Genomic DNA, 45,288 nt, shown 5'->3' on the forward strand with positions numbered 1-45,288 from the left:
CCAGCTCCGCCGGCGTTGCCGGCAACGGCAACACCGTGTCGATCTCCGGCAGCAGCGAGCAGGTCTCGCTGACGGGCAACAATGTGAGCGCGACGGTCAGCGGCACCAGCGACGCCCTCACCATCAGCGGCAGCAGCACCAGCGTGAGCACCGCCAATGCCACGGCGATCACGGTCACCGGCACGGCCAGCTCGGCCACGATCAGCGGCGACGGCAACTCTGTGTCGATCGCGGGGGCCAGCGACCAGGTCACGCTCACCGGCAACAACGAGGTCGTGACGATCAGCGGCACCGGTGCCTCGCTCTCCGTCAACGGCAGCAATGCCTCCGTGACGACCACCAATGCGGCCGCAATCACGGTCACGGGCACGGCGAGCTCGGCGACGGTGACCGGCAACGGCAACGCGCTGTCGATCGCGGGCGCAAGCGACCAGGTGACGCTGACAGGCAACAATGCAGCAGTCACGATCAGCGGGGTCAGCGATATCCTCGTCGTGAGCGGCACCAACGAGACGATCACGACCACGAGCGCGGCAGCCATCACGCTGACCGGCAGCGGCAGCACGGCAACCGTCAACGGCGCCGGAAATACCATCTCGATTACGGGCACCAGCGATCGGGCAACGGTGACCGGCAACGGTGAAACCGTCAGCATCGGCGGTACCGGCAACAGCCTCGTCATTAGCGGCAGCAGCGAGACGATCACCACCAGCAGCGCCGCGGCGGTGACGATATCCGGCACCGGCAGCTCGGCAACCGTCACGGGGAACGGCAACGCCGTCACCATTGCGGGGACCAGCGACGCGGTGACGCTGAACGGCACCGGCGACAGCGTGACCGTCAGCGGCAGTGCCGGGACGATCAATGCATCCGCCGCGCTGGCCGTCACCATGACGGGAACCAGGAGTTCGGCGACGATCGGCGGCAGCGGCCATGCGGTGACTGTCACCGGCAGCAGCGATGCCGTCACCCTGACGGGGACGAGTGACACCGTGACGGTCAGCGGTGCGGCGGCAACCGTCACCACCAGCAACGCCACGAGCGTGACGCTGATCGGGACGGGCAGCTCGGCCACGGTCAATGGCAGCGGCAACACGGTGGCGATCACCGGGACCAGCGATCGCGCGACGCTGACGGGCAACAACGCGGTCGTGACCATCAGCGGCCTCAGCGACACGCTGGTGGTCAGCGGCAGCAACGCCTCCGTGACGACCACGAGCGCGGCGACGATCACGGTCAGCGGGACCGGCAGCTCGGCGACGGTGAGCGGCAATTCCAACAAGGTTTCGATCACGGGAACGAGCGATCAGGTGACGCTGAACGGTACCAGCGACAGCGTGACCGTGAGCGGGGTCGGCACCTCGCTGACGATCGGCAGCGGCAGCGCCTCCGTCACCACGACCAGCGCCGCCTCGATCGCGGTCGCCGGTAGCGGCGTCTCGGCGACAATCACGGGCAGCGGCAACACGGTGTCGATTGCCGGCAGCAGCGACGTGCTGACGGTGACCGGCAGCAACGCGGTCGTGTCGATCACCGGGACCGGTGACACGCTGACGGTCAGCGGCAGCAATGCCTCGGTGAGCGCAACCCATGCGGCCGCGATCACGGTCAGTGGCACCGCCAGCTCGGCGACGATCGGCGGCGACGGCAATGCGATAACGATTGCCGGCACGAGCGATCAGGTGACGCTCTCCGGCAACAACACAGCGGTGAGCATTACCGGAACGGCGGCCACGCTCGCCGTCAGCGGCAGCAATGAGCTGGTGACGACGAGCCATGCCGCGGCGATCACTGTGAGTGGTGCCGGAAGCTCGGCAACCGTGACCGGCAACGGCAATACGGTGTCGATCACCGGAAGCAGCGATCAGGTGACGCTGACCGGCACCAGCGACAGCGTCAGCATCACCGGCGCGAGCGCGACGCTCGCCCTGAGCAGCGGCAGCGCATCGGTGGTAACGGCCAGCGCGGCAGCCATCACGATCGCCGGGACCGGCAGTTCGGCAACGATCAGCGGTGACGGAAATTCGGTCGCGATCACCGGCACCAGCGAGCAGGTCACCGTGGCCGGCAACAACGCCGCCGTCACGATCACGGGCGGCAACGACACCCTCGTGTTGACGGGCAGCAACGACACGGTGACCACGAGCAGCGGCGCGGCGATTACCGTTTCCGGTGCGGGGAGCTCGGCGGTCATCGACGGCGACGGCAACGCCGTTGCCATCGTGGGCGCCAGCGACACGGTCACGTTGACCGGAACAGGTGACAGCCTGGTCGTCAGCGGCAGCAACGCCATTGTCAATGCCTCGAGCGCGCTTGCCGTGACCATCACCGGGGCAGCGAGCTCGGCGACGATCGGCGGCGACGGTCACGCCGTGACGATCAACGGAACCAGCGATGCCGTGACCTTGAGCGGTGCGGGCGACACTGTGACTGTCACCGGTTCCAGCGCCACGGTCAGCACGACCAGCGCGGCCTCGGTGACCGTGACGGGGACCGGCAGCTCGGCGGCGATCAGCGGCGATGGCGACACGATCGCGATCGCCGGTGACAGCGATCAGGTGACGGTGACCGGCAACAACGAAACCATCAGCATCGGCGGTGCCGGGGATGCGCTGGTGATCAATGGCAGCAATGCCGCGGTGAGCACCACCAGTGCGGCCTCGGTGACCGTGACGGGAACCGGCAGCTCGGCGGCGATCAGCGGCGATGGCGACACCATTGCGATCGCCGGCACCAGCGACCAGGTGACGGTAACGGGTGACAATGAAGTCATCAGCATCGGCGGCGCCGGCAACACGCTGGTGATCAGCGGCAGCAACGACACGGTGATCGCGACCAGCGCCGCGGCGGTGACGCTCGCGGGCACAGGCAGCTCGTTGACCCTTGGCGGGGACGGCAATGCCGTCTCGATCACGGGAACCGGAAATCAGATCACGCTGACGGGTAATGGCGACACCGTCGCCATCGGCGGCAGCAACGGGATCATCATCGCGAGCGGTACCAACGAGCTGTATCTCGCCGATCGTGGCACCGGTCAGGTGACGATCGACAATGCGACTGCGCCGGGTGCGGCCGCACAGGGCGAACTGGATTTCGCCTCCGACGTCGCAAGCCAGGATCTCTGGTTTGTCCAGAGCGGAGACGATCTCGTCATCGACATCCTCGGGACACAGGACCAGTTCACGATCAGCGATTGGTTCGGATCGAACCCGAGTGCGGCGCTGGCGGAGATCACCGCGGGAGACGGCCTGCATCTCGACAGCTCGGTGTCGCAGCTGGTCCAGGCGATGGCATCGTATGCCGGCGCCAATCCCGGCTTCTTGCCATCGACGGCAACGCAGATGCCGAACGATCCGAGCCTGCAGACCGCGATTGCTTCGGCATGGCACTAGCTGGTGACATCAACACGGGCGTCGTGACGTTCGATGAGGCCGTCGAGGCCTTGCGCGCAGGCCGATTGGATGCAGCGGCGTCCGCCTGCCAGGTGATCCTGGCAGCGGACCCCGCCCATGATGGCTGCATGAATGTGCTAGGGATCGCCGCGCTGCTGCGCGGAGACGCGGCCTCTGCGCGCGCGCTGCTCGAACAGGCGGTCGGGCTGGCGCCGGAGAACGCCAGCTATCACGTCAATCTTGCAAAGGTGCTGCACGCACTTGGCGCGCTGGACGAGGCCGAGCAGCAATTCCGCAGCGCCATCCGTCTCGGTCCCGGCGAGGCCGATGGCCATCTCGGTCTGGCCCATCTGCTGCGGGCGCAGGGGCGAGCGGAGGAAGCCTCGGGCTGCCTCTCGGAGGCGGTACGGCTGCGGCCGGACGACGCGGACACGCGCGGCATCCACGCCAATCTGCTGCACGATCTCGGCCGTCTCGACGAGGCGGAGCTGCACTATCTCCAAGCGTGCCGCGTCAGGCCGGATTTTCCCGAAGTCCTCAACAATCTCGGCAATATTTGCCAGTCACGGGGACGCCTGGAGGAAGCCGAAGCGCATTTTCGCCGGGCCTTGTCCTGCCGGCCGGAGTTTCCGGAGACCTGCAACAATCTCGGCAATCTTTTGCGCGAACTCGGCCGTCCAGAAGAGGCGGAGGGCTATTGTCGCGAGGCATTGCGGCTGCGGCCCGACTATCCGACGGCGCACAACAACCTTGGCAATGCGCTGAAGGAACACGGCGCGTACGAGGCCGCCGAATTCCACTACCGCGAGGCGCTTCGCCTGAAGCCGGACTATGCCGAAGTCTACAACAATCTCGGCTCTTTGTTCGGGGACTTCGCCGCGCTCGACAAGGCGGAGGACTGCTACCGCCGCGCCATCGCGCTGCGCAGCGGCTATTCCGAGGCCCTGGCCAATCTCGGAATGACGCTGCTTGGCGCAGGGAAGTTCGAGGAGGGATGGCAGGTTTATGATGCCCACCGCAAGATCGAGCGGCGCGACGATCTGACCGGCCCGCAATGGACCGGAGACGACATCGAGGGGCGCACGCTGCTGATCTACGCCGAGCAGGGTTTTGGCGATATGCTCCAGTTCAGCCGGTTCGTCCCTCTTGCCGCGGGGCGCGGGCGTATCGTCTTCGAGGTGCCGCGACCGCTGCACGGCCTTCTGGCGCAGATGCCCGGCGTCGACCAGATCGTGGCGCGCGGCGATCCGTTGCCGCATTATGACGTGCGTTGCGCGCTGATGAGCCTGCCGCGCTGGCTCGGCATCAGGTCCGGCCGGCTCCGGGGCGAGGCGCCGTATCTTGCCGCCGACCGCGGCCGGATCGCCAAATGGCGTAGCCGTGTCGAGGCGCTGCCTGGGCTGCGCGTGGGCCTCGCATGGGCGGGGAATCCGGCGCTGAAGAACGACCGGCGCCGCTCCATCACGCTGGACCGGCTCGCAGCGCTTGCCGATGTCGCGGGCGTCTCTTTCGTGTCGCTCCAGAAGGGCGAGGCATCGGCGCAGATGTCGGCGCCACCGCCGGGCCTCACCGTGCACGACTGGACCGCGGAGCTCGCCGATTTCGCCGATACCGCGGCGCTGATCTCGACCCTCGATCTGGTGATCACCGTCGACACATCGATCGTGCATCTGACGGGTGCGCTCGGCCGGCCGGTCTGGCTGCTCAACAGGTTCAACAGTTGTTGGCGCTGGCTGTTCGATCAAGCGCGCAGCCCATGGTACGCGACGTTACGGCAGTTCAAGCAGCCGGCGCCGGGTGACTGGGATGCCGTCGTGGCTGACGTCAGGACCGCGCTCGTGGAGCGCGCTGCGAATGCCCTGCCACGGGGCGCGTTCGACGAGGCGCTGGGGCATCATCAGGCCGGCCGCCTCGACCAGGCCGAGATCATCTACCGCCGCTTGCTGAACAGGAATCCCGACCACGCCGGAAGCCTCCATCTGCTCGGCGTCGTCCATTTCCAGCGCGGCGAGCACGCCCGCGCCGTCGACTATATCGGCCGCGCGGTCGATATCGCGCCGAAGGACGACAATTTCCGGCATAATTTCGCCAACGCTCTTGGCGCGCTTGGTCGCCGTGCCGAAGCCGAGACCCAGTATCGCCTGGCGATCGACCTGAACGAGGATCATGCGAACGCGCACGGCTCGCTTGGCCTGCTGCTTCAGGAGACGGGACGGCTCGACGAAGCCGAGCCGCATTTGCGACACGCCTATCGGCTCAAACCATCGTCCGAGATCGCCTGCAACAATCTCGGCATCCTGCTGTGCCGAAGGGAGATCCTCGACGAGGCCGAGGCGAAATTTCGCGAAGCCCTGCAGATCAATCCCGATTTTGCTCCGGCGCATGCCAATCTCGGCAGCATTCTGCGTGCGTGTGGCGCGCTCGACGAAGCCGAAGCGCAATGCCGCCGCGCGCTCGCATGCGATGCAAACCTGGCCGAGGGCCACTTCGTCCTGGCGCAGGTGCTCGAGGCCCGCGAGCGCTACGACGAAGCGGAACGCGCCTATCGCAAGGCGATCGCGCTGAAGCCCGATTGTGCGGATTGGTACAACGATCTTGCCAAGCTGCTCGTCGATCTGCGCCGGCTCGACGAGGCCTGGCCGTTGTTCGACCGGACGCTGCGCATGCGGCCCGATCATCCCGAAGCCCACAGCAACCGTGCGATTGCGCGACTGCTGACCGGCGATCATGTTGCTGGTTGGGCGGAATATGAGTGGCGATGGAAGCTGAAGAAACGTCCAGGCCGGCTCGACGATTTTGCGCAGCCGGTCTGGAACGGCGAGGACATCAGCGGCCGCACGCTTCTGATTCATGCCGAGCAGGGGTTTGGCGACACGATCCAGTTCTGCCGCCTGGTTCCTCAACTGCGTACAGGCGCGCGCATCGTGCTGGAGGTGCAGCGCGCTTTGGCGCCGTTGCTCAAAGATCTTCCCGGCGTCGATCAGATCGTTCCGCGCGGCGATCCCCTTCCGCCGTTCGACGTCCATTGTCCGCTGCTCGGCCTGTCGCGTCTGCTCGATCTGTCGCTGACCGACGTGCCCGGTCAGGTTCCATATCTCGTTCCGGATGCCGCGCGCATGGAGAGCTGGCGCAAGCGGCTCCGCACCCTCGGGGGCTTTCGTGTCGGCCTCGCCTGGGCCGGCAGCCCGACCATGGCGGATGATCGCCGTCGCTCGATTTCTCCGGACCTCCTCTCGGCGTTGGCGGAGATTCCGGGTGTCTCGTTCGTCTCCTTGCAGAAGCGTGCAGGAGGGCAGGCCAGCGCCGCGCCGTCCGGCCTGGTGCTGCATGACTTCACCGATGAGCTGAACGATTTTGCCGACACCGCCGCGCTGATTGCCAATCTCGATCTGACAATCAGCGTCGACACCGCGGTCATCCACGTCGCGGGCGCGCTGGGGCGGCCGGTCTGGCTCCTCAATCGCTTCAGCGGCTGCTGGCGCTGGCTGCGCGATCGCGATGACAGCCCCTGGTATCCGACGCTGCGTCAGTTCCGGCAACCGCGCCCGGAAGATTGGAGCAGCGTCGTCGCCGCGATCGCGCAAGCGCTCGAGGTCGCGCGTAGAGAAATTGAACCTGCTGCGATGTCGGCGGCGGAATAATGCAAAGCGAGGCGACGGTTCGATAAGACTTTAGGAAAGTTCCATCTTCGCAGGCCGTGCATCGATCTTTGCCGGTCTTGGGAAACGTGCAATAGTCGATAACACGATCTAAAGTGGTGAATGTGGCAGGGTTGGGTGTGGAAGCCGTAAGGCAGGATACGGGGCTGCAGTGTCTTGCGCTGCTGTTGCGATTTCATCAGGTATCGGTGGACCCCGCGCAGATCGCTCACCAGTTTTCGGGCAGCCCGGTCGGCGTGCTGGAAATGCTCCGCTGCGCCAAGCAGCTGAAGCTGAAGGCGAGGGCGGTTCGCGAGAGCTGGTCGGGCCTCACGCGATTGTCGCTGCCCGCCATCATCGAACGTCACGACGGCTCCTTTGCCATTCTCGGCAAGGTCGGTGCGGAGGACGTCCTCATTCACGACCCCGCCGTCAATCGGCCGCAGGTCGTCAAGCGCGCCGAGTTCGAAGGCGGCTGGACCGGCCGCATCGTGTTGATGGCGCGCCGCGCGTCGCTCTCCGATCTCGCGCGCAAGTTCGACGTCACCTGGTTCCTCCAGGCCATGCACAAATATCGCCGGCTGCTCGGCGAGGTCCTGGTAGCGTCGTTTTTCCTGCAGCTGTTTGCACTGGTTACGCCGTTATTCTTCCAAGTGGTGACCGACAAGGTGCTGGCGCATCGCGGTTACACCACGCTCGACGTGCTGGTGTTCGGGCTCATCGTCGTCTCGATCTTCGAGACCGTGCTCGGCGCATTGCGCACCTACGTCTTCTCCCACACCACCAACCGGATCGACGTCGAGCTCGGCGCGCGCCTGTTCCGGCACCTGATCGCACTGCCGATCGCTTATTTCGAGGCGCGGCGGGCCGGCGATTCCGTGGCGCGTGTGCGCGAGCTCGAGAACATCAGGAACTTCCTCACCAGCTCGGCCCTGACGCTGGTGATCGATCTCGGCTTCACCTTCGTCTTCCTTGCGGTGATGTTCTACTACTCGCCGTTCCTGACCTGGATCGTGATCGGCTCGTTCCCGTTCTATATCGCGATCTCGGCCGGCGTGACCCCGATCTTCCGCGAGCGGCTGGACAAGAAGTTCGATCGCGGCGCCGAGAACCAGGCCTTCCTGGTCGAGAGCGTCAGCGCGATCCAGACGCTGAAGGCGATGGCGATCGAGCCGCAGATGCAGCGGCGCTGGGAGGAGCAGCTCGCCTCCTATGTCAGCGCCAGCTTCGACGTGCTCTCGCTCGGCAATTGGGCGAGCCAGTCGGTGCAGTTCATCAGCAAGCTCGTCACCGCGCTGACGCTTTATTTCGGCGCGCGCCTCGTCATCGAGGGCAACCTCTCGGTCGGCGAGCTCATCGCCTTCAACATGCTGGCCGGGCGGGTGGCGCAGCCGGTGCTCCGGCTGGCCCAGCTCTGGCAGGATTTTCACCAGGCGCGCGTCTCGATCGCCCGGCTCGGCGACATTCTCAACGCCGTGCCCGAGCCGATGTTCGATCCCTCGCGGGCGACACTGCCGCCGATCAAGGGCGAGGTGGTCTTCGACCACGTCAACTTCCGCTACCGGCCGGACATGTCGCTGGCGCTCCAGGACATCTCGCTGAAGGTCACGCCGGGACAGGTGATCGGCATCGTCGGGCCCTCCGGCTCCGGCAAGTCGACGCTGACAAAGCTGATCCAGCGGCTCTACGTGCCGGAGGCTGGTCGCATCCTGATCGACGGCATTGACCTGACCGTGGCCGATGTCGCCTGGCTGCGGCGCCAGATCGGCACGGTGTTGCAGGAGAACGTGCTGTTCAACCGCACCATCCGAGAGAACATCGCGCTCGCCGACCCCGGCATGGCGATGGAGCGGGTGATCGCAGCCGCCGAGCTTGCGGGCGCGCACGAGTTCATTCTGGCGCTGCCCGACGGCTACAACACCGTGGTCGGCGAGCGCGGCGCCAGCCTGTCCGGCGGCCAGCGCCAGCGCATCGCGATCGCGCGGGCGCTGGTGACCAACCCCCGCGTCCTGATCTTCGACGAGGCCACCAGCGCGCTCGACTACGAGAGCGAGAACATCATCCAGCGCAACATGCGCAAGATCTGCGCCGGCCGGACCGTCTTCATCATCGCGCACCGGCTCTCGGCGGTGCGCCACGCCGACCGCATCCTCACCATCGAGGCCGGAAGGCTGGTCGAGGACGGCAGCCATGACGAGTTGATCAAGAAGGCGGGGCGCTACGCGATGCTGCACCAGATCCAGGCGGGGCTCCATGTCGTCGGCTGATGTGATCGAGCGCAGGAGCCGCGCGTTCTGGCGCCGCCAGCGCGACGCGCGCGAGTTCCTGCCCGCAGCGCTGGAGATTTTGGAGACGCCGGCCTCGCCCGCCGGGCGCATGGTCGCCCTCACCATTATCCTGTTCTTCGCGATCGCGATCGGCTGGGCGACCTTCGGTCATGTCGACATCATCGCCACCGCCACCGGCAAGGTGGTGCCGACCGGCCGCACCAAGACCATCCAGCCGCTGGAAACCGGCATCGTCTCCGCGATCCATGTCCGTGACGGCGACAAGGTGTCGGCCGGCGATATCCTGGTCGAGCTCGATCGCACGGTGACGCAGGCCGAGCGCAAGCGGGTCGGGCAGGACCTGATCGCAAGCCTGCTCGACGTCGCGCGCTTGTCGGCGCTGCGCCGCAGCTTTAGCGACCTTGCCGCGCCCCGCGATATCGAGGAGCCCGCCGGCGCCTCCGAGGTCGAGATCGCGCGGACGCGGTCCGCCACGCTCGCACAGGCGGCCGAGCAGCAGGCAAAGCTTGCGTCCGTCGTGCAGCAGATCGACCAGAAGCGCGCCGAGGCGCAATCGATCACCGCCGCAATCGCCAAGATCGACGCGACGCTGCCGCTGCTCGAGGAAACCCTCACCATCCGCAAGAAGGCGATGGACATCCAGTACGGCAACCGTATCGCCTGGATCGACGCCCAGACCCGCCTGATCGACCAGCAGAACGAGCGTATCGTGCAGGAACGCAAGCTGGTCGAGATCGAGGCCGCCCGCCGTGCGCTGGAACAGCAATTCGCCCAGACCAAATCCGGCTTCGAGCGGCAGGTGCTGAGCGACCTCTCCGACGCCCAGAAGAAAGCCGACGAGTATCGTCAAGACTCCATCAAGGCGCAGCAGAAGACCGACGAGCAACAGCTGCGTGCGCCGATCGACGGCACGGTGCAGCAGCTCGCGATCCACACTGTCGGCGGCGTGGTGTCGCCGGCGCAGCAGCTGATGATGATCGTGCCGCGCGGCTCCAGCATCGAGGTCGAGGCGATGATCTCCAATAGAGACATCGGCTTCGTCGACCACGGCCAGGACGCCGAGATCAAGATCGATACGTTCAATTTCACTCGCTACGGCCTCTTGCACGGCAAGGTCATCAGCGTCTCGCGCGATGCCATCGTCAAGGACAAGCCGCCGGAGCGAAACGGCGCCGCCAAGCAGGGCGGCGCGCTCGCGGAATCGAGCGAGCCCGCCGGCCAGGAACTGCTCTACGCCGCGCGCGTCTCGCTCGACGGCTCGCAGATGCAGGTCGAGGACAAGATGGTCAACCTCGCGCCCGGCATGGCGGTGACGGTGGAGATCAAGACGGGGCAGCGAAGGATCATCGAGTACGTGATGTCGCCGTTGCTGCGGTATCGGCAGGAGAGCTTGAGGGAACGGTGATGATGAGGTGCTCAAAAGGGCTGGGGACGGTGCTGAGATCAATCGGCGGCAACGGTAGTCACTCGCTCTTCGCAAAGTGTTTCGTTGCTTTAGAAGTGTTGGCTCCGATCACATCGTTTCGTAGAGCAAATGGCGTGTGAGTATCCCGATGAGCGAAAAGGCAGGCATATGGATCTGCCGTTTGATGAATGGAACGGTGTGCCTTGGGAGCGGACTTATCCATCTGTTCAGGAATGACTCGGGGCGGGCATGACTAAAGATCTAATTAGATATGTCCTAATCGCACTTAGCGGAGTGGCCGCTACCGTGTCGTTCTTAAGCGTAGTGCTCATCGGTATCGCGGGGATGAGTTTCAACGACGTGGTACAGAAAATGAACTCACAAGCAGGGATTTATATCTTTCCTACTTTGATTTTGTTTGAGTTTTGTTTCCTTGCGAACGATCTGCTTGTCTATCTCTCACGAAAATTCGACTTCGGATATGGAGTCGGGCTTTCGGAGGTCCGTTTTACCTACAACATGGACAATTTCGATACGCCAATCCCGCTCGCAACAAAGCTTCTACAACTGTACCCGTTGAGCATCGGACTGACGACGTTCATTCTCGTGCTCGTCTTGATAACCCGATAACTGTGCCGGTTCTTGCAGGAGGTCTAACGTGGCTGCGCTTCCAGATGGATTAAATGTTTTGGTTCAGGGCGGAGCCAATTTTCCGGTCGGACCGATCAGCGTCGGAGTTCGGGTTAGGAATGATGGCACGGTATCTGGCGAAGGCTCGGTGGGTGTGTACTCCGGTCGGGGCTCGTACAATCCTGTGACTGGCGAGTGGAGTCTCGCGGTTGGTCTCGGGCGGAGCTGGGGCAGCTACAATTCTGTAGGCGGTAGGAAGGGCGTATTTGTCGGCGTCGGTCTCGATCAGAATGGAGTGTTTGTTCAGGTAACGGGAACGATAAATTTTCCAATTGGAAATGGCCAAGGAACTCCATATTTTACGGGACTTCGGGTTGACTACAAAATCCCTGTCGTCAGCTATGACGAGATTAAAAAATTCCTTATTCCGCTCTACAACGTCTTCCGTGATCCTTTAGTGCTCGACCTCAACGGTGACGGGATTGTTCTTTCGGCTCTCGCGGGATCGACTGTTCACTTTGACTACGCGGGAGACGGTTTCTCCGAGCTTACCGGGTGGGCCTCACCCGAGGATGGCATTCTTGCTATTGATGACAATGGCAATGGCACGGTGGATAACGGATTGGAGCTCTTCGGCTCTTCCACTCAGGACGGTTTTGCCGTTCTTGAGAAGCTGGACTCGAATGGCGATGGAACAATCGACTCTCAAGACGCGGACTTCGCGAAGCTTCGTATTTGGCGAGACGTCAATCAGGACGGAGTGTCTCAGGCGAGCGAGCTAGAGACGCTCACACAAGCAGGCGTAACGTCGATTTCACTCAATCGCGTTGCTGTAAATGGCACGAACAATGGTAACGGTGTCGGTTACGAGGCGCAGTTTGTTCGCGCTGATGGCAGTTCGGGGGTCGCGCAGACGATCTATTTTCAGACCGACAATCAGCAGTCGGTCGCCGATCACACCCCACAGTTTACTCCGGCAGATGGTGTCGAGTACCTGCCGCAGCTTCCGGGCTCAGGTCTTATCGACAGCATTGCCTACAAGGCAACTAACGACACTGCCTTCCGTGAGGCGTGGACGACGCTAACCGAGGATGCGGGCAGTATTGGAGCGTCGGAACTGCAAGCGCGATTTGAGGCGCTGATCTTGAAGTGGGCCGGCGTCGATTCGGTCGATCCCACTAGCCGCGGGCCAAATGTAGATGCTCGCCATTTGGCCTTCGTCGAAAAGTTCTTTGGCGATACATATCGCGAGATACAGCGCGGTGAAGAGCTGCGCACGTATCCTAGCACCCCGGCCCTCGGAAACTCCGTCGAGAATTCGTTTCAGGACATCTTAGGTGTTTTGAGGCTGTTGTTCCTTACGCAAGTAACTACGAGCGTGACGGCTATGACTGGAAGCGCGGAGGCCGCGCTGGATAACCCTTATTTCGCATACGGCTTTTTAGATTTAGTTCAGCGCAGTGGCGATGACCCGCCGCCGGACTCTCCGGCAAACATTGCGATGGTTGTCGATCTGATTATTGCGCAAGCACCATACGCCTCGGGGGCGGCTATTGGCTATCTTACTAAAGCCCTTTTTGGTCTCAACGAGGTGATGTCCCTATCCTTCAATGGCAATCGGGCAGCCTATTCGGCCGAAGTGCTTCCGTTGCTCAATGAAATTTCCGATACGATCAGCCGTGATGTTGCAACTCATGTCGTCGACGGCACGGGACTCTTCGGATCCACCAATCCCGAGGCCATTAACGGCACCTCCTCGCAGGACGTGTTCATCGGAGGGGGCGGTGGCGACTTGCTCAGCGGCGGCAACGGCGGCGATATCTATGTCTACAACAAGCAGGACGGCAACCTCTGGATCAAGGATGAAGGCGCTGCAACGGACACCGATCGCCTCGTCTTGACCGACCTGAATTCCACCGATGTCACCTTCGATCGCATCGGCGACGATCTGCTGATGCGTATCACCGCGACGGGCAAAACCGTTGACATCGAGAGCTTCTTCGCCGGTCAGGGGGTCGACGTCCTGCGTTTCGCGGACGGAACTGAATGGGACCGAACCCAGCTCAAGAGCTTCAGCGTCTTTCGCGGAGACGGTCAAAACAACTACATCGCAGACTCGGGCTCGCACGACGTCATTCGCGGCGGTAAGGGCGACGACTACATCACGATCAGCGGAGGCAACGACACGATCTTCTATAGCAAGGGAGACGGGTACGACGTCGTTCACGATACGATCGGTCAGGTCAGCGATCACGATACCTTTGTGCTGACCGATCTCAATGCCGACGACATACAGCTTTCGCGGGTCGGTGGCCATCTTCTGCTCACCGTCAAGTCGACCGGCGAATATGTCGACTTCGACAATTTCTTCCCGAACAACAGCGGCGACAGAACGACCAAGAACATCGACATCATCAAATTCGCGGACGGAACGAGCTGGGACCGCGCGGATATTCTGCAGCGTGCCTGGTATCGCGGCACGGACGGGCTGGACAGCATCGTCACCGGTTCCGAGCTCAACGACACGATCTACGGCGGCAAGGGCGACGACTTCCTGCAAGGGTGGACCGGAAGCGATACCTATGTCTGGAAGAAGGGTGACGGCAACGACGAGATCGACGACTTCTCCTCGAAGATCGGCGACCCCAACAATTCCGATGTCGATACGCTGTGGTTGCAGGATGTCTCGGCCGGCGAGGTGAGTTATTCTTACCAGGGCGGCACGCTCCTCATCACGATCAACACGACTGGTGAAATCATCCGTGTCGATAGCTTCTTCTCAGGGGTCACCAGTCTGCTGGATGGCAATGCCGGCAATTGGGTGGGGATCGACCAGATCAAGTTCCAGGACGGATCCGTCATCGACCGGGCCCAGATCACTTATAACGCGGGCCGCGACTATCTCGGCTGGGATCCGGTGGTCGTTACGATGGTCGAGCAGGGGCTGATCGTCTGGCAGACCTACTGGGACGAGTTCGGCCACGAAGGAAACATCGTCGCCGGGGCTTCGCCGGGCATCGACGATATCTGGAATGCGTCGAGCTATGGGGGTCTCGGCGGAACGTTGGGTATTCCCGATGCGCTTCAGCCCAACCCATTCCATGGTGGCGGCAACAACATCCTGAATGGTAGCGGCAACGTCGACATCATGGCGGGCGGCCTCGGCGCCGACGTTCTAAACGGCTTTGGCGGTAACGACGTTCTCTACGGGGACTTGGTCGGGTCGGATACGGCGGGCGGTAACGACGTCCTGCTTGGGGGATATGGCGACGACGTCCTCTACGGCGGCGGCGGCTCCGACTACCTCGATGGCTGGATTGGGAACGACTTCATCTCGGGCGGCGACGGCAAGGATTATATCCTGGCAAATGACGGCGATGACATCATCATCGGCGGCAAGGGTGACGATTTCATCTACAACAACAATGGCGCCGGCAGCGGTAACGATACTTATATTTACGCAAAGGGAGACGGCAACGATCTCATCGTCGAGGGTAGCTCTCCGGGTACGGATGTCCTGATTCTGACTGATCTCACCTCGGACGAGGTGGAGCTTTCGCAGCAGGCCGATGATCTCCTCATCAAGATCAAGGCCACCGGCGAAATTATCACCGTAGCCGGACATTTCCTAAACCGCAACGGAAGCAACAACGCGGACGGGATGGGTCTCGAATATATCCGGTTTGCCAATGTGCAATGGGACCGCGCGCAGATCGGACAAAATGCCTGGTTCCGCGGCACCGACGGCCGCGACATCCTGGACGGACAATCGACCCTTTCGGATATCCAGCGCGACGAGACCTTTGATGGCGGCAAGGGCAACGACATCATCTATTCCGGCCGCAGCAGCGACACGTTCGTCTACGCCAGCGGCGACGGCAACGACATCATCTATGACGGCTCCTGGCACGCTACCGGATCGAGCATCAACGATACGTTGAAGCTCACCGATCTCAACGCGGCCAATGTCGAACTGACCCGGTCTGGCGAGGATCTGCTGATCAAGGTGCTGACGACGGGCGAGATCATCACGGTCGCCTCCCAGTTCGCCAGCGGTCTGATCGATACGGGAGGGGGTATCGAGTTTATCCAGTTCGCCAATGGCGAGCAGTGGAACAGGCTGCAAATCCAGCAGAACGCCTGGTTCCGCGGCACCGACGGCATCGATCTCATCGATGCCCGCAACAGCCGCTGGGACGATACGATCGAGGGCGGTAAAGGCGACGATATCATCTACACCGGCCTCCAGAGCGGAAGTGGCAACGATACCTTCATCTATTCGAAGGGCGACGGTAACGACACCATCTACGAAAACACCTGGCGCTCGTTCACCTCGACCGAGACCGACGTTCTGTTCCTGAAGGATATCCAGAGCTCGGAGGTGAATCTGACCCGCTCCGGCGACAACCTGCTGGTGCACATCCTGGCGACCAACGAGACGATCACCATCGTCGGCCAGTTCGGAGACAGCTCGGACACGCCGGACTCAGGTATCGAGTACATCCGCTTTGCCAACGGCGATCAGTGGGGCCGGTCGACCATCTACGGCCTTGCGACCAGCAATGCGCCCTTCTTTGCGGGCACCAGCGGCAACGACATCCTGACCGGTTCGAGCGCCAGCCAGAATTTCTACGGCGAGGCCGGGGACGACCGGATCGACGGCCAGGGCGGCAACGATCTCCTCTATGGCGGGCTCGGCAACGATACCCTCGTGCTGAGCGTCAGCGCCCCCGGCGATGTCGCCAGCATCAACGGCGGCGTCGGGACCGATACGCTGGATCTCAGCGGCTTCGGTTCTGCGGCATGGGTCGATCTCGTCACCAATGGCGCGGAAGTGCGCACGACCGACCAGAGCGATCTCTCCAGCGGAACCTGGCGCGACATGGCCCAGGTCGAGCAAGTCGAGAACATCACGGGTACCGCATTCTCCGACCAGATCGCCGGCGATGCCGGCAACAATGTGATCGTCGGTGGTGCAGGCAACGACGTGGTCGACGCACGTTCCGGCAATGACACGGTTTTGGGCGGCAGTGGCGACGATACGCTGACCGGCGGCATGGGCAACGACGTGCTCGACGGTGGTACCGGGGTCGATATCCTCGTCGGTGGCCTGGACAGTGACGTCCTGATCGGCGGTGCCGGCAACGATGTCCTGACAGGCGGCACCGGAGGCGACATATTCGTGGTCGGCGTCGACGATGGGTCGGACACGATTACGGATTTCACCGCGGGCAGCGGGACGGACCACGACATGGTGCGGTTCGACCGCACCATGTTTGCCGATTTCGCGTCGGTCATCGCGGCTGCATCGCAGTCCGGCAGCGATGTCGTCATCACCCTCGGGAATGGCGACAGTCTGACGTTGCAGAATGTCGACCTTGCCGCGTTGACCGCGGATAATTTCGAGTTCCGCCGGCTCGGCAACGAAGCTCCGACGGGGATCACGGTCACCGGCGGCTCCGTCCAGGAGAATGCTGCAGGCGGCACGGTCGTGGCCACGCTTGCGGCGGTCGATGTGGGCGACGCCGGGGCGCACAGCTTCAGCATCGTCGGGACCGACAATCTGTTCGAAGTCGTCGGCAATCAGATCCGCGTCAAGGATGGCGCCATTCTCGATTTCGAGACGCAGTCACAGCACGCGCTGACCATCAAGACGGTCGACGACGACGGCATGTCCACCACGACGACCATCGTGATCGGCATCACCGATCAGGTCGAGACCACGACGGGGACATCGGGGAGCGATGTCCTCACGGCAGGCGCCGGCTCCGATATCCTGGTCGGCGGCGCGGGCGACGACCGTCTGCTGGGCGGCGGTGGCTCCGACGAATACCGTTACAATCTCGGTGACGGCAGCGATCGGATCGTCGAGACCGGAGGCAATAGCGATACCGACCGCCTCGTGTTGGGCAGCGGAATCGACCCGGCCACGACTGTGGTCGGGCGTTCATCGCTGGACAATTCGGACGTCGTGTTGCGGCTTTCGAACGGCCAGACCATCGTGCTCGAGAATCAGCTGTCGATGGCATCGGGCGGGGGCCTCGAGCAGATCAGCTTCGCGGACGGCACGGTCTGGAGCCGTTCGGACATCCTGAGCAAGCTCGATCCGCATCTGCTTATTGCGGGCGCGGGAACGAGCACTGTGGTCGGTTCAGGCAGCGACGACGTCTTCGTAGCCGGGGCTGCAAGCCGGACGCTGACCGGGTTTGGGGGCAGCGACACCTACAAGGTGGGGGCGAGTGCCGATCAGCTCGTCATCTCCGAGGATGCAGAGGCCGGCACTGATCGGCTCGAGCTCGTCGGGCTCAATGCCGCGGATGTTACGTTCATTCAGCGGGGCGTTGACCTGGTCGTCAAGAACAAGGCAAACGGTCACATCACCACCATTACCAATCAGTTCGGATTTGCCCCGACCGGGGTCGAGCAGGTTGCGTTCGCCGACGGAACGGTGTGGGACAAGACGCAGATCGCCTCGCATGTCGTGCTGCCCAATGCCGCCGGCAGCTATACGGTGGTGGGCACCTCGGGCGATGATACCTTCCAGCCCGGTGCCGGAAACGACCTTATCGAGGGTGGTGCAGGCAGTGACACCATCGTCTACGCGTTCGGCGACGGCAGCGACACGATCGCCGACGGCTATAATTCCGCGTCGCAGGTCGATGTCCTGAAGTTCGCGGACCTGCGGTCCGGCGATTTGGTGTTCTCCAGGCAAGGGGCCGATCTCACGATTGCGATTCCAGGCGCAGGCGATACCATCACCGTCCAGGGGCAATTCACGTCCGCAGGCGAATATTGGGGGCTGGAGCAAATCCAGTTCTCGGACGGCTCTGTCTGGGATCGCGCAGCCATCGCGGCGGCGGCATGGATCCGCGGCAGCGCAGCGGCCGAGACCCTGAACGGCTCGGCCGATCCCGACACCATCGACGGGGGGGGGGGAGCCGATACGCTCAGCGGTGGAGATAGCGGCGATACCTATATCTATCACGCCGGCTCGGGCAACGATGTCATTGTCGAGAGCAGCACGGATTCGGGGGCCGATACGCTGAAGCTCGTCGGATTGAACGCCACCGATGTCACATTCAGCCAGGCCGGCAGTGATCTGTTGATGCGGGTCACGGCGAGCGGCGAAGTATTGACGGTCAAGGATCAATTTGACGGCGTTAGCGGGATCGAACGCGTGGTCTTTGCAAGCGGTGCGAGCTGGACCAGATCGGAGCTGTTGTACAACCTCAGTGGAGCAGGCGTGTTCTTCTTCCATCCGGGAGACGGACAACTGACACTGGATTCAAGCGTCGGCGTCGTTCGTATGGACGCCGCGATTGCTCCGGGGGATGTCATCCTTCAAGCCAACGGCAATGATCTGATCGTCAAGCTGCGTGGTACCTCGGACTCCATAACGATGCACGCGGACCTCGCCACGAATCCGTGGGGCGTGTCCAGCACCCTGCATCAGTTGATCTTCAGCGACGGGTCTGTACTCGACATCGGGCAGCCCGCCGCAGGGCTGGGGCAGCCTATTACCTTCACCTGGCTGGGTAACGCGGCGAACTTCGATATCACCGGTTCCGGCTACGGCACGAACGTCTATGAGTCGACGATCGGTGGCAGGTTCACGTTCGTCGATTCGAGCGGGGTTGGAGGCGCCAACATCGTAAAGTTCGACAAGGGCGCCCAGAACCTGAACGTCCGGGCCAACAACATCAGCGGTCGGATAGAGCTTGGATCGCAGATCGCCGCTCAGGATGTCTACTGGCAGACCAACCAGTATGGCGATCTGATCATGAAGCTGCGCGGGGATACGGCCGACAGCATCAATGTCTGGGGGGATCTCCAGCTTGCCAACGGGGCAATCACCAGCGCAATCAAGACGGTGTCCTTCAGCGACGGCACGGTGCTCGATATGAGCCACGGTCCGTCCGCGTTCACCTGGCTCGGCAACACCACCAACTTCAATATCACCGGGGCCACACTGGGCACCAACGTGTATGAAGTGACGGCCGCGGGGACGATCAACTTCGTCAACTCCGGCGCTGTCGGCGGCACGAACATCGTCAAGTACGATCGTGGCAGCCAGAATTTGATCATCTGGGTGAACAACGATGCGGGAAGCATCGAGCTCGGGCCGAATATTTCGGCCCAGGACGTCTACTGGCAGAGCAACCAATATGGCGACCTGAATCTCAGGATCCGCGGCGACAGCACCGACGGCATCAATGCCTATGGCGACTTGAAGGTCGTCAACGGAGTTGTCACGAGTTCGATCGGTACCATCAAGTTCAGTGACGGAACCGTTCTCGACATGAGCCACGGTCCCTCCAATTTCACCTGGCTGGGCAATGCGGCCAACTTCAATATCACCGGCACGACGTTCGGGACCAATATCTATGAAGTGACGGCTGCCAACGGGAAGATCAACTTCGCCGATACCGGCGCGGTGGGCGGCACCAATATCGTCAAGTTCGACAAGGGCGGCCTCTCGCTCAACGTCCAGGCCAACAACTTCAGCGGCGAGCTGGACCTCGGCGCGACCATCTCGGCCCAGGATGTGTATTGGCAGAGCAACGGCTACGGCGATCTCATCATGAGGCTCCGTGGCGACGATGCTGACAGCATCAACGTCTGGGGCGATCTGCACGTCGTGAGCGGCGCTCTAACCAGCGCGATCAAGACCGTCAAATTCAGCGACGGCAGCGTGCTTGACATGAGCCATGGTCCTTCGAATTTCACCTGGCTCGGCAACACCGCGAATTTCACGCTCACCGGCACGACGTTCGGGACCAACATCTACGAGGTTACGGCTGCCAACGGCAAGATCAACTTCGCCGATGCCAGCGCGGTCGGCGGTATCAACGTCGTGAAGTTCGACAAGGGCGATCTTGCGCTTAACGTCCAGGCCAACAACTTCAGCGGCGAACTGGACCTCGGCGCGACCATTTCGGCCCAGGATGTCTATTGGCAGAGCAATGGCTATGGCGATCTCATCATGAGGCTCCGTGGTGACGATGCCAACAGCATCAACGTCTGGGGCGATCTGCACGTATCGAACGGCGCTCTCACCAGTGCGATCAAGACGGTGAAGTTCAGCGACGGGACCGTTCTCGACATGAGCCACGGTCCTTCCAAGTTCAACTGGCTTGGCAACACCGCGAATTTCACGCTCACCGGCACGGCATTCGGGACCAACATCTATGAGGTCACCGCCGCCAACGGAAAGATCAATTTTGCCGATGCCGGCACGGTCGGCGGCATCAACATCGTGAAGTTCGACAAGGGCGGCCAGGCGCTCAACGTCCAGGCCAACAACTTCAGCGGTGAGATCGACCTAGGCGCGACCATCCAGGCCCAGGACGTATACTGGCAGACCAATGGCTACGGCGACCTGATCCTCAAGCTCCGCGGCGACGATGCCGACAGCATCAATGTCTGGGGCGACCTCCACTTCACCAACGGTGTGGTCACCAGCGCGATCAAGAACGTGAAATTCAGCGATGGGACGGTTCTGGACATGACCCAGGGGCCGTCGGCGTTCACCTGGATCGGCACCGCCAACAACTACAATCTCGTCGGCAGCAATTTGCGCTCGAACGTGTTCGAGATCGCCCAGGGGAACGGCGCGATCACGTTCGGCAATGCAAGCGGCGGCGGCGATGGAAACAACACCATCCGGTACGACATCGGCGATGGGCTTGCCGACGTTCAGCTCAACGGCGGCAAGGGGATCATCACCTTTGGCAGCAACGTGTCGGCACAGGACGTTATCCTGCAGTCGAACGCCAACGGCGACTTGATCGTCAGATTCGCCAACGACACGTCGGACAAGATCACGGTTCACAACGATCTTGTGTTCGGAAACGTCAATTCTTACGGGATCAGCACCATCCAGTTCGCGGACGGGACGGCGTGGGACTACACGTTCATCGCGTCGAACGCCTGGATCCGGGGCACGGCCGGAAATGAGACGATCAACCTCCCGGTAAATGCCGCGACGGTCGATGCAGGCGCCGGCGACGACACGTTGAGCGTCTCGGGCAGCGGTTCCGACCGCATCGTGTTCGGCGTAGGCTCCGGCCACGACGTGCTGGATAACCCGGGTAACGGTTATCAACGCAATGACGTCCTCGATCTCACGGGGCTGCTGCCGTCCGATATCTCGCTGTCGAGGTCGGGAAATCAATTGATCGTAACGGTGCTCGCGACCGGGGAAACGTTCACGGCGCTCTGGCAGTTCTACGGTGGCGGTCTCAGCTATGGCCTTGGCTCGATCAAATTTGCGGACGGAACGGTCTGGGACCGGACGGTCATCGCCGCTCCCGTAACGATCGAGGCGGCCGGATCGACCAGCCTGCTTCAGAGCGGTTCGAACTACGCTCTCAACAGCATCAGCACCGGCACCGGGCCGACGCTGAAATACAACGGCTCGGCGGTGACAGTCGGCCAGTTCGGGGCTTGGACGCCGATCGGAGCCGAACAGGTCTCGGGCGGCTATGATGTCGCCTTGAAGAATACTTCGACCGGCGTGTTCTCGTTCTGGAGCACGGACAGCAACGGCAACTTTGTCTCGAACCTGATCCCGGGCGAGCTTGCCGGCAACAGCGCGGCGGTGACGTCGCTGGAAACGATATTCCATCAGGATCTCAACGGTGACGGTGCGACCGGAGTTGCTCCTGTCACCATCGAGGCGGCAGGTTCGACCAGCCTGGTTCAGATTGGTTCGTACTACTGCCTCGACGGGGTCGGCATGAATACCGGCACCGGGCCGATGCTGCGATACGGCGGGTCGGTGGTGACGGTCGGCCAGTTCGGAGCCTGGACCCCGATCGGCGCGGAGCAGGTCTCGGGCGGCTACGACGTCGTCTTGAAGAATTCCTCGAGCGGGATGTTCTCGTTCTGGAGCACGGACAGCAACGGCAATTATGTTTCGAACCTCCCGGATGCAGCCGGGGATAGCGCCAGCGTGCTGTCGATGGAGGCAACATTCCATCAGGATCTCAACGGCGATGGCGTTGTGAGCGGAGCTCCTGTCATTCTTGATCTCGATGGCGATGGGGTCAGCGTTTCTCCGCTCGGAACGTCGAGCGCAGCTTTCGACATGAACGGAGATGGCCGGCGTGTGCCGACAGCCTGGGCCGCGCCAGGCGATGCGTTCCTGGCGATCGATCTGGATGGTCGTGGAATCATCGATCAGGCCAGGCAGATCGAGTTCACGCAATGGGCGCCGGGCACGACGTCGGATATGCAGGCGCTGCGACAGGTGTTCGATACCAACCACAACTGTGAGCTCGATCCGAACGACGCGTTGTGGAGCGAGTTCCGTATCTGGCAGGACGCGAATGGCGACGGTGTCTCCAACACGGGTGAGGTCAGAACGCTCGATCAAGTTGGAATAACGTCGATCGATCTCAATCCGACGGGACCTGCGCAGTGGTTGTCCGACGGGTCCGTCATTTCCGGGCTTTCGAGTTACACCCGATCCGATGGAACCAAAGGTCTCGCGGGCGATGTCACGCTTGCGTACAGCGCGGTGCGGCCGGCATCCGGAGGCGAGGGGGGAGGTCTTGGGATCGACGGCCAGATCTCGCAACTGGTGCAAGCGATGGCAACCTATTCGGCCAACAACACCGGTTTCGATCCGACGAGCTCCGGGATCCAAACCGTGCCGAACGGTACCGCCCTTCAGACTGCCGTCGCTGCGGCATGGCATGCATGAGTCCGACGCCCGGGGCCACGTTCCGAAGAGGGTGTGGCCCCACGGCGCACCCTGGCCCGGTTCGGATTCAGGCCATCGATCGTGAGTCCCGGTTGGCGTGCGGCAGCGCTCTGCTTCCAGCATTGCGGGAAGCGCCGGTCTCCGGGGCTTGCGTCGCTCAGACCTGAAACACTTGTCGCGGCGAGCGCGTCAGGCACTCATGCCCGGTCGCGGTGACGAGCACCGTCTCGCTGATCGCGATGCCGTCGGCGGAGACATACATGTGGAACACCATGCCTTCCTCCAGCGTCCAATCGGCCGTGGGCAGGAAGATGCGCGAGAAGTCGCTGGTGCGCGGGCTATGGAGTGGATAGCAGCCGAGCGCGTAGCCGGTGATGTTGGGGTAGTCGCGCCGCAGGCCGCCCGCGAGCATGGCATCTCGCGCCAGTGCGTCGATTTGGGCGGCGCTCGCGCCCGGCTTCATCGCTTCGAACTGCCGGTCCTGGATTTCGATCAGGCGCCGGGCAAGTTGCGACCGCGCCGGATCGATCTCGCCGATCACGGCCGAGCGCATCAGGCGGGCGCTGTAGCCGTCGATATAGGGCAGTAGCTCCATATGCAGGACGTCGCCCCTGGCGAGCGGCTCACATGTCAGGCCGCCATGCAAAAAGGCATTGCCGACACCCGCGGTAATGATCCCGGCGCGTGCGGCGTCGGCGCCTTCCTGCATGAAGACCTGATAGACCGCTGCCGCCGCGTTGCGGGCCGATCGACCTTCGCCGGAGGCTTTCAAGGCGGCATCGATGCCGAGGTCGCCGATTGCGGCGGCGCGCCGGAGCACCGCGACTTCCCTTGCGCTCTTCCTGGCGCGAAGCAGGGCCATCACGCCGGAGAAATCGACAAAATCCGCGTCGGGCAATTGCGCTGACAGATGCTTGAAGCGAGACAGCGGCATGCAATAGGAGTCTTCGTCGAGCCCGACACGGCCCTCCGCACAGCTGAGACTCCGGATGGTGTTGGCGAGCACCTGGACCGGATCTTCCCAATCGGCAAAGGCGACGGAGCGAGACAGCCACGAGCTCTCGGCGAACGGGCCGAGATCGACGGCGCGAAGGATCATGATCGGATCGCCATCGCGCGGCAGCAGGCAGGCCCGGTACATGTTCTCCGAGATCAGGAATCCGGTGACGTACGCGAGAAACTCGCTCTGGTCGATGATCAGGACATCGAGATCGCGAGCCGCCATCTGCTCGCGCACGCATTTCACGCGCGCGTCATACTCGTCGATCGGAAACAACATCGCCATTCCGCCTTCCCGGGATCAGATGCGCGCTTGCGCGCCCGCTAGCCGCAGATCTCCATAATGGCCAGCATGTAGACGCGGATCATGTCGACGAAGTCGACGATATCGACACGCTCGTCGGGCATGGTGTTGTAGCGCCCGCCGGGTCCGCAGACGATGCCTTCCATCCCGCCGAAATAGTGCAGATGACCGGCATCGGTGCCGTAGAAGCAGCTCGGCGCAACGGGGCCCGTCGGCTGGTCCTCTCCACGCACCGTGCGATAGGCGCGGTTGACGGCCGCGACGATCGGGCTGGTGCGCGCCACTTCGAACGGCGGCATGGTCGGAACACCGGAGCGATCCTCCGACATGATCTCGGCCTTGAGGCCCGGAAACCGTGCTTCGAGCGCGTCGAGTTCGCGGCGCATGTCGGCCAGCGCGCCGGCCTCGGTCTGCCCTGGCGCATAGCGGCCCGAGCCCTTGATCCGCACGAAATCCGCGACCTGGGGCGTGCGCCATTCATGCAGCTCGCGTCCGAGCGCACCGTGGATCACGCCGACATGGACACGATTGATTCCCTCGTGCTCCGACGAAAGGGCACCTGAATATTTCATCGCGTTGAGGCGCGGGATGAGGTCGCACGCCGCCGTGATCGCGTCCACCGCCTCTTCGCGCTTGGACAGATGGCGGGTATTTCCGGTAAGCTCGATGATGAACATGAACGCCGCGGCATGCATGGTCATCGCTTTCAGATCGGTCGGCTCCGAATTGATGAAGTAGTCGGCGCGAAGCCCTTGCTCGACCAGCGAATAGGTGCCGACCCCGCCTTGCAGCTCGCCGACGACGTAGGTGAGGATGACATCACCGCGGAGTTTGACGCCGGCGTCGATCAATGTCTTGACCGCGCAGAAATACGCGGCATCGCCGGCCTTCATGTTGGAGACGCCGATGCCGTAGATGAAGTCGTCGTCGACCTTGCCTGCCCAGGGATCGATGGTCCAGCCCTCGGTCACCGGGTTGGTGTCCAGATGGCCGTTGAACATCAGGCTCTTGCCGCCGCCCGCCCCCTTCCAACGACCGACGGCGTTGACCCGGCCCTCCTTGCCGAACGGCGAGAGCTCGGTGTCGAGCCCGATCTCGCGCATGCGGCCGGCCATAAAAGAGGCAAGCTGCTTCTCGCCCTCCGTCCTGGAGTAGCTCTTCTGCTGCACCATGCGTGACAGCAGGTCGAGCGCGGCCAGCACATCGATCCGGGCGAGAAGTGCGTTGTGATCCATGGGGAAATTCCTTGTCGTCAGCCGACCGGTATGGGGGAGGCGGCCATCAGTTCGCTCGTGTAGGGATGAACGTGATCTGCGTCGAAATCCTCGACCTGCAACAAATCGACCATCTCGCCCCGGCGCATCACGGCGATGCGATGGGCGATCTGACGGATGAGGTTGAGATCGTGGGTGATGAAGAGGAAGGCCGTTCCGGTTGCGGCACGCAGCGCCAACAGCAGTTCGATGATCTGGGCCTGCACGGACACGTCCAGCGGCGCGGTGATCTCGTCGCAGATCACGAGCTTTGGCCGTGCGGCAAAGGCCCGTGCAATGGCGACGCGCTGCTTCTCACCGCCCGACAGCTGGTGCGGCCAGCGACCGGCATGGGACGCCGGCAGGCGAACCTGCTCGAGAAGGCGGGGAATCTCGGCGGCGCTGCCGCCATAGAGCTTCAGGGGACGCGACAGGATTTCACCGACCTTCTGGCGCGGATTGAGCGAGGAATCCGGATGCTGGAAGATGATCTGCACGTCGCGGCGATAGGCCGCGTTCATGTCGTGCGCGCCGGCGATCTCGCGATTGTCAAAGCGGATCTTCCCTGAGAAGCGCGCAAGACCAGTGAGCGCGCGTGCCATGGAGGATTTCCCGGACCCGGATTCGCCGACGAGGCCGAGGATCTCACCAGCCCGTACATGGAGGCCGATGCGTTTCGTCGCGGGCGGCGGGGCATGGCCGAACAGACTGGCGCGGCCGTAATGAACTTCGATGTCCGAAGCCGCAAGAAGAACCTCGTCACCGGACTTGTCGTGAACGAGGCGCCGTTCCGGCCGCGGCACCGCCTGCACGAGGGCCTGCGTATCGGCATGGCGCGGCGCGCGGAAAATATCGGCCGCCGGGGCCTGCTCCACCAGACGGCCGTGTTTCAGGACCGCGACCCGGTCGGCGACCCGCGTCACCAGCGCGAGGTCGTGGGAAATATAGAGCGCGGCAACGCCGGTTTCTTCGCGCAAGCGCGCAAACAGATCGAGGATGCGTGCGCCGGTGATGACGTCGAGCGCCGTGGTCGGCTCGTCGAACAGGATGACCTCGGGCCTGCAGCCGAATGCGGTGGCGATGACGACACGCTGCTTCTCGCCGCCGGAGATCTCGTGCGGATAGCGCCGCATGATCGCGGCGGGGTCGCGCAACTCGACGTGGCCGAGCAGATCGACGGCGAGCGCATTCGCATCGCGCTGGCTGAGGCCGCGGTGCTGGATCAGCGTCTCCGTCACCTGCCGGCCGATGGTGAGCGTCGGGTTGAGCGCAGTCGACGGATCCTGGAACACCATGCCGAGCCGGCGTCCCCGGACTTTCGTCAGCTCGCGCGGGCTCAGGCGCCGAAGGTCGGTGTCGCCGAGATGCAGCCAGCCCGAGATTTCGCGGGCATTGTCGGGCAAATGGCGCACCAGTGCCCAGGCCAGCGAACTCTTGCCGGAGCCGGATTCTCCGACCAGGCCCAGCACCTCGCCCGGCCTGACCTCCAGCGAAATGTCGTGCAGCACGCGCACCGGTCCACCGGCCGTCGCGTAGTCGAGCGCGTAGTTCTTGATGGCAAGCGCCGGGATCACCGCTCGTCCTTCGGATTGAGAGCGTCGCGAAGGCCGTCGCCCAGGAGGTTGAAGGCAATGGCGGTGAGGGCGATCGCAGCCGACGGCGCGATCAGCCCCCATGGCGCCTGATACATGTATTGCCTGGCATCCGCGACCATGAGCCCCCATTCGGACGCCGGCGGCTGCGCGCCGACGCCGAGGAAGCTGAGCGTTGCGAACAGCATGACGGCAAAGGACACGCGGATGGTGGATTCGATCACGATCGGCGCCATCACATTGGGCAGCATCTCGCGGAAGATGATCCACGCCGCGCCCTCGCCACGCGCGATGGCCGCCTTGACGTAATCCTGGTTGCGGATGTTGAGTGCGACCGAGCGGGTGATGCGCGCCATGCCGGGCGCAAAGGCGACCGCGATGGCGACGACAGCGTTGCCGGCGCCGTTGCCGAGCGTCGAGACCAGGAGCAGGGCCATCAGCAGGCCCGGGATCGCCATCACGGCATCGTTGGTGCGCATGATGGCCTCGTCGATCCGGCCGCCGAGATAGGCCGAGCCGACGCCGATGATCGCGCCGGCGGCGCTGCCGGCCAGGGTCGCGACGAGTGCCATCGGCACGGTCGAGCGCGCGCCGACCATGAGGCGGCTCAGGATGTCCCGGCCGAATTGATCGGCGCCGAGCCAGTTCTGCCAGCCGGGTGCGCGAAACCGGCCGAGAAAGTCGATCTTCTCCGGCGCATAGGGTGCGAGCGCCGGCCCGAACAGGCAGGCAAAGGCGATGAGCGCCAGGAGCACGACGCCGACGAGACCCTGCGGCCTTCGGATCAGGCGGATCAACAGCTCAGTCATAGCGGATCCGCCGGTCGAGGAGGGCATAGGCCATGTCGGCGAGCGTGTTTGTCACCGCATAGGTCGCCGCCATGATCAATGCGCCTGCCTGGATCGATGGCAGGTCGCGCGTGGTGATCGCGACCATCAGTGCGCGGCCGATGCCGGGTATGGCAAAGATCTCCTCGATCACGATGATGCCGCCGAGCAAATAGCCGACGTCCAATGCGATGATCGTCACCACCGGCAACATCGCGTTGCGCAGCGCGTGGCGAAACAGCACGGTGCGCTCGGGCAGGCCCTTGAGGCGCGCGGCGCGGATGTAGTCCGATTTCAGCACGTCGAGCGTTTCGGAGCGCATCATGCGCATCACGTGGGCGATGAGGATCACCGAGATGGTCAGGACCGGCAGGGCCAGATGACGGATGCCGTCGCCGAAATCCTCCAGCAGCGAGACGTAGCCGGTGGCCGGCAGCCAATGCAGCGTGTCGGCGAGCAGAAGCGCCAGCAGCGTCGCGGTGACGAATTCCGGAAGTGAGATCCCGAGATAGGCGATGAGACTGACAGCTGTGTCGGTGAGCCTGCCTTGCCGCAGTGCCGCCACCACGCCGAGTGGCACGGCGACGACCAGTGTGACGAGGATGGACGCTGCCGCGAGCAGCAGCGAACGTGACAGCGCCGTCAGCATATCCGGGCCGACGGGCTGGCTCGTTCGCATCGAGATGCCGAAATCGCCGCTGAAGACGTGGCCGGCCCAGCGCAGATATTGCTGCCAGGCCGGATCGCCGAGTCCGAGCCTTGCCCTGAGCGCGGCCAGCATGTCCGGCGTCGCGTTCTCGCCGAGCAGCGACTGGGCCGCGTCGGCCGGCAGGATCTGCGTGATGGCGAACACCAGCATCGAGACCACGATGACGGTGTAGGCCATCAGCAGCAGACGGCGCGCAAGCCAGGCAAGTGACACCCGATCTCTCCGGCGTCAGGCGCGCTTCGGCGCGCCGGTGCCGAGCGAGACCATGTCGAGGCGGAACACCGAGCCGCGCGGATGCAGCATGTAGCCTTCGACATAGGCGCGCTGGGCGGCCAGAAGATCGAAGAACGCGGAGATCACCGTGGGGACCTCGCTGTTCATCAGCTCCTGCGCCTTGGCATAGAGCGCGGTGCGCTTGGCCTCGTCGGTCTCGACGCGGGCCGCATTGATGACGGTGTCGAACGCGCTGTTGTTCCAGCGTGTCTCGTTCCAGGTTGCGTTGGACGTGTAGAGCAGGTTAAAGATCGCGTCAGCCGTCGGCTGCATGTTGTAGAAGCCGACGTAGAAATTGCCCTTCTTCCAGACCTGGTCGAGATAGGTCGCGTGCGGCATCGTCTGCACGTTGATGCGGAAGCCGGCCGCGGCGGCCATTTCGCGAACTGCGACGCCGAGCTGGGTTCGGGTGGCCGGCCTGTCGGAGGCGATCAGCGTCAGGTCGATACCGCCCGGATAACCCGCCTCGGCCAGGAGCTGCTTTGCCTTGGCGATATCGGGCTTCTTCTGCGCGATATTCTTGTAGAAGTGATAGGCGGAGTTCAGCGGGGTGTCGTTGCCCGGGGTGCCGTAGCCGCCGGCGATGAAACCGACGGTGGCCTCGCGGTCGACTGCCAAGGCGAGGGCCTGGCGGACCCTGATGTCGTTGAACGGCTTCTGGTCGCATCCGAGATTGATGTTGAGGAATTGGCCGGAAGGCGTGCGCAGCGCCTTGACGCCGCCGGCCTTCACGAGCCGCTCATACTCGCCGGGCGTCGTCGTCAGGAGCAGGTCGATCTCGCCCGATATCATCGCCGAGGCTTCTGCGGTGCGATCGGGATAGACGAGCAGTTCGACGCGGTCGAGGTAAGGCCGCGCCGGGTCGTAATAGGCGGCGTTGCGCTCGACGACGATCTTCCGGTCGGGTTCATAGGACACCAGCTTGAACGGCCCGGTGCCGTTCGCCTTCGTCGACAGGCTGGCGAGATCGGAGGCGACGATTTTCGCCGGCACGATACGCGCGTTGAGATAGGTGAGGGCCACCGGCAGGTCGGCATAGGCGCCGGAGAGCGTGAACTTGACGGTCAGGGGATCGATAGCCGCGACCTCCTTGATCGGACCGACATTGGTGCGGCCGGGGGAGGCGGTCTTCGGATCGAGGATGGCGTTGATGCTGGCGACGACGTCTTCCGACGTCAGCGGCGAGCCGTCGTGGAACGTCACGCCCGGGCGCAGCTTGAAGATCCACTCCGTGCGCGTCTCGTTCGGCTCCCAGGAGATCGCGAGGTCCGGTTCGACCGTCATGTCCGGCTTCAGCCGGGTCAGGTTGGAGTAGAGCAGTTCGGTGACGAGATATTCCGGATTGACGCGCGCCAGCAGCGGATGGATCACCGATGCCGCCTGGTCGATCGACATCCGCAGCACGCCGCCGCGCTTGGGAGCATCGGCGACGGCGAGCCTGGGGAGGGTGACGAGGCTCATGGCAGTCCCGGCAAGAAAGAGACGGCGGGTGACGGACAGCATAAGGGCATGCTCCTTGAGTTAGCCGAGCGCGTTTGCTTCGGGCGAAAGGTCGGGACGGAATTCGGCGGACAGATAGGCGAGGACCGATTTCGCCAGCGCGACGATGTCGGCGCGCGTGGTGAATTCGCCGGGCGCGTGAATGCGGCTGTCCGGCCGGCCGAGGCCGCTCAGCAGGATCTCCTGCATTCCGGTCTGCTGCACCCAGCCGAAATCAGAACAGCTCGTTGCACCCCATTTGGCGAAATCGTCCGGTGCGTATCCGAACCCGGCCGACAGTGCCTCCTGCCAGCGCGGCCAGTGCGGGCCGGTCGGATCGGACGTCGGCATCAGATGGCCGGTGAGAACCATTTCGACGTCGGCCCCGGGGGCCGCCGCAAGGACGGCGTTCTCGATTTCGGCACGCGCGGCCTGAAAGTCCTCTTCCGGCGCGTAGCGCCGACAGACGAGAATTTCGAAGCGCGATGGAATCTGGCCGCCGCATTGGCCGCCATGGGCTGCGGAAATATCGAGCTGGGCTGCGAGCGGGTGGGTTGCATGCGGCGGCGCAGGCAGGGCGGACGTCCGCGCGGCGATGGCCGGCTTCAATGCCGCGAGCGCATTGAGGATCGGCAGTGCGGCCTCGATGGCGTTGGCGCTGGAGCCCGCGGTCCTGGCTTCGCTGGCGTGAACCGTTCTGCCGTGGATGGTTATCCGGAGCGTGAAGAGGCCAAAGCAGCCGGCCCAGATGCGCGGTGCCGCGGCACCATTGAAGTTGAGAATGTGGCCTTCGAGCAAGCCTTGCTCCGCCAGATAGCGCACGCCGGGATAGAGTCCGCCTTCTTCGTCGGTGCAAAGCAGCAGCATCGGGTCATAGCCGAGCGGAAGCCCGATCGTGTCGGCGACGCGCAGCGCGAGCAGCACGGCGGCGATGGTGCCCTTCATGTCGGCCGCGCCGAGGCCGATCAGGCGGTCGCCGTCGCGCGTCAACTGGAACGGATCGGTGGTCCAGCCGGGCGCAGCCGGCACGGTATCGACATGGAAATACAGCCCGAGCACCGGCTTGTCCGAGCGGCGGCGCGCGATGAGATTGGTTCTGCGCCCTTGTGCCGGACCGCCTGCCACGCGCCACAAATGTTCGGGGACATCGACGCGTTGGCAGTCGAGGCCGAGCGCTGCGACAGCGCTCTCCATCAGTCCGGCAAATGCCTCGTATCCCGCGCCGGGCGGGAACGTCGTGTCGATTGCCACCATCCGCGCAAGATCGTCGACCGCACGTTCGGCCGTGCGCTCGATCTCGGCGAAAGCGTCGGTCAGCGTCGGGCTGGCCTGTGCTGGGCCCGGAGGTGGAGAAACCATTTGCGGCGGCTCATTTCTATATTCTATAAAGAAATAGACGAAGCCGATTGCTGTCAATTCCAAAGAATGAGGCAGGCGTGACCGGTAAACAGGCAAAAGCAGCGGCGAGCGGCCTATCGAGTCTGCCGGTGCCGTTGTACGAGCACGTCAAGCGGCAGATCGCCGAGGCGATCCTGGTGGGCGAATTGTCCCCGGGCACGGTGCTTCCCGGTGAGGTCGCGCTTGCCGCACGATATGGCGTTGCGGTCGGCACCATCCGCCGCGCGCTCGCCGACCTGACGGCCGACGGCATGCTGGTGCGCCGGCGCAAGACCGGGACGGTCGTGACCGGTCGCGCACCGCAACACAGTCTGCGCTTCTTCTTCCAGTATTTCCGCCTTCACGGCGAAGACGGCAGTCTCAAGCGTTCCGTGCCCGAAGTCTTGTCCGTGGAGCTGCGGCCGGCGGATGCAGGGGAGGCCGTGCTCTTCACGGAAGCCGTTGGTGAACCGCTGCTCTGTCTGCATCGCATCCGGCGTGTCGGCCGCGTGCCGGTGATGCATTCGCGCATCCGGCTGGTTGCGCGCCGCGTGCCTGATTTCCCGCGCAAGGCGGCGGGCGTGCCTGCGCTGCTTTATCTCCACCTGCTCGACGCCTACGGCATTCGCATTGCCGCGATCCGCGAGAAGCTCCTGGCCGAGCTGGCCGACAAGGAGGATCGGCGTCTGCTTGGGCTGGCGTCGCCCAACGCCGTTCTGGTGATCCGCGAGGAGGCGTACGATCAAGCCGGCGCGCTTGCGCTGCTGAGCGAGCACCGCGCCACCACGGCGCATCATCACTACGTGAACGAAATCCGCTGATCCGTGTCGGGCCGTCGCCCTGCGCCCCTGATCCTTGCTACTGACCGACGATGGCGTCGATTTCCTCTTTCAGCAGCGCGCCGTACCGTTCGAAGACGCCTGGCGTCAGCTTGGCGCAGAGCAGTGTGAAGCTGAGCGCCGCGCCCGGCTTTTCGCCCGGCTTCATGATCGGCAATCCGACTCCGGCAATGCCGGGAATGAGCTCGCCCATATCCACCGCGTAGCCGCGGCGGCGGGTGTCGGCGATCAGCTGTCGAACCTTGTCCTCGGTGAGGTTGCGATAGGACGCGTAGCGCCCGAGATTGGCGCGGATGATGTAGTCCTGCTCGTCCTCGTCCAGGAATGCGAGCATTGCGATCGAGCCAGGGCCGACGCCGAGGGGGACGAAGCCGCCGATCGATCCCGTCAGCGTCGGCACGATGCATTCGCCGTCGCGCCGGTCGAGACAGACGGAATCGTGGTTGAAGCGGGCCATCAGATGGGTGGTGTCGCCGGTGCGGCGCCTGAGCCGCGACAGCGCGATCTCGCAGCGGCTGATGATGCCGGGGCCGCGCGCCGCGCGGACGCCGTAGATCGCCATGCGTGCCCCCAGCCTGTAGCGCCGTTTCTTGTCGTCGCGGGCAAGCAGCTTGTGACCGACCAGCGTGTTGAGGATGCGGTGACAGGTGGCGGTGTTGAGCCCGGATCGGGCCGCCAGGTCCTTGAGCGACAGGCCCTCGACGCCGCCATCGGCGACGAGATCCAGCAGGATGACGGTCCGGTCGAGCAGCTGGGCTCCGCCGGACGGCGGTTGGGCGGTCACCGGCACAAAATCTCACATTATGAAAAAAGAGGTCTCGGCAACTTGTACAATGAGAAAGATGCGTCTCCAATGATGAAAATTAGGTCGCTCGAGAGGGATGCATAGTTTTTGAGCGGTCTGATTTCTGCATTCGCAAAGGCTGATGGCCGACGCGGCGCCGTGGCAACGGCGCTGGAAGGCCGTGATTTATCCAGAGGAACAGGATGACAGGCTTCAAAACGATGATGGGCGTTTCCGCTGTTGCGCTCGCTGCCTTCCTTGCTGGCAGCGCCGCCGTGGCGGGCACGCTTGAGAACGTCAAGGCGCGCGGCAAGCTCGTCGTCGGCGTGAAGAATGATTACGTGCCCTATGGCTATCTGAACGACAAGGGCGACGTCGTCGGCTTCGAGGTCTCGCTTGCGAAGTACGTTGCCAAGGAGCTGCTCGGCTCCGAGGACAAGATCGAGCTCGTGCCCGTCGTCGCTTCCAACCGCATCGAGTTCCTGACCGCCGGCCGCATCGACGTGATCTTTGCCACGCTCGGCGTCACGGCCGACCGCGCCAAGGTCATCGACTTCACGACCGAATACGTTTCGGCTGCCGGCCCGTCCGTGCTGGCGGCCAAGGAAGCGACGATCTCCAAGTGGGACGAGCTGAAGGGCAAGTCGGTTTGCGGCATCCAGGGCTCCTACTACAACAAGAAGATGACCGAGGAATTCGGCATCAATCTCGTGGCCTTCAAGACCCAGCCGGAAGCCTATCGCGCGTTGAAGGACAATCGTTGCATCGGCTTCGTCTTCGACGACATGACGCTTCAGCAGAAGCTCAAGGAGCCCGATTGGGCGAGCTACAAGATCGCGGTGGCACCGTATGAATTCCAGCCGATGGCGGGTGGTCTTCGCAAGGGAGACACCGAATTCCACGAAGCCGTCGACAAGGCCATCGGCAAGGCCGAGGCCGAAGGCAAGCTGATCGCGTGGGAGACCGAGTTCGGCATGCCGCACTCCGACTACATCGCCGCGCGGGCGAAGGCTGCTTCTGCCAGGAAGAACTGACGCACACGGAGCGGCCTTTGTTCGGTCTCGACTATTCCTGGCTCGCGGATCCTGCGTACCAGCAATGGCTGCTGACCGGTGTCGTCAACACGCTGAAGCTGGCGGCGCTTTCATCGAGTGCCGCCATCCTCATCGGCATGCTCGGGGCTCTCGGGCTCACGCTGCGGATTTTCTGGATCGATGCCCTGATCGAGTTGTTCGTGGAGGTGTTCCGCAACACGCCGCCGCTGTTGCAGATGCTGTTTGCCTATTTCACCCTCTCGAGCCTCGGCCTCAGGGTGACCGATCCGTCGACGGGGCTGTCGGTCCCGCTTCTCAGTGCCTTTGCCTGTGCCGCGATTTCGCTCAGCCTCTTCGGCGGCGCGCTGGCGATCGAGGCCTTCCGATCCGGCATCGAAACCATGCCGCGGGCGATCGTCGATGCGGCACGGTCGCTGGGCTACGGCCGATGGGCCCGCTTCTGGCGCATCGAGGCGCCGATCGCCGCCCGCATCTGCCTGCCGGGACTGACGAACATCCTGACCAACCTCTTCAAGACGACGTCGCAGGCATCCGTCATCACCGTGCCGGAACTGATGTACTACGCCGGGCAGATCTACAACGACACCTTCCGCACGCTGGAGGTCATGATTCTGGTCCTCCTCATCTACGTGGTGCTGGTGTCCATCCTCACATTTGCAATGGCGAGGCTCGAGGCCCTCATGGCCTTCCCGGGTTACGGGAGGGGGCATTGATCGCGGGCTCCATGCTCTCCTATGAGGGAAAGAAGCGCGCCGTTCTGCTGCTGATCGCCCTTGGCGTGGCGGTCTGGATCGCGGTCGATGCGGCGGCGGGCGGCTCGGCGCACTGGAGCCGCGTGCTGGCGCGGTTGCCTCTGCTGCTCACCGGCTCGGCGTCCGGATGGCCGATCAATGGCGGCTTCGTCCTGAACATCATGCTCTCGCTCGCCTCCATGGCACTGGCGACGGCGCTCGGGACGATCATGGGTCTTGCGACGCTCGCCAGGTTCGGACCGATCCGCGTCCCGGCCTTTCTGCTGATGAATTTCCTGCGCAATTCACCCTGGCTCGTTCTGCTGTTTGCGACGCTCTATTTCTTGCCGTTCGAGATGCACGTCTTCGGCACCGTCATTCCGTTCCCGCCATTCGTGAAGGCCGTGATCGGGCTTGCGCTGCCGACGGCGGCGAATTTCTCCGAGGTGATCCGGGGCGCCGTTCAGTCCATTCACAGCGGTCAGTGGGAGGCGGCACGTTCGCTCGGTTATGGTACCGGCCAGATCTATCGCCATGTGATCATGCCACAGGCGCTGCGGCGCATGATCCCGGGCTGGATGAATCTCTACGCGCTGCTGATGATCGCGACTGCGCTCGCCACGGTGACCGGAATTCAGGACGTGCTGACGATTCTGAACACGTTGCTGGCCATGGAGAACGAACGGGTGATCGTCTATTTCTATTTGACCATCCTCTTCCTGTTCATCGCCTATTGCTATCCGATCGCCGCCATCGCGCGTCGGTGGGAGCGCGCCGTGAAGGGAGAAAGCCTGTGAACCGCGTCGACGCGCTGATCGAGCTCGATAACGTTCGCAAGTCCTTCGGTGACGTCCCCGTCCTCAAGGGCATCTCGATGTTCGTGCAGAAGGGCGAGGCAGTCTGCATCATCGGCCCCTCCGGGTCGGGCAAGTCCACCGTTCTGCGCTGTATCAACGGCCTCATTCCCGTGGACGACGGCTTCGTCCGGGTCGGCGCGCACCGTGTGCATGAAATGAGGTCGGAAAAGCAGATGCGGGCGCTGCGCCATCAGGTGGCGATGGTGTTCCAGCAGTACAATCTTTTCCCGCATCGCACGGCACTGGAAAACATCATGATGGCACCGATCCAGGTCCTCGGGCACGATCGCGCCGAAGTCGAGGAGCGCGCTCGCAAGCTGCTGAAGAAGGTGCGGCTCTCGGAGAAGGCGGACAGCTATCCGGGGCAGCTTTCCGGCGGCCAGCAGCAGCGCGTGGCCATCGCCCGCGCCCTCGCGATGCAGCCGGACGTGATCCTGTTCGACGAGGTGACGGCTGCGCTCGATCCCGAAACGGTGAAGGACGTGCTCTTCGCGATCCGCGAGCTGGTGGAGGAGGGCCTCACCTGCATTCTCGTGACCCACGAGATGAAGTTCGCCCGCGAAGTCTCGCAACGCGTTTGTTTCACCGATCGTGGCCTGATCGTGGAGAGCGCGCCTCCTGCGGAACTCTTTGACAATCCGCAAGACCCGCGCACTCGCGAATTCCTCGGTCAGGTTCTCTGACCGCATCGCCGGGCCGGGCGAATGCCGTCCGGACCGGAGCAGACGACTCGTCGGGATTGGGCACGCTGCGCGGTGCCGCCATCCCACGTGCAATGAAAATGAAAGGTGAGCCGGAAGGCCCAATACATCATGCCTCGTTTTGACGACATCTACGCCAAGGACTTCAAGGAAACGCCTTACTGGTGGGAGGCTGCGGAACCGGAGACCGATCTCGATCCGCTGCCGGAGCGGGCCGACGTCGTGGTCATCGGCTCGGGCTATGCCGGCCTGAATGCGGCGACCCATCTGGCGCGCGCCGGGCGCTCCGTCGTCGTCATCGACGGCGACCGGATCGGGGAGGGCGCCTCGACGCGTTCGGGCGGGATGGTGTCGAGTGGCCAGAAGCTGGTCGTCAGTGGTGCGATCAAGGGGATCGATCCTTCGCTCTTCTCGCGCCTAATCGGCGAGAGCAACGAGAGCTTCGATTATCTGAAGATGCTGGTCGAGACGGAGAAGCTGGATGCGGGGCTTGCGCTCAGCGGCCGCTTCTTCGGCGCTCACGCCGCGGGCGATTACGAAACCCTGAAGCGGCATGGCGCGCTGCTGGCGGAGAAGACCGGCGTGACCGTGCATTTCCTCGATCGCGCGCATCAGCGGTCCGCGATCGGTTCGGACTACTATCACGGCGGCATGGTGATCGACGAATATGGCGGTCTGCATCCGGGCAAGTATCACAAGGCTCTGCGCGACCGGGCGCGCGCCGCCGGCGTCATGCTGCGCTCGCATGCGCGCGCAGCCCTCGTGCAGGATGGTGCGAAAGGAGAGAAGCTCGTGCCGACCGCTCGAGGCACCATTCGGGCCGCCCACGTCGTCGCAACCACGAACGGTTACACCGCCGCCGATGCGACACCGGGCCTCGCTAGCCGTATTGTGCCGGTCAAGAGCTATCAGATTGCCACCGCGCCGCTGCCGGCCGATCTGCTGTCCGAGCTCATTCCGCAGGCCCGCATGGTGTCCGACACGCGCCGTGACTTGATCTACGCCAGGCCGTCGCCCGACGGGACCCGGCTGCTGTTCGGTTCACGCCCGGGCGTCTTCGACATGCCCGACAGGCTGGCCGCAAAGCGGCTCTACGCGCGCATGCTGGCCATCTGGCCGCAGCTCGCGGGCGTGAAGATCACTCACGCCTGGAGCGGGCGAGTCGCCATGACCGTCGACAAGATCGCCCATCTCGGAGTTCGCGACGGCACGGATTTCGCGGCTGGTTGCAACGGCAACGGTGTCGCGCTGATGACCTTTCTCGGCTACCAGACGGCACGCAAGATTCTCGGCGAGCAGAACATGCCATCGGCCTTCGATCGCGAGACATTCACGGCCGTGCCGTTCTATTCGGGCAAGCCCTGGTTCGTGCCGCTCTTTGCCGGCTGGTATCGCCTGCGCGATTTCCTCGACCGTCCGGGACGCTGATCCCGCCCAGCGGCCGGCCCGGCTCGCCATCTGCGCACCTGTTTCAAGGAGGACAATGTGTCCAGGATTATTCCCGACCTCGTCGTCGCGCCGCAGGAGCTGCCTGCGCGTGTGGACGTCGTTGTCATCGGCGGCGGCATCATCGGGGTATCGACCGCGCTGTCGCTGGTCGAACGCGGCGTCTCAGTTGCCCTGTGCGAGAAGGGACTTATTGGCGCGGAGCAGTCGTCGCGAAACTGGGGTTGGGTGCGTCAAATGGGGCGCGATCCGGCCGAGTTGCCGCTCGCAATCGAAAGTCTCCGGATCTGGCGTGGCATGAACGAGCGGGTCGGTGGCGAAACCGGCTTTCGGCAGACCGGCATCGCCTATCTCTGCGACACGGATGCCGACGTCGCGATGTATGACGAGTGGTTGAAACACGCCAGGTCTTTCGATCTCGACTCCCGCCTGGTCAGGGGCGAGTCGCTGACGACGCTCATGCCGGGTATGGCGAAACCGTTCCGTGCCGCGCTGCATACGCCGAGCGACGCCAGGGCGGAGCCGTTTATTGCCGTCCCTGCGATCGCGCGCGGTGCGGCCGCCAAGGGCGCGCATATCCTCACCAACTGCGCGGTGCGTTCGATCGAGCGATCGGCGGGCAGAGTGAGCGGGTGTGTCACCGAGCGCGGCGAGATCCGCTGTTCGTCCGTGGTTCTGGCGGGTGGGGCCTGGTCGCGCCTCTTCGCCGGCAACATGGGCATCGATCTTCCGGTCCTGAAGATCCTCGGCAGCGTCGCTCGCGTTTCGCCCGTCGACGGCGTTCCGGATTTTCCCGTTGGTGCAGGCAACTTCGCTTTCCGCCGCCGCCTGGATGGCGGGTTCACCGTCGCCCAGCGCAACGCCAACGTCGCCCCGATCACGCCGGACAGTTTCCGTTTGCTGTGCGACTATACGCCGACGCTCATCAAGAGCTGGAACGAGCTGACGCTTCGCATCGGCGGTCAGTTCGTTCGCGAGCTGAAAATGGCCCGCTCCTGGAAGAGCGACGAGGTTACGCCTTTCGAGCAGGTCCGCATTCTCGATCCCGATCCGTCGCTGCGGTTCGTCCATGGCGGCCTCACCCATCTGGGCGAAGCTTTTCCGGCGTTCCGCAACGCCAGGATCGCGCAAATGTGGGCGGGCCTGATGGATGTCACGCCGGATGCCGTTCCCGTCATCGCGCCGTTCGGCTCCGTTCCAGGCTTCTATCTGGCGACCGGCTTCTCGGGCCACGGTTTCGGTATCGGCCCTGGCGCCGGCGCCCTGATGGCCGATCTCGTGACCGGTTCGGCGCCTCGCGTCGACCCCGCACCGTTCAGGATCGAGCGTTTCAAGCGGCTGAAGAAGGCCGCCTGATTTTCCGATGCCCACGCCCGACATGATGAAGCTGGCGTTTGCGTCGCGAGGATTCGCCGCCGCTTAGTCCACGTCGAACTTGACGCCCTGGGCGAGCGGCAGCGTGCGGCCAAAATTGATGGTGTTGGTGGCGCGGCGCATATAGGCCTTCCACGCGTCCGATCCGGATTCGCGCCCGCCGCCGGTTTCCTTCTCGCCGCCGAATGCGCCGCCGATCTCGGCGCCCGAAGGACCGATGTTCACGTTGGCGATGCCGCAATCGGAGCCTCGCGCCGACAGGAAGGCTTCGGCCTCGCGCAGATCGTTGGTGAAGATCGACGACGACAGGCCTTGCGGAACGGCATTGTGCAATTCCATCACGGCATCGAAATCGCGGTACTTGATGACATACAGGATCGGCGCAAAGGTTTCGCGCGCGACCGAGCCGGTCTGTCCGCCGATCTCGACCAGCGCAGGGCGGACGTAGAAGGCCGCTTCTGCGCCCGCAACGGTGACGCGATCGCCGCCGACAATGGCTGCACCTGCGGCCTTGGCTTCGCCGAGCGCGCGCTGCATCGCCTCGTAGGCAAGGCCGTCGATGAGGGGGCCGACCAGGTTGCTGGCGAGGGGATTGCCGACCGAAACGGACGCATAGACCTTCTTGAGCCGCGGCACCAGGCTGTCATAGACGCTCTCGTGAACGAACAGGCGGCGCAGGGTGGTGCAACGCTGGCCGGCCGTGCCCATGGCCGCGAACGCAACGCCGCGCAGCGTCAGGTCGAGATCGGCCGTCGGAGTGACGATCGCGGCATTGTTGCCGCCGAGTTCCAGAATGGCGCGGGCAAAGCGCTGGGCGAGCTTCGGCGCGACGGCGCGTCCCATCGCGGTCGAGCCCGTCGCCGAGACCAGGGGCACTTTGGTGTTGTTGACGAGGGCCTCGCCGATCTCGCGCCCTCCGATCAGCACGGCGGACAAGCCGTCGGGCGCTGTGCCGCCGTCGGACTTGAAGCGCTTCAACGCGCGCCCGAGCAGCGCGTCCGTCGCCAGCGCAGTGAGAGGAGTCTTCTCCGAAGGCTTCCAGACGATGCTGTTGCCGCAGACCAGTGCCAGGGCGGCATTCCAGGCCCAGACCGCGACCGGGAAATTGAACGCCGAGATGATTCCGGTGACGCCGAGCGGATGCCAGGTTTCCGCCATGCGGTGCTCGTGTCGTTCGGTGGCGATCGTCAAGCCGTAGAGCTGGCGGGAGAGGCCCACGGCGTAGTCGCAAATGTCGATCATCTCCTGGACTTCGCCGAGGCCTTCCGACTCGATCTTGCCGGCCTCGATCGATACCAGCCGGCCGAGCGCGCGCTTGTTGGTGCGAAGCTCTTCGCCAAGGAGCCGAACGAGTTCGCCGCGCTTGGGGGCGGGGACAAGGCGCCATTGCAGGAATGCCGCGTGAGCCTTGTCGATGACCGAGGTCGCGCCGGCGGCATCGATTTCCCTGACATGGGTCGTGGTCTCGCCGGTGATCGGGGTTTTTGCCGCCAGCGTGCCATTGCCGTAGCTGCCGGGGTCGACACTGAGTTCAACCAGCAGCGCGTCGACCTCGGCCTTGAGCGAGAGGGCGCCGGTCTGACTGGATGAGGTGGCGGACATGAGAGGCTCTTTCCGGGGGCTGGCGTTGATTCAAGGAGGGACTGTCTGACGGGCCACGGCGTCGTCGTCGGATTCGCTCAACGGCGGCCCATCCCACCTCATAAAGAGGACAATGAGCAGGCGTTTTCAAACGATAGAAGCTCAACAAGTCATTCCAAGGGCGAATGATAGGGGCCTGACCGCAGGTGGAGCGATGGGCCGGCGCACCCGCCTCTGTCAGGGCAGAGGCCATCAGCGGTCCGGCGCCGTTTCCAGCAGAAGCCATTCCCGGAAGGCAACAAGTGGTGGATGGTATGCACGATCGGTCGGCCAGGCCAGATAGTAGGCCTCGGCGCTTTTCATCGGCAGGTCGAGGGCGTGCACCAGCTTGCCGGTGCTCAGCTCCTCCTCGATCAGGAATTCGGGAAGCAGCGCGATACCGAGCCCGGAAATCGCTGCCTGCGATGCTGTGGCGAACTGATCCAGCAGCATGCCATGGACCGCATGGGCGTCGACGCCGTGCTGCGTCAGCCATTGCTCCCAGGCGTCCGGGCGTGTCGTCAAGTGCAGCAAAGGGGCCTTGCGGAGATCGCTTGCTTGCTTGAAGCCGTATTGGCGCCGCAACTCGAAGCTGCAGGCCGGGATCACAGTCTCCGATCGCAGCAGTGCCAGTTCGCCTCCCTGCCATTCCGGGCGCCCGAAATGGATCGCGGCATCGACGGGCTCCAGCCTGAAGTCGAAGCTCGACAGCCGCGTGACCAGGTTGATGGTGATGCCGGGATTGCCGGCGAGAAATTTGGGCAGCCGCGGCGCCAGCCAGCGTGTGCCGAAGGTTGGCAGGATTGCGAGGGTCAGCGTGCCGCCGAACGGGTTGGCGCGCAGATTGAGCGAGGCGGTGCTGATCTTGCGCAACGCATCGCGGATCTCGCGGGCATAGGCGTCGCCGCCCACCGTCAGGCGGATGGTCTGCCGCTCGCGATGGAACAGCTCGACCTCGAGCTGTTCCTCCAGCGCCTTGACCTGGCGGCTCACCGCGCTCTGCGTCAGCGACAGCTCCCGGGCTGCGGCCGTGATGCTCCCGGTCCGCGCCGCCGCTTCAAAGGCGGTCAGCAGGGGCAGTGAGGGTAGGAAGCGGCGGGGGCTTTGCACGTCATTCTCCAGCCGAATGAGGTCTTGACCAAACATGACTTGGCCCGGCGCAACTGGCAACGCTAGATTACCGCCCGGACCCGCAGTCCGGGACTTCGTCACGACTTCGGCACCCCTGCAACAGTCGGCATCTCACTTGCCGAATTGGAATGAACCAGTCAACGCGCCTCGGACAACGCGACCCTGCGGGCGGAAACAGACGAGGACGTCGGAGCCGATGCTAGACAACGCCAGATCCCACGGTCTTTGGGAGTTGACCGCGCCACCGGCGCCGGAAACGAGCGGACTGAACGGGGCGATCAGGGTCGATACGGTCATCGTCGGCGGCGGATATACCGGTCTCTCCGCAGCGCTCCATCTCGCCGAGGCGGGCGCCAATGTCGCGTTGCTGGAGGCGGTGGAGATCGGCTTTGGCGGGGCCGGCCGCAATGTCGGCCTGGTCAATGCCGGCATGTGGGTCATGCCGGACGTCCTTGGCGACGTGCTCGGTGGTGATTACGGCGAGCGCCTGCTCGAATTGCTGGGCGACGCCCCGCGCCTGGTGTTCGACCTGATCGCGCGCCACCGCATCGAATGCGAGGTGGAGCGCGCCGGCACGCTCCATTGCGCCGTCGGGCTCAAGGGGTTGAGGGAGCTGGAGCAGCGCGTGGCGCAGTGGAGTCGTCGCGGCGCGCCGGTGGAGTTGCTCGACGCTGCCGACACCGCCGCGAAAATTGGCTCGTCGGCCTATACGGGATCGTTGTGGGATCGGCGCGCGGGCACGATCCAGCCGCTGGCCTACGCGCGGGGCCTTGCCTGCGCCGCCCTCAACGCCGGCGCGAAGATATTCACCCGCAGCGCGGTGACCTCGGCCGAGCGGATCGACGGAAAGTGGAAGCTGCACACGGCGGGCGGCCACGTCATCGCCGATCGGGTCATCGTCGCGACCGATGCCTATGCGACGGGGCCCTGGTCCGAGGTCAGGACGGAACAGATCCATCTTCCCTACTTCAACTTTGCCACCCAGCCGCTGTCCGACAACGTTCGCGCATCCATTCTTCCCGAGCGGCAGGGCGCCTGGGACACCAACGACGTGTTGAGCTCGTTTCGCTTCGATCGCGCCGGCCGCCTCGTGTTCGGAAGCTGCGGCGCGCTTCGCGGAACGGGTGTTGCGGTTCATCGATCCTGGGCACGACGGGCGCTCAAGAAGCTGTTTCCGCAGATCGGCGACGTCAGGTTCGAAGCGGAATGGTACGGCCTGATCGGCATGACCGACGATCATCTGCCGCGCTTCCACAAGCTCGCCGAAAACGTGTTCGGCTTCAGCGGCTACAACGGGCGCGGCATTGCGCCCGGCACGACCTTCGGACGGCTGCTCGCCCTCTACGCGCTCGGGCAACTCGACGAGAAAGACCTGCCGCTTCCGGCATCGCCCCCGATCAAGCCCAGCTTCCGCAGCGCGCGGACGGCGCTGTACGAGGTCGGCTCGCAGCTCGTCCATCTGATCGAGGCGCGGCGGTAGATTGCCTCGCGCGCGCCGCATTCAGAATTGCGACAAAATGATCCAATCGGAAATAAGTTGACGATAGGAAACTTTTGCTCAAGGATGGACCCGCGGTCTGGTCCAAACGCGTTTCGCCCATCTGTGATCCAGACGTCAGCAGGGCAAAGCCATGACGGACGGCGCCGTTTACGCTCTGGAGACCCGCGGCCTGAGCCGCGAGTTCGGCGGCTTCTTCGCCGTCAAGGGCGTCGACTTCCGCCTTGTCCGCAACAGCATGCACGCCGTGATCGGCCCGAACGGGGCCGGCAAGACCACCCTGTTCAACCTTCTGACGAAATTCCTTCCGCCGTCGGCCGGCACGATCCTGCATGATGGCGAAGACGTCACCCGCCTCGGCATGTCGGCGATGGCCAAGCGCAGCGTGGTGCGATCCTTCCAGATCTCCGCGGTGTTCGCCGGACTGACCGTGCGCGAGAACATCGAGCTGGCGCTGCTGCGCGCGCATGGCCTTGCCTGGAATCTGCTCGGCCGGATTTCGCGTCATCGTGGCGTGCTGGAGCGCACCGATGCGTTGCTCGAGCGCTTCGGCCTGTCCGACTGTGCCGGGACGATGGCGGGCAGTCTGTCCTATGGCCGCAAGCGCGTGCTCGAACTGGCGACGACGCTCGCGCTGGAGCCCGGCGTGCTGCTGCTCGACGAGCCGATGGCGGGGCTCGGTCATGAAGATATCGGACGGGTGACGCAGTTGATCCGCGAAGCCGGCAAGGGCCGCACGGTGCTGCTGGTCGAGCACAACATGAGTGTGGTCGCAGAGCTCGCCGACACCATCACCGTGATGGTGCGCGGCGAGGTGCTGGCGCAAGGAAGCTATGCCGACGTGTCCTCGCGCGCCGACGTGATGGCTGCCTATACGGGGCAGGCGCATGAGTGAGAGTCTCGCGGTCGGCAATCTCCGGGCCTGGTACGGCGAGTCCAAAGTCCTGCACGGGATGGATTTCAGCATCCGCGCCGGCGAGGTGGTGACGTTGCTCGGTCGCAACGGTGCCGGAAAAACCACGACGCTGAAGGCGATCATGGGGCTGCTGGACAGGCGTTCGGGCTCGATCGCACTCGATGGCCACGAACTCATCGGTGCTGCTCCCTACGACATCGCGCGCAAGGGCATCGCCTTCTGTCCGGAGGAGCGCGGCATCTTCGCGAGCCTGAGCGTGCGCGAAAACCTGCTGCTGCCGCCGAAGGTCGCCGCCGGCGGCATGACGGTCGCGCAGATCCTCACGCTGTTTCCGAACCTGAAGGAGCGTCTCGACAGCCAGGGCACCAAGCTGTCCGGCGGCGAGCAGCAAATGCTGGCGCTCGGGCGCATTCTGCACACCGGCGCGCGCATCCTGCTGCTCGACGAGCCGACCGAGGGGCTC

At 63.8% G+C, this 45,288-nt stretch carries 26 protein-coding genes; 15 read left to right on the plus strand and 11 right to left on the minus strand.

Features of this window, described 5'->3' with window-relative positions; translation table 11 throughout:
* On the minus strand, window positions 1-1,279 hold a 1,279-nt coding region (locus PMI42_RS40570), incomplete at its 3' end, for a hypothetical protein (RefSeq protein ID WP_240535307.1).
* Here PMI42_RS40570 and PMI42_RS31890 point away from each other — a divergent pair.
* The 5 genes from PMI42_RS31890 (at window position 1,206) to PMI42_RS31915 (ending at window position 23,060) form a co-directional block, all read left to right on the plus strand.
* Window positions 1,206-3,392 (plus strand): beta strand repeat-containing protein, encoded by a 2,187-nt coding sequence (locus tag PMI42_RS31890; protein ID WP_240535308.1) that lies wholly within the window; start codon window positions 1,206-1,208, stop codon window positions 3,390-3,392. The two genes, PMI42_RS40570 and PMI42_RS31890, sit on opposite strands and share 74 nt — an antisense overlap.
* Window positions 3,383-7,033, plus strand: a complete 3,651-nt coding sequence (locus PMI42_RS37595; protein WP_008142640.1) for a tetratricopeptide repeat protein — start codon at window positions 3,383-3,385, stop codon at window positions 7,031-7,033. The genes PMI42_RS31890 and PMI42_RS37595 overlap by 10 nt, the downstream gene beginning before the upstream one ends.
* Before the next feature lie 137 nt (window positions 7,034-7,170).
* Window positions 7,171-9,297, plus strand: coding sequence for a type I secretion system permease/ATPase (locus tag PMI42_RS31900; RefSeq protein ID WP_008142641.1), 2,127 nt, complete (start codon window positions 7,171-7,173; stop codon window positions 9,295-9,297).
* Entirely contained in the window at window positions 9,284-10,723 is a 1,440-nt protein-coding gene (locus PMI42_RS31905) for an HlyD family type I secretion periplasmic adaptor subunit (RefSeq protein WP_008142643.1), read from the plus strand. Before PMI42_RS31900 ends, PMI42_RS31905 begins: the two co-directional genes overlap by 14 nt.
* A gap of 658 nt (window positions 10,724-11,381) precedes the next feature.
* Window positions 11,382-23,060: a calcium-binding protein gene (locus PMI42_RS31915; protein ID WP_008142648.1), complete on the plus strand. Its 11,679-nt coding sequence runs from the start codon at window positions 11,382-11,384 to the stop codon at window positions 23,058-23,060.
* 157 nt (window positions 23,061-23,217) lie between these two features.
* Here the strand turns inward: PMI42_RS31915 and PMI42_RS31920 are convergent, their stop codons facing one another.
* The 7 genes from PMI42_RS31920 to PMI42_RS31950 are packed head-to-tail and all read right to left on the minus strand — an operon-like array spanning window position 23,218 to window position 31,855.
* The gene (locus PMI42_RS31920; protein ID WP_035967222.1) at window positions 23,218-24,345 is read right to left on the minus strand and encodes a M24 family metallopeptidase; all 1,128 of its coding nucleotides are present in this window, start codon (window positions 24,343-24,345) and stop codon (window positions 23,218-23,220) included.
* A 38-nt stretch (window positions 24,346-24,383) separates the two neighbouring features.
* Complete coding sequence (locus tag PMI42_RS31925; RefSeq protein WP_008142651.1) at window positions 24,384-25,598, minus strand: M20 family metallopeptidase; 1,215 nt, start codon at window positions 25,596-25,598, stop codon at window positions 24,384-24,386.
* A gap of 17 nt (window positions 25,599-25,615) precedes the next feature.
* Window positions 25,616-27,190: a nickel ABC transporter ATP-binding protein NikE gene (gene nikE, locus PMI42_RS31930; protein WP_008142652.1), complete on the minus strand. Its 1,575-nt coding sequence runs from the start codon at window positions 27,188-27,190 to the stop codon at window positions 25,616-25,618.
* Window positions 27,187-28,017: an ABC transporter permease gene (locus PMI42_RS31935; protein ID WP_008142653.1), complete on the minus strand. Its 831-nt coding sequence runs from the start codon at window positions 28,015-28,017 to the stop codon at window positions 27,187-27,189. The genes nikE and PMI42_RS31935 overlap by 4 nt, the downstream gene beginning before the upstream one ends.
* Window positions 28,010-28,957 carry an ABC transporter permease gene (locus PMI42_RS31940; RefSeq protein ID WP_008142656.1) on the minus strand — a complete coding sequence of 316 codons (948 nt, stop codon included), beginning with the start codon at window positions 28,955-28,957 and terminating at the stop codon, window positions 28,010-28,012. Before PMI42_RS31940 ends, PMI42_RS31935 begins: the two co-directional genes overlap by 8 nt.
* 15 nt (window positions 28,958-28,972) lie before the next feature.
* Window positions 28,973-30,520: an ABC transporter substrate-binding protein gene (locus PMI42_RS31945; RefSeq protein WP_008142662.1), complete on the minus strand. Its 1,548-nt coding sequence runs from the start codon at window positions 30,518-30,520 to the stop codon at window positions 28,973-28,975.
* A gap of 18 nt (window positions 30,521-30,538) precedes the next feature.
* Window positions 30,539-31,855: a M20 family metallopeptidase gene (locus PMI42_RS31950; protein ID WP_008142664.1), complete on the minus strand. Its 1,317-nt coding sequence runs from the start codon at window positions 31,853-31,855 to the stop codon at window positions 30,539-30,541.
* A 77-nt stretch (window positions 31,856-31,932) separates the two neighbouring features.
* Here PMI42_RS31950 and PMI42_RS31955 point away from each other — a divergent pair, with 77 nt between their 5' ends.
* A complete protein-coding gene (locus PMI42_RS31955) occupies window positions 31,933-32,694 on the plus strand; it encodes a GntR family transcriptional regulator (protein WP_008142667.1) in 762 nt (253 codons plus the stop codon).
* Between the two features lie 37 nt (window positions 32,695-32,731).
* On the opposite strand, the gene PMI42_RS31960 is transcribed toward PMI42_RS31955, so the two are convergent.
* Window positions 32,732-33,496, minus strand: a complete 765-nt coding sequence (locus tag PMI42_RS31960) for an IclR family transcriptional regulator (protein ID WP_035967228.1) — start codon at window positions 33,494-33,496, stop codon at window positions 32,732-32,734.
* Between the two features lie 203 nt (window positions 33,497-33,699).
* On the opposite strand from PMI42_RS31960, the gene PMI42_RS31965 reads away from it, so the two are divergent.
* The 6 genes from PMI42_RS31965 to PMI42_RS31990 all read left to right on the plus strand — a co-directional run bounded on the left by PMI42_RS31965 (window position 33,700) and on the right by PMI42_RS31990 (window position 39,642).
* Complete coding sequence (locus PMI42_RS31965; protein WP_008142671.1) at window positions 33,700-34,530, plus strand: transporter substrate-binding domain-containing protein; 831 nt, start codon at window positions 33,700-33,702, stop codon at window positions 34,528-34,530.
* A 17-nt stretch (window positions 34,531-34,547) separates the two neighbouring features.
* Complete coding sequence (locus PMI42_RS31970) at window positions 34,548-35,264, plus strand: amino acid ABC transporter permease (protein WP_008142673.1); 717 nt, start codon at window positions 34,548-34,550, stop codon at window positions 35,262-35,264.
* The gene (locus PMI42_RS31975; RefSeq protein ID WP_008142675.1) at window positions 35,261-36,079 is read left to right on the plus strand and encodes an amino acid ABC transporter permease; all 819 of its coding nucleotides are present in this window, start codon (window positions 35,261-35,263) and stop codon (window positions 36,077-36,079) included. The genes PMI42_RS31970 and PMI42_RS31975 overlap by 4 nt, the downstream gene beginning before the upstream one ends.
* Window positions 36,076-36,822: an amino acid ABC transporter ATP-binding protein gene (locus tag PMI42_RS31980; protein ID WP_008142677.1), complete on the plus strand. Its 747-nt coding sequence runs from the start codon at window positions 36,076-36,078 to the stop codon at window positions 36,820-36,822. Before PMI42_RS31975 ends, PMI42_RS31980 begins: the two co-directional genes overlap by 4 nt.
* A 129-nt stretch (window positions 36,823-36,951) precedes the next feature.
* Entirely contained in the window at window positions 36,952-38,268 is a 1,317-nt protein-coding gene (locus PMI42_RS31985; protein ID WP_008142680.1) for an NAD(P)/FAD-dependent oxidoreductase, read from the plus strand.
* Window positions 38,269-38,325: 57 nt separating this feature from the next.
* A complete protein-coding gene (locus PMI42_RS31990) occupies window positions 38,326-39,642 on the plus strand; it encodes an NAD(P)/FAD-dependent oxidoreductase (protein ID WP_008142682.1) in 1,317 nt (438 codons plus the stop codon).
* 63 nt (window positions 39,643-39,705) lie between these two features.
* Here the strand turns inward: PMI42_RS31990 and amaB are convergent, their stop codons facing one another.
* Complete coding sequence (gene amaB / locus PMI42_RS31995; protein WP_008142684.1) at window positions 39,706-41,262, minus strand: L-piperidine-6-carboxylate dehydrogenase; 1,557 nt, start codon at window positions 41,260-41,262, stop codon at window positions 39,706-39,708.
* Window positions 41,263-41,493: 231 nt separating this feature from the next.
* Entirely contained in the window at window positions 41,494-42,426 is a 933-nt protein-coding gene (locus PMI42_RS32000; RefSeq protein WP_202802813.1) for a LysR family transcriptional regulator, read from the minus strand.
* Window positions 42,427-42,607: 181 nt separating this feature from the next.
* Here PMI42_RS32000 and PMI42_RS32005 point away from each other — a divergent pair, with 181 nt between their 5' ends.
* The 3 genes from PMI42_RS32005 to PMI42_RS32015 all read left to right on the plus strand — a co-directional run.
* Entirely contained in the window at window positions 42,608-43,891 is a 1,284-nt protein-coding gene (locus PMI42_RS32005; RefSeq protein ID WP_008142687.1) for an NAD(P)/FAD-dependent oxidoreductase, read from the plus strand.
* A gap of 151 nt (window positions 43,892-44,042) precedes the next feature.
* Entirely contained in the window at window positions 44,043-44,804 is a 762-nt protein-coding gene (locus PMI42_RS32010; protein ID WP_008142690.1) for an ABC transporter ATP-binding protein, read from the plus strand.
* Window positions 44,797-45,288, plus strand: a 492-nt coding sequence (locus tag PMI42_RS32015) for an ABC transporter ATP-binding protein (protein ID WP_008142693.1), incomplete at its 3' end; no start/stop codon positions are given. The genes PMI42_RS32010 and PMI42_RS32015, both read left to right, overlap by 8 nt.

It is taken from the genome of Bradyrhizobium sp. YR681 (assembly GCF_000282615.1).
Lineage (GTDB): Bacteria > Pseudomonadota > Alphaproteobacteria > Rhizobiales > Xanthobacteraceae > Bradyrhizobium.

Coding starts and splice junctions, on each gene's coding strand:
- PMI42_RS31920 (WP_035967222.1), bottom strand. CDS start 24,345: ATGGCGATGTTGTTTCCGATCGACGAGTATGACGCGCGCGTGAAATGC.
- PMI42_RS32005 (WP_008142687.1), top strand. CDS start 42,608: ATGCTAGACAACGCCAGATCCCACGGTCTTTGGGAGTTGACCGCGCCA.
- PMI42_RS31945 (WP_008142662.1), bottom strand. CDS start 30,520: ATGCTGTCCGTCACCCGCCGTCTCTTTCTTGCCGGGACTGCCATGAGC.
- PMI42_RS32000 (WP_202802813.1), bottom strand. CDS start 42,426: ATGTTTGGTCAAGACCTCATTCGGCTGGAGAATGACGTGCAAAGCCCC.
- PMI42_RS32010 (WP_008142690.1), top strand. CDS start 44,043: ATGACGGACGGCGCCGTTTACGCTCTGGAGACCCGCGGCCTGAGCCGC.
- PMI42_RS31985 (WP_008142680.1), top strand. CDS start 36,952: ATGCCTCGTTTTGACGACATCTACGCCAAGGACTTCAAGGAAACGCCT.
- PMI42_RS31905 (WP_008142643.1), top strand. CDS start 9,284: ATGTCGTCGGCTGATGTGATCGAGCGCAGGAGCCGCGCGTTCTGGCGC.
- PMI42_RS31950 (WP_008142664.1), bottom strand. CDS start 31,855: ATGGTTTCTCCACCTCCGGGCCCAGCACAGGCCAGCCCGACGCTGACC.
- amaB (WP_008142684.1), bottom strand. CDS start 41,262: ATGTCCGCCACCTCATCCAGTCAGACCGGCGCCCTCTCGCTCAAGGCC.
- PMI42_RS37595 (WP_008142640.1), top strand. CDS start 3,383: ATGGCACTAGCTGGTGACATCAACACGGGCGTCGTGACGTTCGATGAG.
- PMI42_RS31925 (WP_008142651.1), bottom strand. CDS start 25,598: ATGGATCACAACGCACTTCTCGCCCGGATCGATGTGCTGGCCGCGCTC.
- PMI42_RS31965 (WP_008142671.1), top strand. CDS start 33,700: ATGACAGGCTTCAAAACGATGATGGGCGTTTCCGCTGTTGCGCTCGCT.
- PMI42_RS31935 (WP_008142653.1), bottom strand. CDS start 28,017: ATGACTGAGCTGTTGATCCGCCTGATCCGAAGGCCGCAGGGTCTCGTC.